General features: G+C 59.7%; 57 protein-coding genes, 1 tRNA gene and 1 other RNA gene (2 of these 59 running past the window's edge). 33 read left to right on the top strand and 26 right to left on the bottom strand.

Going from position 1 to position 55,483, the window contains the following annotated elements; genetic code table 11:
• Positions 1-689, bottom strand: partial view of a pyridoxal phosphate-dependent aminotransferase gene (locus BMY44_RS09305; protein ID WP_089993132.1) — the 5' portion only. 406 nt of this gene lie to the left of the window's left edge; 689 of the gene's 1,095 nt are visible here — the first part of the coding sequence; its start codon is at positions 687-689; its stop codon lies off the left edge, out of view.
• A gap of 85 nt (positions 690-774) precedes the next feature.
• Here BMY44_RS09305 and BMY44_RS09300 point away from each other — a divergent pair, with 85 nt between their 5' ends.
• Positions 775-906: a Tat pathway signal protein gene (locus BMY44_RS09300; protein WP_242650511.1), complete on the top strand. Its 132-nt coding sequence runs from the start codon at positions 775-777 to the stop codon at positions 904-906.
• Positions 907-998: 92 nt separating this feature from the next.
• Here the strand turns inward: BMY44_RS09300 and BMY44_RS09295 are convergent, their stop codons facing one another.
• Positions 999-4,133: a valine--tRNA ligase gene (locus tag BMY44_RS09295; RefSeq protein WP_089993125.1), complete on the bottom strand. Its 3,135-nt coding sequence runs from the start codon at positions 4,131-4,133 to the stop codon at positions 999-1,001.
• A 254-nt stretch (positions 4,134-4,387) separates the two neighbouring features.
• Between BMY44_RS09295 and BMY44_RS09290 the strand changes: the two genes are divergently transcribed.
• Positions 4,388-6,688: a xanthine dehydrogenase family protein molybdopterin-binding subunit gene (locus BMY44_RS09290; protein WP_089993122.1), complete on the top strand. Its 2,301-nt coding sequence runs from the start codon at positions 4,388-4,390 to the stop codon at positions 6,686-6,688.
• Entirely contained in the window at positions 6,675-7,730 is a 1,056-nt protein-coding gene (locus tag BMY44_RS09285) for a DUF2235 domain-containing protein (protein WP_207510503.1), read from the top strand. The genes BMY44_RS09290 and BMY44_RS09285 overlap by 14 nt, the downstream gene beginning before the upstream one ends.
• Positions 7,731-7,738: 8 nt before the next feature.
• Here the strand turns inward: BMY44_RS09285 and metF are convergent, their stop codons facing one another.
• The gene (gene metF, locus BMY44_RS09280) at positions 7,739-8,599 is read right to left on the bottom strand and encodes a methylenetetrahydrofolate reductase [NAD(P)H] (RefSeq protein WP_089993116.1); all 861 of its coding nucleotides are present in this window, start codon (positions 8,597-8,599) and stop codon (positions 7,739-7,741) included.
• A gap of 91 nt (positions 8,600-8,690) precedes the next feature.
• Here metF and BMY44_RS09275 point away from each other — a divergent pair, with 91 nt between their 5' ends.
• Positions 8,691-9,596 carry a LysR family transcriptional regulator gene (locus BMY44_RS09275; protein WP_089993114.1) on the top strand — a complete coding sequence of 302 codons (906 nt, stop codon included), beginning with the start codon at positions 8,691-8,693 and terminating at the stop codon, positions 9,594-9,596.
• 65 nt (positions 9,597-9,661) lie between these two features.
• Positions 9,662-10,453, top strand: coding sequence for an inositol monophosphatase family protein (locus BMY44_RS09270; RefSeq protein WP_089993111.1), 792 nt, complete (start codon positions 9,662-9,664; stop codon positions 10,451-10,453).
• A 15-nt stretch (positions 10,454-10,468) separates the two neighbouring features.
• Here the strand turns inward: BMY44_RS09270 and BMY44_RS09265 are convergent, their stop codons facing one another.
• Together BMY44_RS09265 and putA are read right to left on the bottom strand one after the other, a co-directional pair.
• The gene (locus BMY44_RS09265) at positions 10,469-11,206 is read right to left on the bottom strand and encodes a rhomboid family intramembrane serine protease (RefSeq protein ID WP_089993109.1); all 738 of its coding nucleotides are present in this window, start codon (positions 11,204-11,206) and stop codon (positions 10,469-10,471) included.
• Between the two features lie 31 nt (positions 11,207-11,237).
• Positions 11,238-14,591: a bifunctional proline dehydrogenase/L-glutamate gamma-semialdehyde dehydrogenase PutA gene (gene putA / locus BMY44_RS09260; RefSeq protein ID WP_089994747.1), complete on the bottom strand. Its 3,354-nt coding sequence runs from the start codon at positions 14,589-14,591 to the stop codon at positions 11,238-11,240.
• A gap of 106 nt (positions 14,592-14,697) precedes the next feature.
• On the opposite strand from putA, the gene BMY44_RS09255 reads away from it, so the two are divergent.
• The 3 genes from BMY44_RS09255 (at position 14,698) to BMY44_RS09245 (ending at position 15,891) form a co-directional block, all read left to right on the top strand.
• Positions 14,698-15,186, top strand: coding sequence for an Lrp/AsnC family transcriptional regulator (locus BMY44_RS09255; protein WP_089993106.1), 489 nt, complete (start codon positions 14,698-14,700; stop codon positions 15,184-15,186).
• Between the two features lie 15 nt (positions 15,187-15,201).
• Positions 15,202-15,765: a tetratricopeptide repeat protein gene (locus BMY44_RS09250; RefSeq protein WP_242650510.1), complete on the top strand. Its 564-nt coding sequence runs from the start codon at positions 15,202-15,204 to the stop codon at positions 15,763-15,765.
• Positions 15,766-15,805: 40 nt separating this feature from the next.
• Positions 15,806-15,891, top strand: a tRNA-Leu gene (locus BMY44_RS09245).
• Positions 15,892-15,904: 13 nt separating this feature from the next.
• Here the strand turns inward: BMY44_RS09245 and BMY44_RS09240 are convergent.
• The 3 genes from BMY44_RS09240 to BMY44_RS09230 all read right to left on the bottom strand — a co-directional run bounded on the left by BMY44_RS09240 (position 15,905) and on the right by BMY44_RS09230 (position 20,099).
• Positions 15,905-16,705 (bottom strand): lytic murein transglycosylase, encoded by an 801-nt coding sequence (locus tag BMY44_RS09240; protein ID WP_089993101.1) that lies wholly within the window; start codon positions 16,703-16,705, stop codon positions 15,905-15,907.
• 207 nt (positions 16,706-16,912) lie between these two features.
• Positions 16,913-18,622: a methionine--tRNA ligase gene (metG, locus tag BMY44_RS09235; protein WP_089993098.1), complete on the bottom strand. Its 1,710-nt coding sequence runs from the start codon at positions 18,620-18,622 to the stop codon at positions 16,913-16,915.
• Between the two features lie 247 nt (positions 18,623-18,869).
• Positions 18,870-20,099: an MFS transporter gene (locus BMY44_RS09230; protein ID WP_089993095.1), complete on the bottom strand. Its 1,230-nt coding sequence runs from the start codon at positions 20,097-20,099 to the stop codon at positions 18,870-18,872.
• Positions 20,100-20,202: 103 nt separating this feature from the next.
• On the opposite strand from BMY44_RS09230, the gene BMY44_RS09225 reads away from it, so the two are divergent.
• The 6 genes from BMY44_RS09225 (at position 20,203) to BMY44_RS09200 (ending at position 25,932) form a co-directional block, all read left to right on the top strand.
• On the top strand, positions 20,203-21,246 hold the full coding sequence (locus BMY44_RS09225) for an aldo/keto reductase (protein ID WP_089993092.1): 1,044 nt from the start codon (positions 20,203-20,205) through the stop codon (positions 21,244-21,246).
• 124 nt (positions 21,247-21,370) lie between these two features.
• Complete coding sequence (gene bcoG / locus BMY44_RS09220; protein WP_089993090.1) at positions 21,371-22,282, top strand: 3-dehydrocarnitine:acetyl-CoA trimethylamine transferase BcoG; 912 nt, start codon at positions 21,371-21,373, stop codon at positions 22,280-22,282.
• A complete protein-coding gene (locus BMY44_RS09215; RefSeq protein WP_089993087.1) occupies positions 22,279-22,824 on the top strand; it encodes a lipocalin/fatty acid-binding family protein in 546 nt (181 codons plus the stop codon). The genes bcoG and BMY44_RS09215 overlap by 4 nt, the downstream gene beginning before the upstream one ends.
• Positions 22,824-24,287 carry a carnitine 3-dehydrogenase gene (locus tag BMY44_RS09210; RefSeq protein WP_089993085.1) on the top strand — a complete coding sequence of 488 codons (1,464 nt, stop codon included), beginning with the start codon at positions 22,824-22,826 and terminating at the stop codon, positions 24,285-24,287. Before BMY44_RS09215 ends, BMY44_RS09210 begins: the two co-directional genes overlap by 1 nt.
• Positions 24,284-25,030, top strand: a complete 747-nt coding sequence (locus tag BMY44_RS09205; protein ID WP_089993082.1) for an SDR family oxidoreductase — start codon at positions 24,284-24,286, stop codon at positions 25,028-25,030. The genes BMY44_RS09210 and BMY44_RS09205 overlap by 4 nt, the downstream gene beginning before the upstream one ends.
• A complete protein-coding gene (locus BMY44_RS09200) occupies positions 25,030-25,932 on the top strand; it encodes a DMT family transporter (RefSeq protein WP_089993080.1) in 903 nt (300 codons plus the stop codon). Before BMY44_RS09205 ends, BMY44_RS09200 begins: the two co-directional genes overlap by 1 nt.
• Here the strand turns inward: BMY44_RS09200 and BMY44_RS09195 are convergent.
• A complete protein-coding gene (locus BMY44_RS09195) occupies positions 25,929-26,606 on the bottom strand; it encodes an NUDIX hydrolase (RefSeq protein ID WP_089993077.1) in 678 nt (225 codons plus the stop codon). The two genes, BMY44_RS09200 and BMY44_RS09195, sit on opposite strands and share 4 nt — an antisense overlap.
• 3 nt (positions 26,607-26,609) lie before the next feature.
• Positions 26,610-27,008, bottom strand: a complete 399-nt coding sequence (locus BMY44_RS09190; protein WP_089993076.1) for a DUF983 domain-containing protein — start codon at positions 27,006-27,008, stop codon at positions 26,610-26,612.
• 193 nt (positions 27,009-27,201) lie between these two features.
• Here BMY44_RS09190 and BMY44_RS09185 point away from each other — a divergent pair, with 193 nt between their 5' ends.
• The 4 genes from BMY44_RS09185 (at position 27,202) to BMY44_RS09170 (ending at position 29,142) form a co-directional block, all read left to right on the top strand.
• A complete protein-coding gene (locus BMY44_RS09185) occupies positions 27,202-27,687 on the top strand; it encodes a calcium-binding protein (RefSeq protein ID WP_165611809.1) in 486 nt (161 codons plus the stop codon).
• Positions 27,688-27,760: 73 nt separating this feature from the next.
• Positions 27,761-28,339 carry an RNA polymerase sigma factor gene (locus BMY44_RS09180; RefSeq protein WP_089994744.1) on the top strand — a complete coding sequence of 193 codons (579 nt, stop codon included), beginning with the start codon at positions 27,761-27,763 and terminating at the stop codon, positions 28,337-28,339.
• The gene (locus BMY44_RS09175) at positions 28,329-28,676 is read left to right on the top strand and encodes a hypothetical protein (RefSeq protein ID WP_089993071.1); all 348 of its coding nucleotides are present in this window, start codon (positions 28,329-28,331) and stop codon (positions 28,674-28,676) included. The genes BMY44_RS09180 and BMY44_RS09175 overlap by 11 nt, the downstream gene beginning before the upstream one ends.
• Entirely contained in the window at positions 28,669-29,142 is a 474-nt protein-coding gene (locus tag BMY44_RS09170) for a periplasmic heavy metal sensor (RefSeq protein ID WP_089993068.1), read from the top strand. Before BMY44_RS09175 ends, BMY44_RS09170 begins: the two co-directional genes overlap by 8 nt.
• On the opposite strand, the gene BMY44_RS09165 is transcribed toward BMY44_RS09170, so the two are convergent.
• Complete coding sequence (locus tag BMY44_RS09165) at positions 29,143-30,534, bottom strand: diguanylate cyclase (RefSeq protein ID WP_089994742.1); 1,392 nt, start codon at positions 30,532-30,534, stop codon at positions 29,143-29,145. It abuts the gene before it with no gap.
• A 92-nt stretch (positions 30,535-30,626) separates the two neighbouring features.
• Here BMY44_RS09165 and BMY44_RS09160 point away from each other — a divergent pair, with 92 nt between their 5' ends.
• A complete protein-coding gene (locus BMY44_RS09160) occupies positions 30,627-30,905 on the top strand; it encodes a DUF3572 domain-containing protein (RefSeq protein ID WP_089993066.1) in 279 nt (92 codons plus the stop codon).
• On the opposite strand, the gene BMY44_RS09155 is transcribed toward BMY44_RS09160, so the two are convergent.
• The gene (locus tag BMY44_RS09155) at positions 30,902-31,444 is read right to left on the bottom strand and encodes a hypothetical protein (RefSeq protein ID WP_089993063.1); all 543 of its coding nucleotides are present in this window, start codon (positions 31,442-31,444) and stop codon (positions 30,902-30,904) included. The two genes, BMY44_RS09160 and BMY44_RS09155, sit on opposite strands and share 4 nt — an antisense overlap.
• Positions 31,434-34,622 (bottom strand): 2Fe-2S iron-sulfur cluster-binding protein, encoded by a 3,189-nt coding sequence (locus BMY44_RS09150; protein ID WP_089993061.1) that lies wholly within the window; start codon positions 34,620-34,622, stop codon positions 31,434-31,436. Before BMY44_RS09150 ends, BMY44_RS09155 begins: the two co-directional genes overlap by 11 nt.
• Before the next feature lie 58 nt (positions 34,623-34,680).
• Here BMY44_RS09150 and BMY44_RS09145 point away from each other — a divergent pair, with 58 nt between their 5' ends.
• Both BMY44_RS09145 and BMY44_RS09140 read left to right on the top strand, forming a co-directional pair.
• A complete protein-coding gene (locus BMY44_RS09145) occupies positions 34,681-35,367 on the top strand; it encodes an HAD family hydrolase (RefSeq protein WP_089993058.1) in 687 nt (228 codons plus the stop codon).
• 81 nt (positions 35,368-35,448) lie between these two features.
• Positions 35,449-36,993 carry a trimethylamine methyltransferase family protein gene (locus BMY44_RS09140; RefSeq protein WP_089994739.1) on the top strand — a complete coding sequence of 515 codons (1,545 nt, stop codon included), beginning with the start codon at positions 35,449-35,451 and terminating at the stop codon, positions 36,991-36,993.
• On the opposite strand, the gene BMY44_RS09135 is transcribed toward BMY44_RS09140, so the two are convergent.
• Positions 36,990-37,934 carry a zinc ABC transporter substrate-binding protein gene (locus BMY44_RS09135; RefSeq protein ID WP_089993056.1) on the bottom strand — a complete coding sequence of 315 codons (945 nt, stop codon included), beginning with the start codon at positions 37,932-37,934 and terminating at the stop codon, positions 36,990-36,992. The genes BMY44_RS09140 and BMY44_RS09135 overlap by 4 nt on opposite strands.
• Positions 37,935-38,004: 70 nt before the next feature.
• Here BMY44_RS09135 and BMY44_RS09130 point away from each other — a divergent pair, with 70 nt between their 5' ends.
• From BMY44_RS09130 to BMY44_RS09115, 4 genes are all read left to right on the top strand, one after another.
• Positions 38,005-38,481 (top strand): Fur family transcriptional regulator, encoded by a 477-nt coding sequence (locus tag BMY44_RS09130; protein WP_089994737.1) that lies wholly within the window; start codon positions 38,005-38,007, stop codon positions 38,479-38,481.
• Positions 38,478-39,212 carry an ATP-binding cassette domain-containing protein gene (locus tag BMY44_RS09125; protein ID WP_089993053.1) on the top strand — a complete coding sequence of 245 codons (735 nt, stop codon included), beginning with the start codon at positions 38,478-38,480 and terminating at the stop codon, positions 39,210-39,212. Before BMY44_RS09130 ends, BMY44_RS09125 begins: the two co-directional genes overlap by 4 nt.
• A complete protein-coding gene (locus BMY44_RS09120; protein ID WP_089993050.1) occupies positions 39,205-40,002 on the top strand; it encodes a metal ABC transporter permease in 798 nt (265 codons plus the stop codon). Before BMY44_RS09125 ends, BMY44_RS09120 begins: the two co-directional genes overlap by 8 nt.
• A gap of 90 nt (positions 40,003-40,092) precedes the next feature.
• Entirely contained in the window at positions 40,093-40,572 is a 480-nt protein-coding gene (locus BMY44_RS09115) for a CAP domain-containing protein (protein ID WP_089993048.1), read from the top strand.
• Here the strand turns inward: BMY44_RS09115 and dtd are convergent.
• The 11 genes from dtd to BMY44_RS09060 form a co-directional block, all read right to left on the bottom strand.
• Positions 40,569-41,006 (bottom strand): D-aminoacyl-tRNA deacylase, encoded by a 438-nt coding sequence (gene dtd / locus BMY44_RS09110; protein WP_089993045.1) that lies wholly within the window; start codon positions 41,004-41,006, stop codon positions 40,569-40,571. The two genes, BMY44_RS09115 and dtd, sit on opposite strands and share 4 nt — an antisense overlap.
• The gene (locus tag BMY44_RS09105) at positions 41,003-41,908 is read right to left on the bottom strand and encodes a carbohydrate kinase family protein (protein WP_089993043.1); all 906 of its coding nucleotides are present in this window, start codon (positions 41,906-41,908) and stop codon (positions 41,003-41,005) included. The genes dtd and BMY44_RS09105 overlap by 4 nt, the downstream gene beginning before the upstream one ends.
• Before the next feature lie 14 nt (positions 41,909-41,922).
• The gene (locus BMY44_RS09100) at positions 41,923-43,026 is read right to left on the bottom strand and encodes a TFIIB-type zinc finger domain-containing protein (protein WP_089993040.1); all 1,104 of its coding nucleotides are present in this window, start codon (positions 43,024-43,026) and stop codon (positions 41,923-41,925) included.
• 2 nt (positions 43,027-43,028) lie between these two features.
• On the bottom strand, positions 43,029-43,451 hold the full coding sequence (locus BMY44_RS09095) for a hypothetical protein (protein WP_089993038.1): 423 nt from the start codon (positions 43,449-43,451) through the stop codon (positions 43,029-43,031).
• Positions 43,452-43,454: 3 nt separating this feature from the next.
• Entirely contained in the window at positions 43,455-44,567 is a 1,113-nt protein-coding gene (locus BMY44_RS09090) for an SPFH domain-containing protein (RefSeq protein WP_089993035.1), read from the bottom strand.
• Between the two features lie 84 nt (positions 44,568-44,651).
• Complete coding sequence (locus tag BMY44_RS09085; protein ID WP_089993032.1) at positions 44,652-45,614, bottom strand: DUF2927 domain-containing protein; 963 nt, start codon at positions 45,612-45,614, stop codon at positions 44,652-44,654.
• A gap of 4 nt (positions 45,615-45,618) precedes the next feature.
• Entirely contained in the window at positions 45,619-46,809 is a 1,191-nt protein-coding gene (locus BMY44_RS09080; RefSeq protein ID WP_089993030.1) for a toxic anion resistance protein, read from the bottom strand.
• A 12-nt stretch (positions 46,810-46,821) separates the two neighbouring features.
• Complete coding sequence (locus BMY44_RS09075) at positions 46,822-47,706, bottom strand: 5-bromo-4-chloroindolyl phosphate hydrolysis family protein (protein ID WP_089993027.1); 885 nt, start codon at positions 47,704-47,706, stop codon at positions 46,822-46,824.
• Entirely contained in the window at positions 47,706-47,909 is a 204-nt protein-coding gene (locus BMY44_RS09070) for a hypothetical protein (RefSeq protein WP_089993025.1), read from the bottom strand. The genes BMY44_RS09075 and BMY44_RS09070 overlap by 1 nt, the downstream gene beginning before the upstream one ends.
• A gap of 55 nt (positions 47,910-47,964) precedes the next feature.
• Positions 47,965-48,810 (bottom strand): TerC family protein, encoded by an 846-nt coding sequence (locus BMY44_RS09065; protein ID WP_089993022.1) that lies wholly within the window; start codon positions 48,808-48,810, stop codon positions 47,965-47,967.
• A 57-nt stretch (positions 48,811-48,867) separates the two neighbouring features.
• On the bottom strand, positions 48,868-49,644 hold the full coding sequence (locus tag BMY44_RS09060) for a pseudouridine synthase (protein ID WP_089993019.1): 777 nt from the start codon (positions 49,642-49,644) through the stop codon (positions 48,868-48,870).
• Positions 49,645-49,759: 115 nt separating this feature from the next.
• On the opposite strand from BMY44_RS09060, the gene BMY44_RS09055 reads away from it, so the two are divergent.
• Positions 49,760-50,206 carry a nucleoside deaminase gene (locus BMY44_RS09055; RefSeq protein ID WP_089994734.1) on the top strand — a complete coding sequence of 149 codons (447 nt, stop codon included), beginning with the start codon at positions 49,760-49,762 and terminating at the stop codon, positions 50,204-50,206.
• Here BMY44_RS09055 and BMY44_RS09050 read toward each other — a convergent pair.
• Complete coding sequence (locus tag BMY44_RS09050; protein ID WP_089993016.1) at positions 50,203-50,898, bottom strand: metal-dependent hydrolase; 696 nt, start codon at positions 50,896-50,898, stop codon at positions 50,203-50,205. The genes BMY44_RS09055 and BMY44_RS09050 overlap by 4 nt on opposite strands.
• Positions 50,899-50,950: 52 nt before the next feature.
• On the opposite strand from BMY44_RS09050, the gene BMY44_RS09045 reads away from it, so the two are divergent.
• The 7 genes from BMY44_RS09045 to BMY44_RS18090 all read left to right on the top strand — a co-directional run.
• Positions 50,951-51,607, top strand: a complete 657-nt coding sequence (locus tag BMY44_RS09045; RefSeq protein ID WP_089993013.1) for a ceramidase domain-containing protein — start codon at positions 50,951-50,953, stop codon at positions 51,605-51,607.
• 32 nt (positions 51,608-51,639) lie between these two features.
• Complete coding sequence (gene gatC, locus BMY44_RS09040) at positions 51,640-51,927, top strand: Asp-tRNA(Asn)/Glu-tRNA(Gln) amidotransferase subunit GatC (RefSeq protein ID WP_089993011.1); 288 nt, start codon at positions 51,640-51,642, stop codon at positions 51,925-51,927.
• Positions 51,927-53,402: an Asp-tRNA(Asn)/Glu-tRNA(Gln) amidotransferase subunit GatA gene (gene gatA / locus BMY44_RS09035; protein ID WP_089993008.1), complete on the top strand. Its 1,476-nt coding sequence runs from the start codon at positions 51,927-51,929 to the stop codon at positions 53,400-53,402. Before gatC ends, gatA begins: the two co-directional genes overlap by 1 nt.
• A 36-nt stretch (positions 53,403-53,438) precedes the next feature.
• Complete coding sequence (locus tag BMY44_RS09030; RefSeq protein WP_089994731.1) at positions 53,439-54,140, top strand: hypothetical protein; 702 nt, start codon at positions 53,439-53,441, stop codon at positions 54,138-54,140.
• Positions 54,101-54,817, top strand: a complete 717-nt coding sequence (locus tag BMY44_RS09025) for an N-acetylmuramoyl-L-alanine amidase (RefSeq protein WP_479723317.1) — start codon at positions 54,101-54,103, stop codon at positions 54,815-54,817. Before BMY44_RS09030 ends, BMY44_RS09025 begins: the two co-directional genes overlap by 40 nt.
• A gap of 12 nt (positions 54,818-54,829) precedes the next feature.
• An RNA gene (gene rnpB, locus BMY44_RS09020) (RNase P RNA component class A) lies at positions 54,830-55,202 on the top strand.
• Positions 55,203-55,255: 53 nt separating this feature from the next.
• On the top strand, positions 55,256-55,483 hold the 5' portion of the coding sequence (locus BMY44_RS18090; protein ID WP_131801590.1) for a hypothetical protein. Its footprint extends 267 nt past the window's final position; 228 of the gene's 495 nt are visible here — the first part of the coding sequence; the start codon lies at positions 55,256-55,258; the stop codon falls past the right edge of the window.

Raw genomic sequence — 55,483 nt, 5'->3', positions numbered from 1 at the left:
CCGGCAAGCCCGTAGCCTTTCGAGAAGGTGCGCATGCGGATCACATTCGGATTTTCAGGATCAAGGGGCGGGATGGCCGTGTCGGGTGCGAGGTCGCTATAAGCTTCGTCCAGCACCAGCAGGCTGCCTTCTGGCACATGGGTGATCATATCCGCGACGGTCACGGCCCCATGCCAAGAGCCCATCGGATTATCCGGATTGGAAAAATAAATCAGCTTTGCCCCGGTTTCCTTTGCCTTGGCAATCAAGCGATCCGGATCTTCGAAGTCCCCGGCATAGGGCACGGTGTGGATGTGCGCCCCGAACCCGGCGGCGTGATAGTTGAACGTGGGATAGGCACCTGCCGATGTAACAACGCTGTCGCCTGCTGTCAGCGTGAGCCGGGCCAATAGCCCGAGCAAGCCGTCGATCCCTTCACCGACCATGATATGCGCCGCATCGATGCCGTGATGGGCGGCAAGTGCATGGCGCAGGTCATGGCATTCCGGATCGCCATATTTCCATGCATCTGTTGCTGCCGCCTGCATTGCTGCGACTGCCTGCGGCGATGGGCCAAAGCCGGATTCATTCGCGCCAAGACGTGCGATGAACGGGGCGTTACGCGCGCGTTCCTGGGCCTCTGGCCCCACAAAGGGAACGGAGGCGGGAAGGCTGGCGGCAAGGCTGGTCAAGCGGCTGTCTTCTGTCATGGCGTTGATCTAACCTGCCGTCCGACGAAGTTGCAATGGAGTGTGGTGTGCATATCTTTACTGGATGAACAGACGTGGATTCCTGATGACCAGTGGCGCGGTCGTGGTGGCCCGCAGCCTGCCGCTGGTCACCAAGCCGCCGGTGCGGCGCGTGCTGACACTGGTTTATGACAAGGCGCTTGGCGGGATGCGCGCGGTCGAGCGCATCGTGCGATGACAGCCGGCGCGCGCGTGCCGCGACGCCCCGCCCGCCATCCCGTAACGCCTTCGGCGAGAGTATTTTTGGCAAGATGATGGGGGCGAGGTCGTCTAGATTTCGTTGAGCCGGTCCATGGCGGCGTTCAATTGCGCTTCTTCGTTTTGGCGCAGCGCGAGGTTTTCGCGTGCTTCTGCCACGACTTCTGGCGGGGCGGAGGCGGCGAAGTTGGGGTTGTTTACGCGGCCTTCCAAGCCTTTGATTTCCTTTTGCAGTTTTGCAAGTGCCTTGCCCAGCCGGTCTTTTTCCGCGTCGACATCAATGATGTCAGCCAACGGCAGTGCGAAAGTCGCGCCGTTGGTTGGGACTGTCAGTGACCCTTTGGGTGCCGCGCCGATTGTGATCGTATCGACGCGGGCGAGTTTCTTGATCAGGGCTTCGTTCTTGTCCAAGGCGGCTTTGGCGTGATCGTCAGACTCTGTCTGGATCAGCGGCACCTTGAGCCCGGCGGGCACGTTCATTTGTGCCCGTGCCGAGCGGATGCCTTCGATCAGCGAGATCGTCCAGTTCATCTCGCGATCTGCGTTTTCGTCAACAAGATCAGCGGCTTGGTAAGCGGGCCAGTCGGTGTGCACCAGCATCTTTTCGCGGCTTCCCAGCGTCTGCCAAAGCTCTTCTGTGATGAATGGCATAATGGGATGCAGCAGGATCATGCATTGGTCCAGAACCCATTGCATCGTGGCTTGCGTTTCTTCTTTTGCGGCCTCGTCGCCGTCCATGAGGAGGGGTTTTGACAGCTCCACATACCAGTCGCAGACCTTGCCCCAGACAAAGGCGTAAAGTCCGTTGGCGGCGTCGTTGAAACGGTAGCTTTCCAAGGCTGCATTGACCGTTTCAAGGCACCGCGCTGTTTCCCCGATGATCCACTTGTTGACGCTGTGATTTGCGTGCACAGGGCGTGCACCGGGCGTGCACCGCATTTCTGCATAGACGTCGTTCATTTCCGCAAAGCGGCAGGCGTTCCAGAGCTTGGTCGAAAAGTTCCGGTAGCCCTTGATCCGGTCTTCGGAGATTTTCAGAACGCCCCCAAGTGCGGCCATCGCCGCGTTGGACATGCGCAGCGCGTCGGCCCCGTAGGCGTCGATCATGTCAAGCGGGTCGATCACGTTGCCCCGCGTCTTGGACATCTTTTCGCCCTTCGCGTCGCGCACCAATTGGTGGAGGTAGACGGTGTGGAACGGGTCTTCGTTCAGGACGGCTTGCGACATCATCATCATGCGCGCGACCCAGAAGAACAGGATGTCCTGCCCAGTGATGAGCACATCGCCGGGGAAGTATTTCATTGCCGGGTCGTCTTGGTCAGGCCAGCCGAGCGTGCCGAAAGGCCAGAGGCCGGAGGAGAACCATGTGTCGAGGACGTCGGGATCGCGGGCTAAGTCCACACTTCGAAGCGCTACCTTGCCACGTCCGCCAGCACCTTGCGCAACAGGGTTTGGAGCCTTCCTTTGTCCTGCTTTCGCCTGAAATTCGTCGAATGGAGAGAGATTAATTCGAACACTTTCACCATAGAATTCTTTCGCTTCCTTCGTTGCTTCTTCAAACGATGGTGCGCAGAAAGTTTTCATCGGATTGTAGGTCAAAGCGCGTGTTCCATGCTCTTGAATGGATTTACCAGCCTGTACATCTGGCCCATACCAAACCGGGATCTGATGCCCCCACCACAGCTGGCGCGAGATGCACCATGGTTCGATGTTTTCTAGCCAGTGGTAGTACACCTTTTCGCCGCTTTCGGGCATGATCTTGGTGCGCCCTTCGCGCACCGCATCTAGCGCGGGCTGCACGATTTGGGCGGTGTCGACGAACCATTGGTCAGTCAGCATCGGCTCAATCACCACTTTGGAGCGGTCGCCGAAGGGCTGCATGATCTTTTTGGCCTCGACCAGCGGGACGAGCTCGTCCGCCTCTGTGCGGGCCTCGCCACCTTCTTCGGGCGCAAAGGGGGCTTTGACTGCGGCTTTGCCAAGCCGTGGATCGGTCGCGACGGTCATGACCGCGAGCCCTTCGGCGGTGATGTCGGCGACTACGGCTTTGCGTGCTTCAAACCGGTCCATGCCGCGATAGGCGTCGGGCACGAGGTTCATGGCGGCGATCATTGCCTCGTCAAATTCCTGTTCACCGTTCGCGATGGCTTGGGCAGTGGCGGCTTCCTCTGCATAAGGTTTGCCATCGGCCCGCATCGCGCCGCGCGTGTCCATCAGGTTATACATCGGGATGTCGTTGCGTTTGGCGACTTCATAGTCGTTGAAGTCATGGGCACCCGTGATCTTCACCGCACCCGAACCGAAATTCATATCTGGGTAGGGGTCGGTGATGATCGGGATCAGGCGGCGCTGTTCCTTGGGGCCGACCGGAATTTCACAAAGTTTGCCGACGATGGGCGCATAACGTTCGTCGTCCTTGTGGACAGCGACCGCGCCGTCACCCAGCATGGTTTCGGGGCGGGTTGTGGCGATGGAGATGTAGTCGCGCGTTTCGGTGAAAAGGACATTCCCGTCCTCGTCCTTTTCGACGTAGTCGTAGGTTTCCCCACCCGCGAGCGGGTATTTGAAGTGCCACATGTGGCCATCGACTTCGATGTTTTCGACTTCGAGGTCGGAAATCGCGGTTTCGAAATGCGGGTCCCAGTTCACGAGGCGCTTGCCGCGATAGATCTTGCCCTGATTGTAGAGTTCGACAAAGACCTTGAGCACCGCGTCATGGAAGTTGCCGGGCTTTTCCGTGGCGGGCGCGGATTCAGCGCCGGACATGGTGAACGCCGAGCGGGACCAATCCATTGAATCGCCCAGACGGCGGGCCTGTTCTTCGATCATTCCGCCTTTGACGGCTTTCCATTCCCAGACCTTTTCAAGGAATTTTTCGCGCCCCAATTCGGTGCGCTTGGGCTGGCCTGTGTCGGCCAGTTCCTTTTCGACCATCAGCTGGGTGGCGATGCCTGCGTGATCCAGTCCCGGCTGCCAGAGCGTGTCATAGCCCTGCATCCGCTTCCAGCGCGTCAAAATGTCCATCAGCGTGTGGTTGAAGGCGTGCCCAACGTGCAGGTGGCCTGTGACATTGGGTGGCGGCAGCATGATGCAGAAGGTTTCGTCGCGCGACGCGTTGGCTCCGGCTTTGAACGCGCCTGCGTCTTCCCACATCTTGTAGATCGCGGCTTCGCGCATCTTTGCGTCGAATGTCTTTTCCATTGCCATATCTGTGCCGTCCTTTTGTGCTTGCCTGCGTCTTAAACAAACCAGTGAGAGGCGAAAAGGGCGGAATGCGCAAACCAGATGTTTGATCAGTTACACCTTGCCGGTTTCAGCAATGGCCTGCAGGCGGGCTGCATGCCTGCGCTGCGCGTTTTTTGCTTTCCCGTCGTTCCTTGTTGCGCAGGTGTCGGCGTTAGGGGTGGACCTTGCGCCTCTGGCGGTTAGGTTCTGCCTAACACCAGCCAAAGGATCACACGATGGACAAGTTCGGAAAAAGCCAGCCGGTCAAGCGGGTCGAGGATGTCCGTTTTCTGACAGGGGCGGGTCGCTATGTCGATGACATCGCACCCCATGATGCGCTGCATGCGTTTGTTATGCGCTCTCCCGTTGCCCATGGTGTGATCACCGCGCTGGACGTTGATGATGCGCGCGAGATGCCGGGTGTCGTCGCTGTCATCACCGGGCAGGATCTGCTGGATGCCGGCGTCAAGGTCGATATCAGCGGCGGTGCTGTCACGAACCGCGACGGGTCAAAGGGCGTCAAGCCGCTCCGCCCGGTTCTTGCCCTTGATCGCGTCCGCCACGTCGGTGAGGCTGTGGCCGTTGTCATCGCCGATACCTACGCAAATGCGAAGGATGCCGCCGAAGCAATCCTGTTGGACGTCGATGATTTGCCTGCGCATATCGATCTGTCCTTTTCCGGAGAGCCGCTTCACGATGCGGCCCCCGATAATCAGGTTTTTGATTGGGGTTTGGGTGATCTGGAGGCCGTCGATGCCGCTTTGGAAAGTGCCGCCCATGTGATCAAGGTCGATATCACCGACAACCGTGTGATCTGCAACGCCATGGAGCCACGCGGCTGTTTTGCCGAAATGGTCGATGGCCGCTTGCATGTGTCGTTCAACGGGCAGGGTGTCTGGGGACTGAAAGCGGACCTGGCCAAGATGTTTGGCATGGATGCCGAGGATATCCGCATCACCAACCCCGATGTGGGCGGCGGGTTTGGCATGAAGGCGTTCAACTATCCCGAATATCCCGTTGTTGCCTATGCTGCCAGGACGCTCGGCCGCCCTGTGCGCTGGATGTCGGAGCGCACCGAGGCGATGCTGACGGACAATGCCGGGCGCGATCTGGTGACGACGGCCACGATGGCCTTTGACGCCGATCATCGCATTGTCGCCTATCACCTTGATACGGTTGCGAATATGGGGGCCTATATCTCGGGCTTTGCACAGTTCATTCAGACTGATCTGTTTTCCAAGGTGCTGATGGGCACCTATGACGTGCAGGCGGCATACATGCGCACGCGCGGCGTTTTTACCAATACAACGCCTGTCGATGCCTATCGCGGCGCTGGCCGCCCAGAGGCGATTTTCGTGCTCGAACGCACCATGGACGAGGCCGCGCGCCAGCTGGGTGTCGATCCTTGGGAGTTGCGCAAGAAGAACTTTATCGCCCCCGACCAGTTTCCCTACACGACCGCGACAGGTGTCACCTATGACGTCGGTGAATTCGCGCGCGTCCTGACGCGGGTGGAGGGCGAGGCGGATGTCAGTGGCTTTGCCGCGCGCAAGGCCAAGAGCGCTGCCGCCGGAAAGCTGCGCGGGCAGGGGCTTTGCTATTACATCGAAAGCATTCTTGGAAATCCGTCCGAGACGACCAAGGTCGATTTCGTCGAAGACGGCGCGTTGATCTATGTTGGCACGCAATCGAACGGGCAAGGCCATGAAACCGTTTTCGCGCAATTCCTGTCAGACCAGACGGGTATCCCTGCGGACAAGATCAAGGTCATTCAGGGAGATAGCGATCTGATCGCGACGGGCGGCGGCACAGGTGGATCACGGTCCGTTACGGTGCAAAACACCGCGACGCTGGCGACGGTGGACAAGATGCTGATCGACTTCGGCGCGTTTCTTGCAGACACCGAAGGTGTCGATGCTGCTGCTGTGAGTTTCGATGACGAACGGTTCCGCATCGCCGGATCGAACCTGACCCCCACAATGCTGGAGGTCGCAGATATGGCCCGCGCCGCAGGGCGTGACGATCTGCTGACCCACACGGCGAAGATCACGCTGGAAAACCGGTCATTCCCCAACGGTGCGCATGTTGCCGAGATCGAGATCGACCCTGAAACCGGCGTTGTCAGTGTGGATCGCTACACTGTCGTTGACGATTTCGGAAACCTGATCAATCCGATGCTTGTGGCCGGTCAGGTGCACGGCGGCGTGGCCCAAGGTATCGGGCAGGCGCTGACCGAGCGGGTTGTCTTTGATGAGGACGGCCAACTGCTCACGGCGAGTTTTATGGACTATGGAATGCCGCGGGCGGACAATGTGCCTATGATCGATTTCTCGACCGAGGGGACACCCAGCACATATAACCCCATGGGCATGAAGGGTTGTGGCGAAGCGGGCACTGTCGGGGCGCTGGCCGCGGTTGCAAATGCTGTCCTTGATGCGATGTGGGACGAAGGTGTGCGCGCCATTGAAATGCCGTTCACGCCGCACCGTGTCTGGCAAACCCTGCAACAGGCGAAGGCAGACAGTGCCGCTGCGTGACTGGTTCCTTGGCCTTATTGGCCGCAAGCCCCTTCATGAAGAAGGGGCGCACCGTACACGCGGACCTGCCACCCATGTCATCATTCTGGACGGGACGGCGTCGAGTCTGGATCCGGGCAGCGAAACCAACGCCGGTCTGACCTTCAAGCTGCTGCGCGAAGCCGGACGGCGGGCCAATCTGACCGTCTATTACGAGGCGGGCATTCAATGGCGCGACTGGCGCAGCACATTGGATGTGATGGCCGGACATGGTACGAACCGATTGATCCGTAGGGCCTATGGCGTGATTGCCTCGCGGTATCGCGACGGCGACAAGATTATTCTGGTTGGTTATTCGCGCGGGGCGTTTGCTGCGCGATCGCTTGCGGGCGTCATCGACCTGATCGGGTTGCTCAAGGCCGATCATGCGACGGTCAGCAATATTCGCACCGCCTATCGCCACTACGAATCCGGCGCGGCCTCAGCGGCCGCTGTGGCCTTTCGCAAGAAATTCTGCCACCCCAAGGTCGAGATCGAAGCCGTCGCTGTCTGGGATACAGTCAAGGCACTGGGCTTGCGTCTGCCGCTGATCTGGCGCTGGACGACATCGCCACATGACTTTCATTCGCATGCGCTGGGCAACAGCATCCGCAACGGGTTTCATGCGCTGGCCATCGACGAACGCCGCGTCGCTTACGAACCGGTCATGTGGTCATGCCCAACCGAATGGAAGGGCCACATGGAACAGGTCTGGTTTCGTGGCACCCATGGCGACGTTGGCGGGCAGTTGAGCGGACATGAGGCCGCGCGCCCGCTGTCGAACATTCCGCTGGTCTGGATGCTGGAGCGGCTTGAAATGTGTGGTGTTCCCCTGCCTGAGGGTTGGCACAGCCGCTATCCGCAAGACGTGCGTGCGCCGTCGATTGGCGCATGGGCCGGTTGGTCCAAGATTTTCTGGTTGCGGCGCGCCCGCGTGGTTGGTGCCGACCCGTCTGAATCACTTCATTCAACGATTGCCGGAACCCAAGAGGCGGAACAGGCGATTGCGGCCGCCCATTCCTGAGGTTTGCGTCAGGCGACTTTTTGCAGCCGTGCCTTTGGCGTGATACCGAGCGCGTGGCACACATCGCGCGTCAGTTCGGGTTTGTTCAGCGTATAGAAATGCAGGTGTTCCACGCCGCCCCGGATCAGATCGTCGCAGAGTTCCGTTGCGAGCGCTGTGGACAGCAGATCCGTATTGCCGTCGCGCGTTGCATTGGCGAACCCGTCGCGGATCACCTGCGGGATGGCCGTGCCGCAGCTTTGTGCGAATTTCTGCACGCCGTTCCAGTTTTCGATCGGCAGGATGCCCGGAATGATCGGCGCGTCGATCCCCGCCTTGACGCAGGCATCGCGAAACCGAAAGAATGTGTCGGCCTCGAAGAAGAACTGCGTGATGGCGGACGTAGCACCGGCGTCGAACTTGCGCTTGAGATAGGCGATATCGGCGGCGTGGTCTGCGGCCTCTGGGTGCTTTTCGGGGTAGGCCCCCACAGTCAGGTTGAAATGGCCGGTGTCGGCAAGTGCGCTGATCAGGTCGACCGAGCTTTGAAAGCCCTCTGGATGCGGTGTGAACCGGTCCGTCGCCTGTGGCGCGTCACCGCGCAGGGCCACGATGTCGCGCACGCCTGATTTGGCGTAGGCATCCGCGATTTCCAGCGTTTCCGTGCGTGTTGCATCCACGCAGGTCAGGTGCGCCGCCACACGCAGGCCGGTTTCGGCGTGCAGCGTTTCCACCGCCTCGTGTGTCAGTTTGCGGGTGGTGCCACCGGCACCGTAGGTGACGGAAACAAAGGCCGGATCAAGCGGGGCAAGCGTGTTCACGCAGTCCCAGAGTTTGAAAGAGGCGGCGAGCGATTTCGGGGGGAAGAACTCGAAACTGATCTTGGGCATGATGTCGGCTCCAATAGGGACTTGTGTGTTATGCCCTGTTCCATGTTATGAGGCGAATTCATAACGCTCAGAAACATTATGAGGTTTGGTCATGCATATCGAGTTCCGCCATCTGCGCACGATCAAGGCGATCCATGATACTGGCGGGCTTGCCCGTGCGGCGGATTTGCTGCACATCACCCAGTCCGCCTTGTCCCACCAGATCAAGGGGATCGAGGATCAGGCCGGTGTCGAACTTTTTGTGCGCCGCACGAAGCCGTTGAAACTGTCTGCCGCGGGGATGAAGATGCTGGCCGCCGCAGAAGAAATCCTGCCGCGTGTCGCCGCCCTTGAGGCCGAGTTCGACGGGCTGATCGCAGGCAAAGCGGGCCGCTTGCACATCGCCATCGAATGTCACGCCTGTTTTGAGTGGCTGTTTCCCGTGCTGGAGAAATTCCGCAAGGCCTGGCCCGAGGTTGATGTCGATATCCGCCCCGGTCTGGCGTTTGATGCGATGCCGGCCTTGAAACGAGAAGAGGTTGATCTGGTGGTGTCATCCGATCCCGAAGACCTTGAGGATACGGATTTTACCCCGATTTTTGATTATGAGCCGGTTTTTCTGGCATCGTCCTTGCACCCCCTGGCGTCCAAGGATTACGTCGAAGCCCCTGATTTTCGGGGCGAAACACTGATCACCTATCCGGTGGACCGGTCGCGATTGGATGTCTTTTCCGAATTGCTGATCCCTGCCAAGGTCGAACCGGCAGCGGTGCGGCAGGTCGAACTGACATCCGTAATCCTGTTGCTGGTCGCGTCCAATCGCGGGGTGGCAGTGTTGCCGGACTGGGTTGTGCGCGAGGTGCGCTACAACGCAGATTACGTCACCAAGCCGCTGACCGCGAAGGGCGTCACAAAACGGCTTTATGCCGCGACCCGGTCGCAGGATACGAACCTGCCGTTCATGGCCCATCTGCTGCGGCTGGCACGACAGGAAGCGGTGAAACTGCAGCGGGTCTAATCCTCTCGACAGGGCTGGCTTGGCGGCCTATACGCCCCATCTGATCCAAGTAACGGAGTCGCCTGATGGCTGGCAGTGCAAATCTGAACGTGATGATGAAAGTGGCCCGCAAGGCTGGCCGCCAGCTGGTCAAGGACTTTGGCGAGGTCGAGAACCTGCAGGTGTCCAAAAAAGGCCCCGGTGATTTCGTCAGCCGCGCAGACCGCGAGGCCGAGGCGACCATCAAGGAAGAACTGATGGCCGCGCGCCCGTCGTATGGGTTTTGGGGCGAAGAAGGCGGCGAAATCGACGGCGAAGACCCGACACGCCGCTGGATCGTTGACCCGCTGGATGGCACCACGAATTTCCTGCACGGCCTGCCCCATTGGGCGGTGTCCATCGCGTTGGAGCATAAGGGAGCCGTTGTCGCGGGTGTGATCTATGATCCCGTCAAGGACGAGATGTTCTATGCCGAAAAGGGCTTTGGTGCTTTCGTGAACGAGGCCCGTTTGCGCGTCTCTGGCCGTCATCGCATGGCGGAGTGCCTGTTCGCGACGGGTCTGCCGTGGTCGGGCCGGGCCGATCTGCCCGAAACCCTGCAAGACCTTGCCCGCATCCTGCCTGCCTGTTCGGGCGTGCGCCGGTTCGGATCAGCTGCGCTTGATCTGGCTTATGTTGCCGCCGGTCGTTACGACGGGTTTTGGGAACGCCGCCTGAATGCATGGGACATCGCGGCCGGCATCATTATCGTGAAAGAGTCCGGCGGTCTGATCGAGCCGATGAATTCAGGTGATGATCTTTTGACAGGCGGCGCGCTTGTGTGTGCCAACGATTCGATATTCGACGCCTTCGCCAAAGTCGTGCGTAACAAAAGCTAGATTTCAAAGGCTGGCTTAGCGCCGTCTGACCACGGGAATACGGCTGCGCAACCTGCTGTAGTCTGCCGCCGGATGGTCGGGATGGTAGTCGGTATTGCGCCAGAACCTTTGCCCGCCCAAGCGCCGAAACGTCGGCAGGGTCAGCAGTGCCCCGATCACAAAGCCGGCCGCATGGGCCATATAGGCAATGCCTGCTTCTGTGCCGTTGATCGTGTTGAAAAGTTGCAGGCCGAACCAGACGCCAAGCATGATCCACGCGGGCAGAGGCAGGATGCGGAAGAACACGACGAAATAGATAAAGATATCCACTTTTGCCTTTGGAAACAGCAGGATGTAGCCGCCCATCACACCCGCAATCGCGCCCGATGCGCCCACGGTCGGCACGGGTGATCCGGGTTCCAGCGCAAATTGCGCGATGTTCGCCCCCACGCCGCAAACCATGTAGAACAAGGCAAAAACCACAGGGCCCATCTTGTCTTCGAGGTTGTCGCCGAAAATCCAGAGAAACAGCATGTTCCCGGCCAGATGCATGAATCCGCCATGCAAGAAGATTGCTGTCACAAGGCCGGAATAGCCTTCGCCCATGCTGATCCGCACAGGGATCATTCCGAAATGGTAATAGATGTAGCCAAGCGCCTGTTCCGAGGTGGCCAGCACGCTCATGAACAGGAAAATACCGACGTTCAGCGCAATCAGCACATAGGTGACGTAGGGCACCGTTTCAGACGGGTTGTGATCGCGGATCGGCAGCATGGCGCGACCGTCCGCGATCTATCCCGAAGCGTCAAGCGTCTTGCGAAACCGATGCAAGCAGTGCCGCGTTCCCGCCAGCAGCGGTGGTGTCGATGCAGATGTGGCGTTCATGCTGGACATGCGCAATATCGGGCTGCCCTGTGATCAGCGCCGTGATCGGCCCGTCACGTTGTGCCAGCGTTTGCGCGATGATCTGCCCTTGTTCACTGTCACCCCACCAGATCACGGCCGCCGCGTGCGGATGATCGTCAAGCGTGCCCGTCACAGGTGTGCCACCAAGTGCCTTGACTGCCTTGACCTGCGCATCGACATCCGGCCCGAGGCAGAGGATATCGCCGCGCGGGTGCACCGTCAGACGGTTGGATTCGCCTGTTGGCCCCGGCAGTTCCAGCGGTGTCAGTGTGGGGGTGACTGAAGATTTGCCAAAGCGGGGCAGGTAGTTCGGGCCACCTGCCTTTGGTCCGGTGCCGGACAGACCTTCGCCGCCGAACGGCTGGCTGCCCACGATCGCGCCGATCTGGTCGCGGTTCACGTAGATATTGCCAGCATTCACTGCGTTTACGATGTATTCGACCCGGTCGTCGATCCGTGTGTGCAAGCCGAAGGTCAGCCCGTAGCCGGTGCTGTTGATATCGGCGATGACCTGATTGAGCTTGCTGGATTTGAAGGTGGCCACATGGAGGACGGGGCCGAAGATTTCACGCTCCAGTTCCTTGATGCTGTTCACCTTGATAACGGTCGGGGCGATGTAGTGGCCTGTCGCGGGGGATTTCAGCGCGTGGATCACACGCCCGTCGGCTTGTGCCTTTGCGATGTGATCAGCGATGCCTTTGTGCGCAAGATCGTCGATGACGGGCCCCACATCGGTAGAGAGCGCCCAAGGGTCGCCCACGGTCAGCGCGTCCATCGCCCCGGTCAGCATGTCCATCAGCTTGTCAGCGACATCTTCTTGCACGTAGAGACAGCGCAGCGCAGAGCAACGTTGCCCCGCCGAGCGGAAAGCCCCGTTCACAATATCGCGCACGGCTGCTTCTGGCAGGGCAGTGCTGTCAACGATCATGGCGTTCAGCCCGCCGGTTTCAGCGATCAGCGGCGTGCCGGGTGCGCAGTGTTTGGCCATGCTGCTGTTGATCTTGCGTGCGGTCGCGGTCGAGCCGGTGAAGGCGACTCCGGTGACCTGTGCGTTGCCTGTGAGCGCCGCACCGACGGCACCGTCACCGGGCAAAAGCTGGATCGCCGCTTTGGGTACACCTGCCTTGTGCATCAGGCTGACGGCGAAATGCGCGATAATCGGCGTTTGCTCAGCCGGTTTGGCAAGCACGGCATTGCCCGCTGCAAGTGCCGCCGCGATTTGGCCGGAGAAGATTGCCAGCGGGAAGTTCCAGGGCGAAATGCAGACCCATGTTCCGCGCGGGCGTGGGTCGTTCTTTTTCGCCTGAGCTGCATAATAGCGCAGAAAATCTACGGCTTCGCGCAATTCGGCAACGGCGTCGGGCATGCATTTGCCAGCCTCGCGAGTCAGGATCGCAAAGATTTCGGCGGCGTTTTCCTCATAGAGATCGGCGACCGTGTTCAGGATCGCGGCGCGATCTGACACGGGTGCGTCCCACGTTTTGGCAGCGGCAAATGCAGTGGACACGTCCGTGTCGGTTGTCGCTTCGACCTGACCGACGATGTCGCCGGGGTTGGCCGGATTGAGGACAGGACGCGCATCGGATGATCCGCCCTTGCGCCCGACAACAAGCGGGGCGGCTTGCCAAGTCTTTGTCCGCAGTGGTTCGCGGTCATGGGCGATTTGCGCGAGGGTCGGGCGGTCTGTCAGATCGAAGCCTTTGGAATTCACGCGTTCCGGCATGAAAAGGGCTGGTCCTGTCGGCAGGTCAGGCATGTGGCCGATTTTTTCAAACGGGCAGGAGGCGACTTCTGCGGCGGGCACGTCTTCGTCGACGATCTGGTTCACGAAGGACGAGTTTGCCCCGTTTTCAAGCAGACGACGGACCAGATATGCCAAGAGATCTTCGTGCGCGCCGACGGGGGCGTAGATCCGGCAGTGTGTCCTGTTGGCCTTTAACACGATGGTGTGCAGCGCTTCGCCCATGCCGTGCAGCCGCTGGAATTCGTAGTCTTCGGGTGTTTTGCCGAGCGTCTTGGCCAGATCAAGGATCGCCGCGACGGTGTGGGCATTGTGCGTGGCGAACTGCGGATAAATCCGGTCCGTGCGGGACAGCAGTTTGCGCGCATTCGCGATATAGCTGACGTCGGTGTGTTCCTTGGCGGTGAAAACTGGAAAGCCGGGCAGGCCTTCGGTTTGGGCGCGTTTGATTTCCGTGTCCCAATACGCCCCTTTGACAAGGCGCACCATGATCTTGCGATCCAGCCGGTCGGCCATGTCGTAAAGCGTGTCGATCACATGACCGGCCCGCTGGCCATAGGCCTGCACGACGATCCCGAACCCATCCCAACCGGCGAGGGCAGGTTCGGCCAGCACCGCTTCGATCACGTCAAGTGACAGGGCAAGGCGATCGGCCTCTTCGGCGTCGATGTTAAAGCCCATCCCTGCCGATTTCGCCAGCATTGCAAGTGCGCGCACGCGGGGGACAAGTTCGGTCATCACGCGGTCTTCCTGCGCGATTTCATAGCGGGGGTGCAGCGCGGACAGTTTGACAGAAATACCGGGATTTTCGGCGACTGACTTGTGTGTGCAATGGGTCGCAATCGCGCTGATCGCGCGGGAATAGGCGAGGTGATAGGCCCGTGCGTCCGCGTCGTTGCAGGCCGCTTCGCCAAGCATGTCATAGCTGTAGGTAAAGCCTTTCTTCTGCATCCCTTCGGCGCGTTTCATCGCCTTTTCGATGGTTTCGCCAAGCACGAACTGACGGCCCATTTCGCGCATCGCACGCCCGACAGCTGTGCGGATGACAGGTTCGCCAAGCCGCTTGACCGCACCGCGCAAGGACCCGATGAGACCCGGCTTTTCGTCTTCGAGCACGCGACCGGTCAACATGAGCGCCCAGGTCGATGCGTTCACCAGCGAGGAGGTCGATTTGCCAAGGTGCGTGCCCCAGTCCGACGGGGCGATCTTGTCTTCGATCAGCTCGTCCATCGTATCTGCATCCGGCACCCGCAAAAGGGCCTCTGCCAGACACATCAGCGCGATGCCCTCATCAGTCGAAAGACCGTATTCGGCAAGGAAGACTTCCATCAGGCCCGGATCGGCACTGCCGCGAATCTCTTTCACCAGATCGGTGGCTGCCGCGTGGATGCGCTTGCGGTCGGCGTCCGATAGCGCCGCCTCTTTCACGAGGCGGTTGATGGTTGCCATTTCGTCGGCAAGGTAAGCGGAATCAATGGTGGCGCGAAGATCAGAGGCAGAATCACGTGGCATCATGGCACCTTTCAGCTGAGCACATAGATTACGTTAGCAAGAATTTGCCGGTCGATTTGACTGAGTTCTTTCGGCATGCCAGCATTCCGTCTTATCAACCTGCCAGATGATAGGATATTGTCCTGTGAGCATAGATCAATTTGACCGCAAGATCCTGGACATCCTCGCAACTGAAGGGCGGATCAGTGTCACGGCCCTTGCCGGGCGCATCGGCCTGTCAAAATCCCCGACGCAAGCGCGGCTGAAACGGCTGGAAGACAGCGGGATCATTCGCGGCTATCGCGCCCTGTTCGATTCGATTCAATTGGGTCGGGACCACATCACGTTTGTCGAAGTGAAATTGTCGGACACCCGGGAGACAGCACTGGCACAGTTCAATACGGGCGTTCTGAAAATTCCGGAGATCGAACAATGCCATATGATCGCCGGCACGTTTGATTATCTTTTGAAGGTCCGCACCAGTGGCATGACCGGTTATCGTGCGGTGCTGGCCGAAAAGATTTCGACCCTTCCACACGTCGCCAACACATCGACCTATGTTGCCATGCAGGCGGTCAAGGAAGAGGCGGTCGAACCCGTCGCTCCGGGCGGCTGAGTTGACGTTGCCCGCATGCGACCCATCATTTGGGGCATGAGGTATTTCATCGCCGTCGCCCTTTTGGCCGCGACACCCGCCATTGCAGATACGTGTCCACCTGCGCCCGACCACGCCGCCGCATTGGCGGAACGACTGGCATTGTTGAAGGACAGCGCTTCGCCTGCAGAGGCGCAGCAGATCAGCGACATGTTATGGCAGCTTTGGACCGACGCGCCTGACGCCAAGGCGCAGGCCTTGTTGGATGAAGGCATGCGTCAGCGGTCAGGGTTTGATTTGGCGGGTGCGCGGGAAACCCTAGACGAACTGGTCGCCTACTGTCCGGACTATGCCGAGGGCTATAACCAGCGCGCGTTCGCGCATTATCTGGCACAGGACTTTGCGGCCGCCCTTGTCGATCTGGATCGCGCCCTTGAGATCATGCCGGAGCACATCGGGGCGTTGTCGGGCAAGGGGCTGACCCTGATGGGGCTTGGACGCGACGAGGAGGCGCAAGATGCCCTGAAAGCTGCCGTTGCGCTGAACCCGTGGCTGAATGAGCGCGCACTTATCAAAGAGCCGGAAGGTACTGATATCTGACACTTGCGGGCCGCGGGCCTGCCGCTTAGGAATGCGGTGTGCCCCCGTGGTGGAATGGTAGACACTGGAGACTTAAAATCTCTTGGGCGTATGCCCGTGCCGGTTCGAGTCCGGCCGGGGGCACCACCGCCTATCCTGATTAGCCGTCGATGGCTGCTGCCGACAGGGCAATCGCCTGTTGATAGACGGTTGCCGCGTTCCATTCGTTCAAGACCCGGAAATTCGCCGTGCCTTCCTGATAGGGCTGACCCGGTTGCCAACCTTTCTGGCGCAGGAAGTTTGCAGTCGATGCGAGGCTGTCAGAGACCGTATAGAGATCAACGCGCCCGTTTCCGTCAGCATCCACACCGTAGCGCAATGCATTGCCGGGCAAGAACTGGGTGTGGCCCATTTCACCGTGTGCCGCACCGCGCTGGTTGCTGTCCAGACCGCCGCGATCCACAAGGATCAGGGCCGACAGGGCGTGCGGTTCAAAAAAGCTTGCCCGGCGGCAATCGTAGGCCACGGTGGTGATTGAATCGACCACTGGCGTATTGCCCATGTTGCGCCCGAACCCGGTTTCCATGCCGTGGATCGCAAGCAGGATACCGGCTGGCACGCCGTAAGAGGCTTCGAGAGAGGCGTAGAAATTCGCGTTCTGTGCTTTTACCCGCCGCGCCTGCGCCGCAAAGCTGTCGATGGAGCCAAGACGGATCCGGATGAAATCGTTCAGCGCGTATTTCACGCCGCGCTGGTTGCGGTCCGCGTTGATGGTTGATTGCGAGTATTGCGCGTTGGCAAGCGCCTGAAGGCCGCGCTGGCCGACACCGGCAGCCGCCGCTTCCTGTGCGAAAGCCTGTTTCCAGGCCGCAAAGCCAGAAGCGTCGTTGCCGCAAGTTGCGGCATTCGCGGAACCCGCGACGCAAATTGCCAAAGCGGCAGCAGTGAACGATTTATACATTTTGGCAGTCTCTTCGATTTGGAATTGGTCTGGGCTAGTTAACATGACTGGCCCCCCAACGTTCAAGGTGAGGTTTTCCGCCACTTGAAGGGGCGGCGGTTTGCCGCGCTGTCGGCAAACGATCGTCTTGATCTTGCTTTGCCGTGTTGCGGCCCGCTTTGCGCTGAGCAGGATTTCAAGCGTGCTTGGGTTGCGGTTGCCCTGCGATCAGTCGCGCTGGCCTGCGAACCGTTCCGCCCATTCCGCACGTTCGTCATCCGTGATCTTGCGGAACAGGTTTTCGGGTACGCTGAATGCGTGTCCTGCTGGCAGTGCCGCCAGTTCCGCGCCGATGTCGCTGGGCCAATCGCCGGATGTGTTCATCGCATCCAGCATGGTTTTGCTGGCCGTCGGGATGAACGGGGCGGACAGGATGCCATAAAGCCGGATGAGGTTCAGGCCGACGCGCACCTGCATCGCGGCCTGTGCCTCGTCCGTCTTGATCGTGCTCCAAGGTGCTGCGGCTTGCAGGTATTCGTTGCCGGCCACCCAGATTGCGCGCAGTTCGGCGGCGGCCTTGCGGATTTCGATGGCGTCCATGTGGCTTTCATAAGCCTTCAGCCGCATCGTCAGGTCGGCAATCAGTGCGTTTTCCTGTTCGCCGTATGTGCCACCGTCCGGCACGGTTTCCCCGAATTTGGAGCGGCAGAACTTTGTGATCCGGCTCACGAAATTCCCGAGCACGTCGGCGAGGTCCTTGTTCACATCGGTCTGGAAATTTTCCCATGTGAATTCCGCGTCGGAGCTTTCGGGAATATGCGACAGCAACCACCAGCGCCAGTAATCCGCCGGCAGGATTTCGAGTGCCTGATCCTGAAACACGCCGCGCCCGCGCGATGTGCTGAACTGCCCGCCATCATAATTGAGGTAGTTGAACGACTTGATGTAATCGACCAGTTTCCATGGTTCTTGTGTGCCTTTGATCGTGGCGGGGAAGGACAGCGTGTGGAAGGGGACGTTGTCCTTGCCCATGAACTGCGTATAGCGCACGTCATCGGCCCCCTTGTCGGTGCGCCACCAGCTTTCCCAGTCTGACCCTTTCCCGGCGTCCACCCATTCCTGCGCGCAGGCGATGTATTCGATGGGGGCGTCGAACCAGACGTAAAAGACCTTACCTTCCATGCCCGGCCAGTCTTTTTCGCCGTCTTTCACGGGGATTCCCCAGTCCAGATCACGGGTGATGCCGCGATCTTGCAGGCCGTCGCCATCCGTCAGCCATTTCTTGGCGATCGAGGTCGTCAGGATCGGCCAGTCTGTCTTGCTGTCGATCCATGCGGCGAGGTCGTCCTTCAGTTCGGACTGACGCAGGTAGAGGTGTTTGGTCGTGCGCACTTCCAGATCGGTTGCGCCAGAGATCGTTGAGTGCGGTTCGATGAGGTCGGTGGGGTCAAGCTGCTTGGTGCAGTTGTCGCATTGATCGCCGCGCGCGCTGTCGAACCCGCAATTCGGGCAGGTGCCTTCGATATAGCGGTCCGGCAGGAACCGTCCGTCGGTGATGGAATAGACTTGTTCTTCGGTGACTTCGCGGATCAGGCCGACTTCGTTCAGGCGCCCCGCGAAAGCCTGTGTCAGCTTGTGGTTTTGTGGGCTGGATGACCGTCCGAAGTGGTCAAACGACAGACCGAAACCCTTGGCGATATCCGCCTGAATCGCGTGCATTTCGGCACAATAGTCCGCGACAGGCTTTCCGGCCTTGGCGGCCGCCAGTTCGGCGGGTGTGCCGTGTTCGTCTGTGGCGCAAAGGAACAGGACGTCATGCCCACGTCCGCGCAGGTAACGTGCGTAAAGATCAGCCGGCAGCTGCGAGCCGACAAGATTGCCCAAGTGCTTGATCCCGTTGATGTAGGGGATGGCTGATGTGATCAGGTGGCGGGCCATGCGGTTCAGTCCTTTTGCTTGCCGCGCTGTTCTAGCGGGCAAGGGGCGGGGATGCCATACGCAACTGTGTTTCCAAACCTGCAACAATGATTTCGCACTGTTGCCATATTTGGAACAATGTCGCGTGGTTAATATTTCCCTATCAACGCCTCCTCAGGGTTCGCGGTGGGGCGAAACCTGGCAAGAAGCGCAGTACGTGTGAAAGGGCCTCTTCACACGACTGCGCTTTTTCTTTTCTGGATGACGCTCAGTCCTTGCGGTCGCGGCTGCGTCCCAGCAAACGCCCGATCATGAAGGTTGTGCGCGGTGCGTAGACATAGCGTGTCCGTCTGCCCGGCGAGTCGCGTACCCGCATCCGCGCGAGGCCGAAGATCACAAGGCCAATATGGCCGACCGCAATAAGCGTGAACATCGCGAATGGGCCGAACCATGCAATCAAGAGCGACGCGATATAGGGCGCAGCAATCGCCCCGATTGCGTAGTAGAACATCAAGGCTGCCGATAGCGGGACCCGCTGTTCCTGTGTTGCGAAATCATGCGCGTGCGCTGCTGCGACCGAGTAGATCGGAAATGTCGTGAAGCCGAAAATGAAGGCAAGCAGCATGATCGTTTCCGGGCTGGACCCATGCGCAAGATACTGTGACGCACAAGACAGGGTTGCCGCTACCGACAGCCAGATCAGCACGCGGCGGCGGTCGAACCTGTCCGCGATCCAGCCGGTCGGGATCTGTGACAGCGCCCCGCCAGCGACAAATGCGGCAAGGAAGATACCGATCTGGCCCGGAGCCAGCCCGAGTTCGATACCATAGATCGGGCCAACCATGCGGAATGACGCGCTTGACAGTGCTGCGACAACGACGCCTGCCACCGCAAGGGGCGATGCTTTCCATGCAAGGATCGGTTCGAGCCGTGTTGCGGCTGGTGTTTCGGGCTGTTCGTTCTTGGTCAGCGCCAACGGCAGCAAGGAGGCGCAGCAGATGATCGTCAGCAGGTTATAGGCAATATAGGTTTCCAGATTGGCCAGCGCGCCGATCATGAACTGCGCAATCAGCGAACTGACAATATCGACGAAACGATAGCTGCCCATTGCCCGCCCGCGCGTTTCATTGGTGACCTTGGCCTGCAACCATGCTTCGATCACCGTGTAACACCCGGCGATGCAGATGCCTGATCCCACACGGAACAGCGCCCACCAATTCGGGTCTGTTACCAGCACATGCGCCGCAAGCCCGATCGCCCCTGTGGCCGCGAAGATCGCGAAGGCCCGGCTGTGACCGACCCCGCCCATCAAGCGCGGTGCCCACCAGCAGCCGATGAAAAAGCCGAAGAAATGCGCCGATCCTAGAAAGCCGACCTGTTCGGGTGTCATACCGGTGGCCAGCCCCGTCAAAGCATCAAGAGGGCCGACACCGCCTGAAGACAACTGGAGAAGACCCGCCGAAAGAAACAAGGCCGCAAATGAAATCGCCATACGCATGAGCTGGAAATTGCGCCTGTTCGGCAAACTTGGCAATCGGTTTGTCGCTTGCACCCGGCACCGCGCCGATTAGGGTCGCACAAAACGAGAGAGGACGTATGCGATGAAGATGATCCCGCTTGGGCGCACCGAAATAGAGGTTTCCGATTGGTGCCTGGGGACGATGACCTATCCGACCCATACACCCGAAGCCGATGCCCACAGGCAGATCGACATAGCACTGGATGCCGGCATCAATTTTCTTGATACGGCAGAGGCCTATCCGGTCGCACCGATGAGCGCCGACACGGTCGGCGATTCTGAGCGCTGTATCGGCCGTTGGTTGGCTGCATCCGGGCGGCGTGATGAATGGGTTATCGCCACAAAGGTTGCAGGCGATAATCCCGGCTGGCTGAGAGACGGCAAGGGATATGACGGTGCAGTGATCCGCGAGGCTGTCGATCTGTCTTTGCAACGGTTGCAGACCGATTACATCGATCTTTACCAGATGCACTGGCCGATGCGCGGATCATATATGTTCCGCCAGAACTGGACCTTTGATCCTTCGGGCCAGAACCGGCAGGAGACCCTTGATCATATGCTGGACGTGCTGGGGGCGCTTGATGACTGCGTGAAGGCCGGCAAGATCCGCGCCATCGGAATGTCGAACGAAAGTGCCTGGGGCATGACGAAATGGTGCGATGTGGCTGAAGCTGAAGGGCTGCCACGCATGGCTTCTGTTCAGAACGAGTATTCGCTGATGTGCCGCCTTTATGACACCGACATGGCCGAGATGGCGGTGAACGAGGATGTCACGCTTCTGAGCTTTTCGCCCCTGGCGGCGGGCATCCTGACGGGCAAGTACAACGACGGGTCAGTCCCTGCGGGCAGCCGCATGTCGGTGATCCCCGAGATGGGAGGCCGCATGACACCGCGCACCTTGCCTATCGCCCAGGTCTATACCGATCTGGCCCAAAGCCACGGGCTTGACCCCGCGCATATGGCGCTGGCCTGGCAGCGGTCGCGTCCGTTCCCGATTTCCGCGATTTTCGGGGCCACGACATCTGACCAGCTTGCACATCTTCTTGAAGCCAAGGATCTGACGCTGGACGCCGATCTAATCGCCGAGATTGACGCCGCCCATCGCGCCAATCCGATGCCGTATTGAATTGTGCACCTGCGGTGCATTCCATTCTGGCCGCATCGGAGCAGACATTTGTCGCAGGTGGTTGGTTCGGATGCCTCCGGCGGGAGTATTTTGGGCAAGATGATGGACATAGGGGAGTAGGATCATGCCGTTGGAAATGAACCGGGAGGTGTTCATCACCTGTGCTGTCACCGGATCGGGTAGCACGCAGGATCGCAGCCCGCATGTGCCCCGTTCGCCGAAGGAGATTGCGCAAAGCGCGATTGACTCGGCCAAGGCCGGGGCTGCGGTCGTGCATTGCCATGTCCGCGATCCCGAAACGGGTGTGCCGTCCCGCCGGTTGGACCTTTATCGCGAAGTCACCGACCGCATTCGTGCGGCCGAGGTTGATGTCGTGTTGAACCTGACCGCCGGTATGGGCGGTGATATCGTGTTCGGCGGTGTCGAGACCCCGCTGCCGACCGTGGCTGGCACCGATATGGTCGGGGCCACCGAGCGTGTGGCCCATATTGCTGAATGCCTGCCCGAGATTTGCACGCTCGATTGCGGCACGATGAACTTTGCCGAGGCCGATTACGTCATGACCAACACGCCGGGCATGTTGGTGGCGATGGGGCGCATGATGACGGATCTTGGGGTGAAACCCGAGATCGAGGCCTTTGACACGGGCCATCTGTGGTACGCCAAGCAGTTGGTGAAGGATGGCGTCTTGGAGAGCCCGGCCTTGGTGCAGCTGTGTATGGGTGTGCCGTGGGGTGCGCCGGATGATCTAAACACATTCATGGCTATGGTGAATAATGTGCCGCATGACTGGACGTTCAGCGCCTTTGGGCTGGGGCGTCATCAAATGCCTTATGTCGCGGCGTCTGTCCTGGCTGGCGGCAATGTGCGCGTCGGATTGGAGGATAATCTGATGCTGGGGCGTGGCGAACTGGCCACAAATGCGCAGTTGGTTGAAAAGGCGGTTGGGATTATTGAGGGGCTTGGGGCCAAGGTTATGGGGCCGGATGCGGTGCGTCAAAAGCTGGGGCTGACCAAGATGGCACCGGCCGGATGAAACAGCTTTTGATCTGTCTGGCTTTGGCCGCCTGTGCGAAAGCGCCAGATGTTGCACAGCCTGGTGCGGTGCCGGGCCTTTTGCGCAATCCGACAGCGCCGCTTGCCAGCCAGACTGATGTCACCGCGGCCCGGCTGAAAGGTGACTGGTACGTGCGCGAGGAGCGCGGTCTGCGCAGTTTGTTGGGCGACGAGATCACCATTTCCGATGGCGGCGCTGACAGCCTTGTGTTGATGTCAGACACTGGTGCCTGTTCGGATCAGACGAACCTGTGCTCCACCTACACGCAGCGCATCGCCTTGATCCCGGTGGGGCCGGGGCGCTGGCAGGTCGTGCAGGCCAGCGATGGTTTTCCCCTTGATGAACTTTGGGTGCTTTGGATGGACTTTGACGACCGCACGGTTGCTGTGGGTGGGCCGACGGGCAAATACGTCTGGATCATGGATCGCGGTCGCAGTGGCGGCACGGACAGGATCACGGCGGCGCGCGATATTCTTGATTGGTATGGTTACGACGTAGATCGCCTTGAGGGGGCATTGTGATGGGGCAGGTGGCTGCAATCATTGGCGGTGGCGTTATCGGCGGCGGTTGGGCGGCGCGGTTCCTACTCATGGGCTGGGATGTGCGGGTGTTTGACCCTGATCCCGAAGCCGCCCGCAAGATCGGTGAAGTTCTGGACAATGCCCGCCGGTCTTTGCCGGGTTTGTCGGATGTGGCTTTGCCTGATGAAGGAACGCTGACGTTTCATGATGATTTGGCCGAAGCCGTTGCGGGTGCCGCTTGGATCCAGGAAAGCGTCCCTGAACGGCTTGATATCAAACACAAAGTCTATGCCAATATTCAGGCGGCTTGTGACGTGGATGCGGTGATCGGGTCTTCGACAAGCGGCTACAAGCCGTCGCAACTGCAAGAAGGGGCCAAGCGCGCTGGCCAGATTATCGTCACGCATCCATTTAATCCGGTGTACCTTTTACCCTTGATCGAAGTGGTCCCGAGTACCGCCAACGATGAGGTGATGATCGCGCGGGCCTCTGACATTCTGACCAGCATCGGCATGCATCCTTTGCGCGTGCGTGCCGAGATCGATGCCCATATCGCAGATCGCTTTCTGGAGGCGGTCTGGCGCGAGGCGCTTTGGCTGATCAAGGACGGCGTCGCAACTACGGAAGAAATCGACGATGCCATTCGTTACGGGTTCGGTCTGCGCTGGGCGCAGATGGGTTTGTTTGAAACCTATCGCATTGCCGGGGGCGAGGCGGGCATGCGCCATTTCATCGAGCAGTTCGGCCCGTGCCTGTCCTGGCCCTGGACCAAACTGATGGATGTGCCCGAGTTGACGGATGAACTGATTGACACTGTCGCCAGCCAGTCCGACGCGCAATCGGGGATGCACACGATCCGTGAATTGGAGCGCGCACGCGACAATAACCTTGTCACGATCCTGCGCGGCTTGAAGGCGCAGGATTGGGGGGCGGGGAAACTGCTGCGCGTGCAGGATGCACGTGTGGATCAACTGCCACGCACGCTGGACGATGTTGCGGATCTTGCCGTGCCGATCTGCACAGTGGACCGGGCGGTGCCGCTGGATTGGACCGATTACAACGGTCATATGAATGAGGCGCGCTATCTGCAGGCCTTTGGTGATGCGACCGACAAGTTCATGGCCCTTGTGGGATGTGATGCAGACTATATTGCCTCTGGCGGCAGCTATTTCACCGCCGAAACCCATATCCGCCACCTTGACGAGGTCCACGCTGGAACGCGGATCAGGGTCGAGACCCAATGTCTGATGGGGGCTGGCAAGAAGATGCATTTGTTCCATCGGATGCTTGCCGCTGACAGGCTATTGGCGACGGGAGAGCACATGTTGATCCATGTCAGCCTGCAAACGCGTAAGGCGGCAGAACCGGATGCGCGTGTTGCGCAGCCTTTGGCCCGTGTCGCGGCAGCGCATGCCGCGCTGTCCAGTCCTGATGGCGCTGGCGCTGCCGTGGGTCGACGGTGAGCCGTGTTCTGATCACGGCTGGCGGGTCGGGCATCGGACGCGCGATGGCGCAGGTCTTTCACGATGCAGGCCATGATGTCTGGGTCACGGATATCGTCCCTGTCACAGGCGTTCCTTGGCGGGCAAGCCTTGCGGATGCGGCAGACGAAGCGGGCATGGCGCAGCTTTTCGCCGATATCGCCGAAAGCTGGGGAACGCTTGATGTGCTGTGCGCGAATGCGGGCATCGCCGGACCGACGGCAACGGTCGAAGACGTGGAACTGGCCGATTGGCAGCGGTGCGTGTCGGTCAATCTTGAAGGAGCTTTTCTTGCCGCAAAATATGCCGCACCTCTGATGAAGGCCCAGCAATCGGGTGCGATGATCTTTACCTCATCCACTGCCGGAATCTTTGGCTATCCCAACCGGGCCCCCTATGCGGCGGCGAAGTGGGGGATCATCGGGCTGATGAAAACGCTTGCGATGGAATTGGGGCCGTTCGGAATCAGATCGAACGCGATCTGCCCCGGTGCGGTCGAAGGTGTGCGGATGGAAGGCGTGCTTGCGCGCGAAGCGGCGGCAAAAGGCATGACGCGCGATCAGGTGTATGCAGGCTATGCCGCCGGAACGTCGATGCGCAGCTTTGTGGCCGCCGAGGACATCGCCCAAATGGCGCTTTTTCTGGGGTCGGATGCAGCGGGTCGGGTATCGGGACAAGTGATTGCGGTTGACGGGCACACGGAAAATCCCGATCCGAAACCCTGATGGATCTCTGGATCATCATCACGCTGATTGCCGCATCGGCGCAGACCGTCCGGTTCATGCTTCAGAAGCATCTGAAATCCACGCGGCTGTCGACGGCAGGGGCGACTTTCGCGCGGTTCATCTATTCCGCGCCGCTGGTGGCGGTGATTGCGGTCAGCTATGTAGTAATCAGCGGGCAGGGTGCCCCCGGTATCCCGCCGGCTTTTTGGGCGTATGCCGTCACAGGGGGGATTGCGCAGATCGTGGCGACCATGTGCGTGGTCGCGATTTTCGCGCATCGCAACTTTGCGGTCGGCATCACCTTCAAGAAAACAGAAGTCATCCTTGCAGCGCTTGTCGGTCTGATTGTTCTGGGCGAAGGCGTCAGCCTTTTGGCGCTGGTCGCCATTGTCATCGGCCTTGTTGGCGTTCTTTTGCTGTCGGATCCGCCGAAGGCCGAAGGTCGGTGGGCACAGCGTATTTTCAACCGGGCGTCGGGGCTTGGGCTGTTGTCCGGTGTATTGTTCGCGGTATCCGGCGTTGGCTATCGCGGGGCATCGCTGAGCCTTGAAACAGGGGATGCGTTCTATCGCGCCATTGTCACGCTTGCCTTTGTGACGGCGTTTCAGACAGCGATCATGGCGGTCTGGCTTGTCTGGCGCGAGCGGGGCGAGATCATGCGCGTGTTGGCAAGCTGGCGGGTGGCCGGGCTTGTTGGCGTGACCAGCATGATCGGGTCGATCGGCTGGTTCACCGCGTTTACGCTGCAAACGGTGGCCTTGGTCAAGGCGGTGGGTCAGATCGAACTGGTCCTGTCGCTGATGGCGGCCACTCTGTTTTTCAAGGAAACAATCAGCGCGCGGGAATGGCAGGGGCTGGGGTTTCTTGCAATCAGTATCGTGATGCTGGTGCTGGTGACCTAAAGCACGGCCGCACCGCCAAGGCGGGTCACCAGCCGGTCTTCGTCATCGTTGCGAAAGAACGGCACACCCGCGTCGGTGCGGGTGCCGTTCACATGGGCTGTCAGTTCGGCCAGCACGACCTGCGTGATGAAAGGCAGATCGAAATCACGGGCCTTGGCCAGATGCACCCACTGGAGGTGCGAAAGCTCGTCCTCAGCGCGCGAAAAATCATCGGGATCGCTGGCAAGATGGTCAGCGGCGGCCAGAACAAACCGCGCATCGAAACGGCGCGGGCGGCCCGCAGGCGTGACGGCGCGAAAGAAGAAGGCGCAACCCTGCGCGCTGGGCAGATGGCCCGTTCCAGCAAACCCGCGCCAGCCTTGATGCGCGTCGTGCCATGTGCCGGGGGTGCCAAGGATCAGGCCGGTTTCTTCCCAGAGTTCGCGAATGGCTGCGGCCAGAATTGCAGTCGGCGTGTGCTTGCTGTCTTGCGTCAGTGAGACCTGCACATCGGGCGCGATCGCCTGGACGGGCACCTGCGCGTCATTGGGATCGATCGCACCGCCGGGAAAGACGAACTTGCCGGGCATGAACGCGGCCGACTTGCCACGCTGGCCCATCAGCACCGCTGGCCCGTCGGGCAGATCGCGCAACAGGATCAGCGTCGCCGCGTCACGGATGGCGGTTTTGTCCATGGCCTAGGCCGATTTGCCAAAGCCATGCATGCGCTTGGCCCATTGGATGGCAACGACAAGCCCCTTCATCCGTGGCAGCAGGTAGAGGGCAAGCAGTACACAGCCGGTGGTAAAGCCGAGTGCCATGACCCATGCTTCTGGCCGGAACTGGGTAAAGACGATGTGGATCAGCGGTGCCATCAGGTGACCAACGACGAGGATCGTCAGATAGGCCGGGCCGTCATCGGCGCGATGATGATGCAAGTCCTGTCCGCAGTTGTCACAGGTGTCCACAACCTTCAGATAGCCGGTAAACAGGCTGCCCTTTGCGCAATTGGGGCACTTGCGCCGCAACCCGGCCCAGATCGCAGGCTTCATCGGGCGGTCCGCATCTTGGGTGGTCTGGGTGTCGGCATGGGACATGGCGGACTCCTTTATTTCTGGCGCTCACATGACGCGTCTTGGCCATAAATGGAAGGGGAAACCCGACTTTGCGACCCTGTGACGCCAAATGCGTTTTCAAAAAAATATGCCGATGTGCGACGGAATCCAGCCCCCGCACCGTTTGATGATCAGAGCCGAAACAAGACGGCCCATGAAAAACAAAGGAAAACCGATGAGAGAACTAATTTTGAGCGCATGTATCGTCACAGGCTTCGTCCTTGTTGCAGCCGACGCCTCGGCACAGGGGCGGCCCGATTTTGCGGCGCTGGATGCGAACAATGACGGCGCGCTGTCCCAAGAAGAACTGGCCGCTGCCCCGGACGTGCAATTCGCATCCGTGGATACCAATGGCGACGGTGTCCTGTCAGTTGAAGAGCTGAGCGCGCAGGCCGAGGGCCAGGTCGCTGATCGCGTCGAACGCATGATTGCACGCCTTGATGCGAACGAGGACGGTGTGTTGTCGCAGGATGAAATCCAGAACCGCCGGTCTGATCGCGCCGCAAGAATGTTCGAGCGTGTAGATGCCGATGACGATGGCCAGATCAGCGCCGAAGAATTCGAAAGCGCGAAGGAAAACCGGCAAGGTCGCGGCCACGGGCGCCGGGGACATGATGGTGGCAAAGGTCACGGCGGCGGACATGGTCGTGATCGCGGCTAAGGCGCCTTTCTGGCAGGGGTTTGTAACCCCTGCCGATTGCCACGCTGTCCAGAGTTGGATACGTCCCGCCCCCATGACAGACCTGTCCAGCCTTTCGGAAAGTGCGCTGCTGGTCGCCTTTGCAAATGGCGATGGCGATGCGGCGCGACTGTTGACGGACAGGTTGTTGCCGCGCGTACTGGGGCAGGCAACACGGATGCTTGCGGATCGCGCAGAGGCCGAAGACGTCGCGCAAGAAGCGATGTTGCGGCTTTGGCGCGTGGCCCCCGACTGGCGGCAAGGAGAGGCGCAGGTTTCAACGTGGCTTTATCGTGTGACGGCAAACCTTTGCACTGACCGGTTGCGTCGGCGGCGCGGGAACGTTGCGCTGGACCAGATTGCCGAACCCGAAGATCCGTCACCCAGTGCGACGGCGCGGATGCAGACACTGTCGCGGCAACGCGCGTTGTCGGATGCGCTGGCCACCTTGCCGGACCGGCAGGCGCAGGCCGTGGCACTGCGCCACCTCGAAGGTCTGAGCAATCCTGAAATTGCCGAGGTCATGGACATCACCGTGACTTCGGTCGAAAGTCTGACGGCTCGTGGCAAACGTGCATTGGCAGAAGTGCTTGCAGCACAGAAAGATGCGTTAGGATATCAAGATGACACATAAAAAAGACGATTTTCTTGAAGATATCTTTGCGACCGCACGGATTGATGATCCGGTGCCATCGGCTGATTTGCGCGCCCGTGTGTTGGCGAATGCTGTCGTGGCGCGCACACCGGAACGCCGCAGCACGGGGCAGTTGTGGCCCGGTTTTCTTGCCCTGCTTGGCGGCTGGCCCGCCCTTGGGGGTGTGGCTGCCGCAGGTGTGGCAGGTTTGTGGGTCGGACTGGCCCCCCCCGCAGCAGTCGAGTCGCTGGCCGCGGATGTTTTCGGAACGACCACATCCGTTTCCTTCTTGTCAGGATTTGATGCGTTCGAGACGGGAGATCTGATTGATGGCTGATCCGCAAACTGCAAAGCCCCGCCGTTTGTGGCGTGTACTTTTCGCCCTGTCGCTGGCGCTGAACCTTGCCGTGGTCGGCGTGGTTATTGGTGTCGGTATGCGGGACCGCGTTGGTGGGCAGCCGCCGCGCGGCTTTGATGTTGCGCTGGGACCGATCGGTCAGGCGTTGCGCCCCGAGGACCGGCGCGCGATCGGGCAGGCGCTGCGACGTGATCCGGCCTTGGGTGAAGTGAGCCGCCGGGAAGCACGCGCGCAAATCCATGCGGTTGCCGTAGCGCTGACAGCCAGCCCGTTTTCGCCAGAAGCGTTGGACGCTGTGCTGGCATCGGCAGCGGAACGGATGTCAGTTGTGCAGCAGGTTGCGCGGCGCGAACTGGTTGCCCGGGTGGCAGAGATGTCTGACGCGGAACGCGCCGCCCTTGCGGATCGCATCAAGGAGCGGCGCAGATCAGGCGCATCGCGCTGATCAGGCCGCGCTCATGTGTATGGACACCATGTTGCGCCCGGCGGATTTCGCCCGGTACAGCGCGGCGTCCGCGAGCGCGAAAAGATGCTGCGGCGCGTCAGAGCCGGTGTCTTCGTGTTCATCAACCGCAATTCCGACCGACACGGAAATTTGCAGCGGTGTGGCCAGCCCCGCGACGTGAATCGGGGTTTCGTTGACCAGTCGCCGCATCCGTTCGGCCGCGATATGCGCATGTTCCCGGCTGGTATTTGGCATGGCAACAAGGAATTCCTCTCCGCCGACGCGGGCGATCAGATCAATGCCCCGGAAGTTGCTGCGCAGACGGCTTGCAAGCGTGCGCAAGACGGCATCACCAGCCGCGTGTCCGTAAGTGTCGTTCACCGATTTGAAATGATCGATGTCCAGAACCATGATCGCGTATTGCCGGCCCGTTGCCTGTGCCTGTTCGGCGATCCGGTCCAGATGGGTTTCTGCATAGCGGCGATTGAAAAGGCCTGTCAGCGGGTCGATTACCGCCGCACGCAGGCCTGATCGCACGCGTTCGCGCAGGCAATCCTGATCCAGCTTGTGTGCGACCAGCGCTTTCGTCCGCAGGATCAATTCATCATCACCCACGGGTGCGAATGCGACGTCGTCTGCACCAAGGTCCAGCAGCATCGCAGCTGTGCGCTGTTCACCCTTTGGCAGGATCACAAGCTTGGCGGCATGTTGGGTGTCGCCACGTGCGTGGATATCGGCAATCATCTGGAAAAGGGTCTTTTTGCGTTGTTCGCTAAAGGTGGCATCGATGACAAACAGGTCGGCATTGCGACACGGGCCATCCTGCGGCAGTCCCGTCTGCAGATCGCTGAGTTGCACGCGGTGATCCAGCCCGCGCTGCAGCGTTTGCACCAGCAGGGCACCTGCGCCGCCATTTGCGGCAAGAACCGTGATCTGGCCCGGCATCGCGAATCCGCTGCGGTCTTCGTCAAAGCCAAGTGCACGGCTTGTGCCATCGCGTATCTGCCATTCCACACCGACATTGCGCCGCCGCAAAAGACTACGGATGCGTGCCAGCAGCAGTGAATCGCTCACATGGGGGACTAGAACATCATCTGCACCCGCATCCAGTGCCGCAAAACGCGCGCGGCTGCTGTCATCCACGCCTGTGCCGATAATGACAAGCGTGTCACCACCCGGACCGTTGCGCAGGTTGCGACAGAAGGCATGCGGCGAATCCGAAACATCGGACAGGTTCACAAGCACAAGATCAGGGGCACGCTGCTGAATGATCTTCGCGGCATCCGCGCAGTTGTCGCAGGTGTCCACATCGTATTGAGCAGCGTTCAACTTGACCTTCATAACGATCCGGCTTGTCGCAGCCCGGTCGATGATGAGTATTTTCCCTGACATCGGGGTCATCCTTATCTGGCATGCCACTCTTCCCGGCTGACAGTCTGATGGGGATTGGTTAAGAATGTGTTGCTTGGCACGAGGAGTGAGCGATGAACCCTGAAAATGCGCAAACAATTGCCCTGCAAGCCCTTGCGTGGATCGTGGCGAGCGACGAGCACTGCCCCTTGTTCCTTGGCTCGACCGGTGGATCGGTGGCCGACTTGCGAGACAGGGTCGGCGATCCCGACTTTCTTGCATCCGTTCTGGAATTCATCACCATGGATGATGGCTGGGTCATGGCCTTTTGTGACAGCAAGGGCCTTGCCTATGATCAACCCTTGCGTGCGCGCTATGCATTGCCGGGCGCTGAACAGGTTCACTGGACCTAAGCGACAGCCTGCGTGATTCTGGCCTTGATGCGCGCCACTTCTTTCCTGATCGCCTTGCGCCAAAACCGGCGTTGCAGCCAGCCCGCTTTTGCGACGCCGGGAACGTCGATTGTGATCGTGACTTCGGTTCCGCTGTCCACCGTTGCCAGATCATAAATCAGGTCGGTATGGGCGGGCGGATCGCCGAATTTGCGTGTGAATTCTACGTCTAGATCATCGACAAGCGTGCCAAGAAAGGGAGCATCGCGTTCGCCCGGATCATGGCGCACCAGCGCGTCGGGCAACTGTCTGACCTGAAGGTGCCTTGGTGGTTCAATCGCGATAATCGTCTCGAGCAGGATCAGGTCGAGCGCACCGTCATTGACGCGGGCTTGCTGAACGAAACCTGCAGTACCCGGCGTGCCGGAAACATCACGCACATCAAGCAGAAGTGGGTCGCCGCCCGGTTGCGCGCGGGACTGCGCGAACAGTGCTGCATAGACATCTTCGATCGCTGCCGCGAAGACAGCCTTTTCCTGATACCAAAGGCTAGAGGTCAAGGTGCAACATGCCCTTGGGTTCAGCCGCGCGGCTTTGGCACAGGATCATCGCGGTTTCGCGCTGCGCCTTTGACAGGACGAAATCGCGGTGGTCCACATCCCCTTCAAGCACGCCGCATTTACACACACCGCAAAGCCCGTCCGAGCATTTCAAATCAACCGGAACGCCTGCTGCAATCAACGCATCAGCGGCGGATTGCGTGTCGCTAACGTCAATGACCCGGCCATCGTTCAGGCTGATCCGGAAAGCGTGGTTTTCATAGTCGGGCTGGTCCGGGACGGCGAAATACTCAAGATGTAGCGTATCGTCGGCAAATCCGTTCTGCCGCGCCGTTTGCATCACAGCGTCCATGTAAGAATCCGGTCCGCAGGTGTAGACATGCGTCTTTGGGCGATAGGCCAAAATCTGTGCCAGTGCGGCCCGTGTTCCATCCGCGCTACAGTGCAAATGCACCCGATCTGCCCACGGCACCTGTTCCAGAACTTGCAAGAAACCGGCCATATCGCGGGACTTTATGCTGTAATGCAGCGCAAAACTTGCATTTGTCCGATGAAGGCGATGTGCCATCGCGATCATTGGTGTGACACCGATCCCGCCGCCCATCAGGATCGTATGCGCCGCCGTTTCATCCAGCGGGAAATGATTGGCGGGCGGGGAAATGAACAGCTTGCGTCCTTTGGTAAAGATGCGATGCAGCAAGGCAGACCCGCCCCGCCCATGCGGTTCGCGCAGCACGGCGATTTCATAGCTGCCGTGTTCCGCAGGATCACCGCACAGCGAATATTGCCGGAAGAATTCAGGTGCGACGACGACATCGATATGGGCACCGGCTGTGAAGGCGGGCAGGGACTGGCCGTTTTGTGCCGCAAAGACATAGCGAGTGACGTCAGGTGACATCGCCTCGACCTTGGTGATGTCGACGGGGATGACTGGCGATGCGCCCGTGTCGGCGGTGTAGGTGTGTTCTGGCGGCAGTCCTTTGGCGCGGCGTGCCTTGTGTTCGTCTGCTGTGATCATGTTTTCATAGGCGGCAATGCCAGCTTCGCGGTCCATCGGGAACGGCCAAGGGTAGGGGGGTGGTGCAAGCGGGGCGGGATAAACGGCGAGCGTCTGATCAGCGAACCGCAAATCCAGCCCTTTTTGCAGCGTGCGCGCATTCACGGGATGGGCGGACGGGCGATAGGCACCATCGTCTTCCATCTCCAGATCCCACCACCATTTCTTGACCGGATTGATGCTGCCTTTGTTCGCAAGATCGTCCAGCGCTGCCAATGCCTTGGCCGCTTGCGGTGCAGCCATGGCCAGTTTGCGGAACGGTTCTTCGGCAAACAGGCCTTCGAGGTTCCACGGACAGGTTTTCATGCAGCGCCCGCACATCGCGCCGTTCTTCTGGCTGACCCGGTAGGTCGTGCATTTCTGGCTGTCCGATTTCCAGATTTCATAGCCGTTGAACATCAGTTTCGGACCAGCCGTGATCGCGCCGGAAGGGCATTCGCGGGCACATTTGTTGCAGGCTTCGCAAAAGCGCTGGAGTCCGAAGTCGATGGGCTGGTCGTGCGTCATGGGCATGTTGGTTGTCACGACGCCGGATTTGAGACGGGGTCCAAGAAATGGGTTAAGGATGACCTCGCCGATGCGCGACACTTCTCCGAGGCCCGAAAGCAGCAGAAGTGGTGGATGCAGCACCTCGTCATCCATCACGGAATGCACACGTGCTGTGTAGCCAAGGTTGCGCAGGTGCTGTGCCAGCACGCCGCCAAGCAGCGAGAACCGCAGGTACGCCCGCATGGATTGTGCGCAGGCGATCCAGTCGTCGCCGGATGCGCCTTCCATCGTTTCATGACCCTGGTCGATAATCATCGAGATGGCGTTTTTGTGATAGGGCACAATCGGTTGCCCGCTGGCGTCATGGCTGTAATAGGTGAAATCCGGGCAGTCGGATAGGCCAACAGCATCCACCCCGAGAAAGTAAAGCGCGGCCTTGATGTTGGCTGCATTCGTGGCGGGATCTGCCGTCGTGGCGTGGATGTTCGCCGCCTCACCATCCTGCAACAGAACGAAGGCGCCGAGCGAGGGGCGGAACGCGAATGCGGCTGCGGATTTGCGGACATAGTTGCCGTTTTTCGTGGCGTCCTGCACGTGTTTGCCAAGATCGCCGAATAGTCCACGCGCGAACATATTTGCGCGTTTGGGGACACGGGCAACGTTCGGTGTGTCGATATAGGTGGTCGGTTCGGCCACACGTTTCAGCGTTTCGAACGGGTGGGGGCCGTCCTTGAAATCGCGCTTGCGATAGGGGTCTTGCGTGCGGGCTGTCTTTGCGTGCGCCCCAATCCCCGTGCGAAAGCTGGCAGGCACAGGCTGGTCTGCGCGCAAGGGTTGATCGATCTCTAACGCCAGCGTGGTCGTGATGACTGACAGGCCAAAGCGTTCACCGGTAAAGGGATTGGTCAGCTTGCCGTCCGTGCAGGCCAGCAATCCGGCAGCGACGCCGGCCCTGCCCAAATGCACATCCCGCGCCGCCATGCTGTGCGCACGGGCGTCATGGCCAAGCGTGCGGATGTAGCTTGCCAGCGTCACGGCCGTTTCGGCGGCGCGCAGACAGGCCCGTTGCGCCTGCGCATCCTTGATCCAGTCGCTGCCGGCTTCATCCGGGCGCGGATCGCGCGGCATGTCATAAAGAAAGACGAGCGCGTGGGTGTGGTGCCTGCAACTTTCCGGCGGGGCCGCAAGGCTTTCGCGCAGGCCCGCCATGATGACGTCGATACCGGCGGCCAGCGATTTGGGCTGCATGCTGCGCAGTTTGTCGGCCAGCCGGTCCACATCGGGGTTCACCAGCGGATGGTCCAGCCACATGTCCGGGCCGATCTGGCAGATGCCGACCATACTGGCATCGCAGTAATACCCGAATGATTTCAGGTGCGCGGCCCGTTCGGTCAGGCTGTCGGGAATATCGGCCTGTTCCTTTTTGATCATGCCATCGCGGGTCGCATCCAGCATCGCCTGATAGTCCTGCATCGCGTTGACGATGCTTGTGATGTCATCGGGTCGGCGGAAAGAGACCGGGTCAAGATCAGGCACCGCAGACAGATCGACCCCGCTCTGCCGCTGGAGTTTTTCAAGCGGGTAGGGCCCCAGATGGAATGGACGATTGCGGTATGAGCGGAGCTTTGGCATTGCTGGGATACCGTCGGGTGGTCCGCGGGGTGAGTCAACGGGTGCGGCGGAGAATACAATGCGAATTCAGGGAATTGTGTTCGACAAGGACGGTACGCTGTTTGATTTCAACGCGACCTGGGGCGCTTGGGCAAAAACCATGTTGCAGGCGGAAACCGTCGATCCTGCCACCTTTGACAGATTGGCCACAGCCCTTGGGTTTGACGCCGATGCTGCGCGGTTTCTGCCCGGTAGCATTGTGATTGCCGAAACGACGGATGTTGTCGCGGATCGTATCCTGACGGTGCTGCCTGATCTGAATAAGGGCGATCTGATTGATCGCATGCGCCGTCGCGCGGCCGAGGTTGCGCAGGTGACTGTCGGTGATCTTCCCCGCATCTTCGCCGATTTAGATGCCTTCAGCCTTGGGATCGCGACCAACGACAACGAAGCCACCGCGCGCGCGCATGTCGCGCAGGCCGGGATCGCTGACGCCTTTGATCTTGTGCTTGGTTATGACAGCGGTTTCGGCGGCAAACCCGCACCGGGGCAGCTTTTGCGGTTTTGTGAAGTGACCGGCCACAATCCGGGAAAATGCGTTATGGTGGGCGACAGCCTGCATGACCTGCACGCTGGGCAAGCTGCGGGAATGATCCCGATTGGTGTGCTGACGGGGCCAGCCCCGCGCGAGACCCTTGCGCCCTATGCTGCCGATGTCCTGACATCGATCGCCGACCTTCCGTCATGGATCGCTGCGAACGCCTGATACCGACAAAACATGTCGTGCACGGGCAATCTTGCGTCAACACACCCGCCAATCTGGGCGCAGTCAAATCGGGAGCAAGACATGTCACGCAAACGTGGTGGTGGACGCGCAGGGAATGCTGCGCGACGGGGCACGGCCAGCATCGAGCAGATGCCGTGGCGTATTCCAGTCAACACGGACCGCCCAACAGAACCACTGGATGAAGATGGTGTGCAGGCCATTCACGACGGGGCCATGACCATCCTTGAAGACATCGGTATCGAGTTTCTGAACGAAGAGGCCATCGCCCTGTTCAAGAAAGCAGGTTGCCGCGTGGATGGCACGAACGTCCGTATGGATCGCGCGTGGGTGATGGAGATGCTGGGCCATGCGCCAGCGCAATTCACGATTACCCCGCGCAATCCAGACAAGCAGATCACTATTGGTGGCAAGCATATCATCTTTGGCAATGTGTCCTCGCCCCCGAATTATTTCGACATGGAGATCGGCAAGAAAGTATCGGGCACCCGCAAGCAATGTGCGGATCTGCTGAAGCTGACCCAGTATTTCAACTGCATCCATTTTGCGGGCGGCTATCCGGTCGAACCTGTCGATATCCATGCCTCGGTGCGCCACCTTGACGTTGTCTTTGACAAGATGACCCTCACGGACAAGGTCGCCCACGCCTATTCCCTTGGCAAAGAGCGGGTCGAGGACGTGATGGAGATGGTCAAGATCGCAGGTGGTCTGACCGAGGAGGCGTTTCAGGCCACCCCGCACATGTATACGAACATCAACTCGACCTCGCCGCTCAAGCACGACATTCCGATGATTGACGGTTGTTTGCGGTGTGCGCGGCGTGGGCAGGCGGTGATCGTCACGCCCTTTACGCTGGCCGGAGCGATGGCCCCTGTCACGATGGCCGGTGCAGTGACCCTGTCAATCGCCGAAGCGGTCAGCGCGATTGCCCTGTTCCAATACGTCCGCCCCGGCACGCCGTGTGTCATCGGCACATTTACCAGCAACGTGGACATGAAATCAGGCGCACCCGCTTTCGGCACGCCCGAATACATGCGCGCCACGCAGATGACCGGACAGATGGCGCGCTTCTATGGTCTGCCGATGCGCGCGAGCGGGGTCTGTGCGGCAAACGTGCCTGACGGTCAGGCGATGTGGGAGACATCCAATTCACTTTGGTCCGCTGTGCAATCGGGCACGAATATCGTCTATCACGCTGCTGGCTGGCTTGAAGGCGGGCTGATTGCGTCGCCCGAAAAATTCATCATGGACTGCGAAGTGCTGCAAATGATCCAGCGCTATATGGAGCCCGAGATCACCGCCACCTCACCCGCAGAGATAGCCCTGGATGCGATCCGCGACGTGGGGCCGAACGGCCATTATTTTGGGATCGAACACACGCAGAAGCGTTACGAAACGGCATTCTACCAACCCTTTGCATCCGATTGGCGCAATTTCGAGGCTTGGGAGGTCGCCGGTGGTGTCTGGACGGCAGAACGGGCGCATCGGATTTTCAAGGATATCATGGCAAGCTTCGAAGCGCCCGAAATGGACGAGGGTATCCGCGAGGAGCTTGAAGCCTTTGTGGCACGCCGCAAGGAAGAAGGCGGCGCACCGACGGATTTCTAGCACTCTGCGATGGCTGTCACGAGGTTCATCATCATCGTTTCATAAAGGTCAGGGCCGGGTTCCAGGCCACCACCGACGCCATCGATGAAGGCTGTCGGTACGTCGCTGTTTGCCTGCATCAGTGCAATCCAGTCACCGTTGACGTCGCGGTCCGTCAGGATGCAACCGATGTTCTGGTCAGCGACCATATCAAGCAGGGCCTGAATTCGTCCGGGTCCGGGCGTGTTTGCATGAAGGTCTGCAATTGATCCTTTGGAATCCAGACCATAGCGCACTTCGAGATATTGATAGCCGTCATGCGGCCAAAGCAGTGAACCTGCAGCTGTCAGGGTCGCCTTCGCTTTGGCGTCCAGTTCAGCGAGACGGTCGCGCGTTGTGGCAAGGTTTGCAGCATAGGTTGCTGCATTTTCCGGATCGATTGCAGTCAGCTGTTCCGCGATGGCCTCTGCCCAGATTGCGGCGATTGTCGGATCCTGCCAAGCGTGTGGGTCCATTGCGCTGCTGTGCGTATCGTGTTCGTCGGGGTCGTGATCATCATGCTCTTCGTGTGCATGATTACTGTGATCTTCATGGTCCTCGTGATCACCATGGTCGCCGTGGTCGTGCTCTGAGCGTATCGCAAGCGGCTCCCATCCTTCGGTTTCCATCAGCGTCAGCACCTGCGCACCAGCCGCGAGCGTTATTACGGGGTCTACCAGCCAAGGTGTCAGGTCCGGGCCGACCATGATGACGATATCCGCATCCTGCAACGTCCGCGCATCTGACGGGCGGAACGCAAAGTCGTGGGCGTCCGCATCCGTCGGTAGGATCAGTGCTGGTGTGCCCGTGTCCCCCATGATCTGCGCAGTCAGACTGTGGATCGGCGCAATATCTGCGACGACGTTCAGGTCGGCCTGCGCCAGCGTCGGAACACAAAGCAATGCTGCGGAAAGTCGAATCATGAAGGCACCCCTTGTGGATCAAAAGCGCTGTGCCTATACAGCGTATGTTATAACATAACAAGAGATGCAGATGACCCCCGATCCGCTTGGCTTTCGCAAGCATAATCACGCCCGCTGCGTGTCTTCGGCGATGACCGCCGTTGAAGACGCCTGTGCTGCGCGTGGGTTGCAACTGACGCCTGTGCGTCGTCGGACGCTGGAAATCCTACTTGAAGCGCACGCGGCCCTTGGGGCCTATGACGTGTTGGCGCGTCTGGATGCCGAGGGTCTTGGCTCCAAGCCGCCGGTTGCTTATCGCGCGCTGTCATTTCTTGTGGAGAATGGGTTCGTTCACCGCATCGAACGGCTGAATGCCTTTGTCGCCTGCGCCCATCCCGGTGCGGCCCATGACCCCGCTTTCATGATCTGCCGGAACTGCAAGAAGGTGGCCGAAGCTGCCCTTGATGATTGTGCCTTCTTGACGCCTGCCGCCCAAAGCGGGTTTCAGGTCGAACAGACCGTCTTTGAGGCCGAAGGACTTTGCCCGGCCTGTCAGGGGGCATCATGAGTATTCTGTCAGCCGAGAATGTCAGCGTGGGCTATGGCGGCCCGATGGTGCTTGAAAATGTCAGCCTTTCGATTGCGCCGGGCGAGATCGTCACCATTGTTGGCCCCAATGGATCGGGCAAATCGACGCTGCTGCGTGTTCTGATCGGTGCCATCAAACCGCAGACGGGAAAGGTGCACCGCAAGCGCGGGCTCAAGATCGGCTATGTGCCACAGACCCTGCATATCGACCCGACCCTGCCATTGACCGTGCGCCGCTTTCTGGATTTGCCAAAGCGGGTCGCTGACACCGACGCTGCCGCCGCGCTGGAAACCGCAGGTGCTGCGGGGCTGGCAGGCAAACAGATGTCGGAACTTTCTGGCGGGCAGTTCCAGCGGGTGCTGCTTGCGCGCGCCATTCTCAGCAAGCCTGATGTGCTTTTGCTGGACGAGGCGACGCAAGGGCTGGATCAACCGGGTTCGGCCAGTTTTTATCGCCAGATCGAGACCGTGCGTTCTGAATTGGGCTGTGCTGTCCTGATGGTCAGTCATGAGCTGCATGTTGTGATGAGCGCGTCGGATCGTGTGATTTGCCTGAATGGCCATGTCTGCTGCGAGGGTACACCGGACGTTGTTTCAGCCGCGCCAGCCTATCGCGAATTGTTTGGCACGGGGACGGGTGGTGCGCTCGCGCTTTACCGACACGAACACGATCATCACCACCATCACGGACACGATCACGACCATGCTTGACGATTTTCTGGTGCGGGCCGCCCTTGCCGCCCTCGGCACGGCGCTGGCCGCTGGTTTGCTTGGGTGTTTCGTCGTCTGGCGGCGGCTGGCATATTTCGGGGATGCCACCGCGCATGCGGCGATCCTTGGTGTGGCAGTCTCGCTTGCATTTGCCACGTCGATCTATGTTGGTGTCGGAGTGATCGCGCTTGGCATGGCGCTGCTGTTCCACGTTCTGCAGGGGCGCGGGCAAGGGCCGGATGCAATCCTTGGCGTCCTGTCGCATGGCGCATTGGGCCTTGGCCTGATGGCCGTGTCACTGGTGCCCGGCACGCAGGTTGATCTGGACAGCTATCTGTTTGGTGACATCATCACCGTGTCACGTACCGATGTGGCCGTGATCTGGGGCGGGGCATTGATCGTGCTGGGGCTGCTTTGGGCGAATTGGTCATCGCTTCTGACCGCGACGCTGAACCCTGATCTGGCGCAGGCGGCGGGCATCAATCCAAGGCGGCAGGAACTGCTGCTGACGCTTCTGCTGGCCGCAATCGTGGCGGTATCGATCAAGATTGTCGGCGCGCTGCTGATTACCGCTTTGCTGATCATTCCCGCAGCAGCGGCGCGTGGCATCATGCGCACGCCCGAAGGGATGGCATTCTGCGCCATGGGCTTTGCCGCCATCGCGGCACTTGGTGGCCTTCGGCTGGCCGTGGTGCTGAATACGCAAGTCGGCCCGTCCATCGTGTGCGTCGCGCTTGCGCTTTTCGCACTGGCCAGCATCGGTGGAAAACTGCGCACATCCGGCAGCTAATTGCCGCATCCCGGCCCATTGGTGGCCACAGGCTTGCCCCGTTTGTGCGCTATCCCATAGGCCTGCACGCACCCGGGGAAAGGTTTTGGGATGAACCGTCTGAAAAGTATCTGCATCGCGATTGGCCTGAGCGTTCTGGCTGGACAAGCCACTGCTGCCAGAAACTGCGCGACGCCAGCGAACGTGAACGTTATGGCGCAAGAAATCGCCAATGGCATCAATGCCAACCGCCGTGCCAACGGGCAACCGGCGATCCGCTATAACCAGCGCCTGAGCCAAGCCGCGATGACCCATGCCTGCGATATGGCAGCGAACGGGTTTTTCGGACACAATGGCAGCAACGGATCGGACGTGAACCGCCGGGTGCGCAACGCCGGCTATCAAGGCTGCCTGGTGGCTGAAAACCTCGCCTGGGGTTATCCGAGCTCGCAGCAGATTATTTCAGGCTGGATGCAGTCGCCGGGCCATCGCAGCAACATGTTGCACCCGCGCGTTGCCGAATTCGGTGTTGGGATCACCCAAGGGCCACGTGGCCCGAACTGGGTTCTTGTGCTTGCCAAGGGCTGCTAGACGTCGATCCAGATTGTGACGGGGCCATCATTCGTCAGGCTGACTTTCATGTCGGCCCCGAATTGCCCCTGCGCCGTCGGAATGCCCAACGCGTCCATGTCAGAAATAAAGCATTCGTAAAGTGCCTTGCCATCGGCAGGGGCCGCCGCGCCGGAAAAGCCCGGCCGGTTACCGCGCGACGTATCGGCGGCTAACGTGAACTGGCTGACAATCAACGCCGCCCCGCCAATATCGGTCAATGACAGGTTCATCTTGCCTGCATCATCCGCAAAAATGCGCAGCTTGCTGATCTTGGCCGCAAGCTGGGCGGATTTCTCTGGCGTATCGCCTTGCATCGCGCAAACGAGGATGAGCAGACCTTGCGCGATCTCGCCGATCATAGCGCCATCGACACGCACGGATGCATCGCTGACCCGCTGGATCAGTGCTCTCACAGTTCGGTGTTCCAGGGCGGGTTCGCACCTGCGCGGCTGACCGTGATCGCGGCGGCCTTGGCCCCAAGGGCAGCCGCATCGCCGAGTGCGTCCAGCGACACGTCAGCGAATGCGGATTTATTCAGATGACCGGATTGCGCAAGACCTGCGAGAAATCCGGCATTGAACGTGTCACCGGCCCCGACTGTATCGACGACAGCGACTTTATTTGCCGGAACGTCGCGTGTGCCGTCGCGGGTGACGATGGTCACACCGTCTGCCCCGCGTGTCAGCAGGACGCAGCGTGTCGCCGTGCCGTCCAGAAGGGCCGCAGCGTCTGTGTTGCCGGTTAGCCAATCAAGGTCCTCGTCCGATGTTTTGATGATGTCCGCCACGCCCATCATCCTGGTCAGGCGCGCGCGATAGCGGGGTTCGTCCGTGATAAAGCTGGGCCGGATATTGGGGTCGATCATTGTCAGGCGTTGTGCTGCCTCGCGCAGCATCAGCGCCTCGTAGGCCGCCCCGCAGGGTTCTACGACAAGGCTGATGCCGCCGAAAAACATCGCATCGGCTGTTACTGTCGGCAAATGCGACTCGTCCAGCATGCGACCGGCGGTGTTTTCGTCATAAAAGGCATATGACGCATGGCCGTCCGTCAGCTTGACGAAAGCCAGCGTTGTCGGGCGCGATGATGTATGGACGGGGGATGTATCGACGTTGGACGCGGCGAGATGGTCGCGCAGCACATCGCCGAACAGATCGTCGGACAGACCCGAGAAAAACTGGACCTTCGCCCCCAAGCGCCCCAACGCCACTGCAGTGTTCATCACCGCACCACCTGCGTGCGGCGCGAATGCGTCTTCGCCAGCCGCAGTTTGACGCGGCAACATATCAATCAGGGCTTCACCGCAGCAAAGTATCATCTTGGACCTCCAGCCTATTGGCTGTTAGCGATAACATATCCTGCAATTCCCGCAAGGATCAGACCGACAATTACCGCAAATGCGATCTTGATCGCAGAATAGGGCCGTTCGCCCTGTACCCGCCCTGTGCGGCCATTGACGACAAAGCGGAAAGTACGGCCCCGATATTTGTAGGCGGCAAGCCATACGGGCAGAAGGACGTGTTTGAAAGTGACATCGCTGATCTGCGTCTTCACGTCGTGCACCCGTTGCCTGTCGCCGCCGATATCGTATTTCACATCCCGCAGGATCATGCGGTCCATATAGGCGCGGGCCTCGGTAAAGCCTTCCGTCAGTTCGACCTGATACCCTTCGGCCCGGAAACCGGCGAGGAATTCAGGCTGATAGGGTTCGAGCGCTGACAAATCCCAAGGTTCCAGCGCATCTGTATACTTCTTGGGCAGACTCTTGGAGGCGAGCACCAGCACATCATCGAAAAAGCGGGCGACCCGTCCGGACCGGTGGCTCCAGCGAGTTTTGCGCACGCGCACCTGCTGACGCTTTCCGTCGCGCACGACAGTGCGGGTTTCGTAATAATCATCGCCGCGCTGACCGGTGTAGCTGCTTTTGGTATCGGCATCGAAGGTCCAATAGGGGACATAGATCCCGTTCATGGCGCGCCCCTTGCGCGCGTATTCCTGCAACCCGTTGGGTGCAAACCAGAGCGATCCCAGCCATTTGTTCATCGCGCCACGGGCCGTTTTTTCATCCAGTGCAAAGGGCAGCAGACCGCGCGGTTTGATATGGCGGTGCGTGCCCGTGTCGGTGACGACAGGTGTCGCACAGAACGGGCATTCGGCTGCATGGGTGTCGGCGTCGTATTCGGTCTGGGCCGCACAGTTGGGGCAGGTAATGACGCGGGTCTCTTCGATCTCGGCGTCGGCCAGATCGTTATCGAGCGCCTTGCGAAAATCGAGTTCGCGGATGCCGCCATTTGCGGTCCGGTCGGTTTCCATGGGTTGCGTATTGCCGCAGTGGTCACAGATCAGGCGATCTTCGCCCGGATCGAACCGCAGGTCTGAGCCGCAGGCATCACAGGGAAAACGGTGTTCGACGACAGGGGCGGATGCAGTTTCCATGATTACAAATACTTATGCCAGATTTTCGGGGTCATCATTCGCAATGCCCCGTCGTTCAATGTCGTGTGCCGCCACAGATGAAAGATGCTGTGGAATATGCTGGCGACAAAGAGAACCAGCAAACTGTTCCATGCAGCATCCGCGCTGCCAAGACCTATCAGGTCTGCCGCATTTGCCAGCACAGCAAGGACCAAGAGCGCGTACATTCCGTAATGCATCCATGGGTAGGCTGCCCGGAACAGACCGGAAAGCTTTGGTCCGGGCCGGCCCAGCAGACCACCTGTCAACAGGACACCAATCCACCCAAGACCGGCGATGACGAAGGCCCATCGCAATCCTTCTGCCGCCGTGCCGCCTTTTATCATGGCAAGCACCATGAAAAGTACGGACCAGTGCAGCGCGATCACGACAGTGCGCCGCGACATGCCCTAGCCTGCGGGTGGCGGTGGTGGTGGTGGCATGACGGTGAAAAGCTGTGCCAGCTCTTGTACGTCGTCCGCCTTCATCCAGCCGTCCTGTCCGGGGGTCCAGACCATCGTGTCGCGGGTCACCGATTTTTCGCTTACCATACGGCCCAGATCGGCCTTGGAAAACGGCCCCTTTGTCTGGCCATTCTCAGCGATGTGCCAGACGTGTTCGACGGGTGGCGGTGGCGGGGCAGGCGGTGCGGCCTGTGGCTGCCGCTGCGTCCAAGGGTTGTTCATCTGGTTGGCCATCGCCATGCCCATGCCCATGCCCAGACCTTCGGCCATGCCGCCACCTGACGGGTTGTTCGCGGCGGCTGTCATGGCTTCAGCGGCGGAGTACTGCGAGAATTTGTTCAAATCACCTGCAAGCCCCATCGATGTGCGCTTGTCGAGCGCCTGTTCGACGGCCGGCGGCAGGCTGATGTTTTCGATATAGAGTTCGGGGATCGACAGGCCGTAGCTTTTGATTGTCGCGTCGATCGCCTTGGTCACAAGCTTGGAAAAATCTGCTGTATTGGCGGCCATGTCCAGAACAGGGATGCCAGAACCCGCGATGACGCGGCTGAATTCCTGCACGATGATGTTGCGGATCTGGAAGCTGATTTCGTCCATGGTGAATTCGCCGTCAGTGCCGACGATTTCGCGCATGAACAGTGCGGCGTCAGACACTTTCACGGAATAGGTGCCGAAAGCGCGGATGCGGGTTGGCCCAAATTCGGGATCGCGCAACATGATCGGGTTCTTCGTGCCCCATTTCAGGTCTGAAAAGCGGGTCGTGTTGACGAAATAGATTTCCGATTTGAACGGCGACTGGAACCCGTGGTCCCAGCTTTGAAGCGTCGTCATGATCGGCATATTATTGGTTTCAAGCATGTAAAGGCCGGGCGTGAAGACGTCTGCCAGCTGGCCTTCATGAACGAATACGGCCGTTTGACCTTCGCGCACCGTCAGCTTGGCCCCGTACTTGATTTCATGCCCTTCACGTTCGAAGCGCCAGACCATGGTGTCACGGGAGTCGTCCGTCCAGTGAATGACGTCGATAAACTGACCGGAAAGAAAATCGAGAATACCCATGACAATTCCTTTGTAACTTGTGCTGATGGAAAGGTAGGGATCAGGCCCGCGCGGTGCAAGGTAAAGAAACGCGCAGCTTTCCCACTAGCTGGCCCCGCGATCGAGCAATTCACGCGCGATCTGGCGTGCGACGGGGGCGGCTTCGGCAGGTTGCATGCCGGTGCGAAGACGCGGATCATACAGCATCTTGAGCAGCAATTCGTCATGCGTTGTCAGCAGGCCGAATTCCTCGTCATCGTTGAAAATCGACGGACGTGCCTGCGGGCTGTCGTTGGCAAGGCCAAGCCCTTGGGCCAGTTCTTCGTGGATGCAGGATGTGCGCAGCAAATCGGGGTGTTCGGAACGGATCACGGCAATCGCCTTGGAATAACTGGATGATCCGCCTTCGGAAAAGGCAACGACGATGCACAACTGGTCGCGCGGCAGGTTGATGATTGCATTCAGAGAGCTGGTCGCGATGCCCGGCACGATTTCGCGTATGCGGTCGCGATAAGCAAGCCGATCATCCTCGTTCAGGATCAGTACATGAAAATTCGGATTCTCATCGACCTTGCGGATCGACAGGCCCGTCACGCGAGACAGTCGCGCGATATAGGCCGAAATGCCCGACGCGTCGCGGGCGCGCTGCATTTCAGGAACAGATGCGCCGAATTCGACGGACATGCGCACTGGCTGGTCCCAGCGACGCAGGCGAGACAGCGTGGCTTGCGGGCGCAGCGCATCGCCATCTGTCACATATTCATCAAAAAGCGCGATCCGCACGAAATTACGCGCCAGAATCGTATCCGTGAATGGCGTATCGGGCCCACCACCGTCGCCGCGCAACAGACCCTGAGCCAGCAGATCGTTCTGCAAGCGTCGATAATAGATCGCAAGTGCCTTGCTGGCCTCGCTTGGCTCGACGATTTCGGGAACTTCTGGCGGGACGACTTGGGGGATTTCGGGCGGTGTTTCGGGTGGTTGTTCAACCAGCGGTGTTTCGCAGGCCGCAAGCGCTATCAAACCCAGCATGCTGAGCGTGAAAAGCGATTTGCGGCCTGATATCATGTGCTTAGGCTCCGGTCGACGTCCCGACGTTGTCGCCTACACCATCCTTGCGCGACTTTGCAGCAGCAAGCGTATTCTTCAGTTCCTGCTCCATGTTCTGCAATTCCTTTTCCGCTTCGGCGCGCTTGCGTTTGCCCTCGTCGGCGATTTCAAGGCTTTCGTTGATTGTTGCGATCAGATCGGCATTGGCCTGCTTCACAGCTTCGATGTCAAACACACCGCGTTCCATTTCGGTGCGGATGACCTTGTTGGCATCCCGCAGGTTCGACGCATTGGCTGTCAGCAGTTCGTTGGTCAGATCATTGGCGTCCCGTACGGCTTCGGCAGCTTCGGCACTGCGCTGGATCGTGACGGCCTGCGCCAGTTGGGTTTCCCAAAGCGGCACCGTGTTTACCAGCGTCGAGTTGATCTTGGTGACCAGAGACTTGTCATTTTCCTGGACCAGACGGATCGACGGCAGGGATTGCATCGTCACCTGTCGGGTCAGTTTCAGATCATGCACCCGGCGTTCCAGGTCGTCACGCGCCGCGCGGATATCGCGCAATTCCTGCGCTTTCATCACACCCTGTTCTTCGGGGGCGGCCTGCACCTCTGCCTCTTTGGCGGGGATCACCGTGCTGTCGAGTTCGGCGATCTTCGCCTCGCCTGCCGCGATATAAAGCGCCAGTTCGTCGTAGAAGGCGAGCGTCTTGTCATAAAGGACGTCAAGGCTTTCGATGTCCTTCAGCAGCACATGTTCATGCCGGAGCAGATCATCGGTGATGTTGTCGATCTGGCCCTGAACATCTTCGAATTTCGCGACAAACTTGGCCATTGGTGCGGCGCGGCCAAGCAGTTTTTCCCACCAGCTTTGCTTGCGGCGCACATCAAGTTCGCTGACCGAAAAGCCGCGAATGGTGCTGACGATATTGCGCAGGCTGTCACCGGCGGGGCCGACGTCCTTGTTGCGCACACCGGCCAGCATGGATTGCGAAATCGTCTGCAATTCCTGCTGTGCACCCGACCCGAAGGACACGATAGAGTTCGTGTCGGTGATATCGATTTCCGCCATGCGCGTCGTAATCTCGGCGCTTGTCGGGGCGTCCGCTGTTTCGAGCGTCACAAGCTCTCCCTTCGGTTCAGGCAGCACGACGGCTGTCACTTTTTCAACATCGGCGAGCGTCGCCTCGGCCTTTTTGCGGATATCGTCAGACATGATTGTCCCCCTTTATGACTTCAGGCTCACGCCTTCACGCTGCAACCGATCACGCAGCACTTTAATTTCAATGTCCATGTCGCTGCGGTCGTCCAGCAACATCTTTTCGGTACGGGCAGCGAAGTTCTGCTCAAGATCGGTCAAGAGCGCTTCGTAGTCGGCGCGGGCCTGCGCGTCCTTGTTGCGCTTGTACAAATCCACGAACTTGACCGTCGCATCGCGGGCACCCATCAGATAGACGCCCAAGAACTTGCGCACGCCCGTCAGATCGCGCGGGTCTTCCTCGACCGTGCGGATCATTTTGTTGGCTGCGGTAATGAAGCCGGTCACGCGCCCCGTAAGGCCACGATCGCGCAGTGTTTCGATCTGGCCGCGCATCACGCCAAGGTGGTCTTCGGCCTCTTCCACAACCTTGGCCACACGATCCTGCTGGAAAGTGTCGACGCCTTCCATGCGCTTGTCTGTTAACGGATCGATGCCAAAAGCGGCGACATGCAGACCTGCCGCAGCCAGACCGTAAAGGCTCGCGCCGACATACCCGGAATCGCCGGTATAGGCAGCCAGCGCCACACCGGTGCCGGTCAGCAAGGTTGCTGCCATCTTGCGTGGAAAGGCTGGCTTGCGCGCGACCTTGCGCGCGTCATACGCCGCTTGCGCGCGCAAGCCCTCGCGCAACAGCCACGCGGCAAGGGTCAGCAAACCGGCCGCAACAAGGGCGATCACAAGATTGACCGGTCCTTCATTGATGGACAGCAGTGCCAACAGCGCACCGGGAATGAACAGGACATTCGCCCGCCCACCTGCCGCATCAACGCGGCGCTGGTCGACAGGGGCTTCGGCGATCGGCGATTTCGCATTGCCGTCAGGACTGAACTGGCCGCCAAACTTCTTTGCCATCAGACGCCGCCCAGCCAGCCGGTGACCACACCAAACATCAACAAGATCAGCACCACATAAGCGACGCGCTGGAAGGTCTTAGGCATATTATCCCCCAAAGCAGACTGAGCCGACGCCGTCACGGATTTGGCGGTGCCCGCAACCGCACCGATGACAATCACCAGCATGATCAATAGCAGCAATACCAAGACAAGCCGAAACATGTCGCCCCACGTCGTTTTTCTTCATCGCAAGTAATCTAAGCACTCTGTCGCGACTTTACGAATGTTTTTGCAGCGCTTTGCGTTCCGCGTTCAGTTTGCGGCTATAGCCCGACTGGATGATTTCAACGGCCACAAGGACGATAACCGAGAAGTAGAAGGTCGATTTCGACATCGGGACGATCTCTTTGCCGAACACCTTCAGTGCAAGGTCCTTGGCTTCCTCGTGGGGCACGCCCATGTTTTCAACACCATGCACAGCCGCTTGGCCGGCTTCGCCCAACAGGACGACACCGACGATCAGCAGGATGAACAGGCCAAGTACCTCGTACATCCGGTTTGCTTCCAGAAACGCCGCGACGCTGTCGGCCAGCAGCAGCATCGCAAGGCCCGACAAGATGATGGCGATCGCCAGAACCGGGAACACATCGGTGATCGCCAGTGCGGACAGGACAGAGTCAAACGAGAAGATCAGGTTCATCATGACAATCAGGATCACGACCTGTGTGGCGGATTTGGCGGATTTCCCGCTGACATCGTGATCGAGTTTGTCAATCGAAAGCATGTGCCCGATTTCCTTGACGGCCGTATACATGATGAACACACCGCCGACGATAAAGACACAGGTGGCAAAGTTGATCGCCCCTTCAAGAACGCCGGTCCACTGGAACGTGTAGAACGGCTCTGACAGGGCCCCGATCAGTTGGATCATCGTAAACAAAAGCACGACGCGCAAGACGACGGCGATGATGATCCCCCACATGCGGACGGACTTCTGCTGCGCGACGGGCGCGCGTTTGCTTTCAATCGAAATGTAAAGAAGATTGTCGAAACCCAGCACCGCTTGCAGGAAGCAAAGCATCAGCAGGTTGGTCGCATTTTCCAGCGTGAACAGTTCGGCCATCGGGTCCCTCGTGTCGGTTTGCCTTTAACAAGCACAACCAGCGGGGGGCGACAAGGTTCAACTGTTGCGCTTTTTTCCCCGTGTGCGGGTCATCTGCGGCTTGTCACCCAAGCCCAATTGATCGCGCACGACACGCCGCTTAACCTCTTCCACGGCACCGGCAGGCAAGTCGCCCAGCTGGAACGGACCATAGCTGACGCGGATCAGACGGTTGACGGTTGCCCCGATCGCCTCCATCGCGCGGCGGATCTCGCGGTTCTTGCCTTCGCGCAATGACACGGTCAGCCAGGCGTTCGCGCCCTGCTGGCGATCGAATGTCACCTGCATCGGCTGGTAGGACAGACCTTCGACCGTGATGCCTGCGCGCAATTGGTCCAGCTTGGCTTCTGACGCTGTGCCCTTGATGCGCACACGGTAACGGCGCAGCCAGCCTGTCGCAGGCAATTCCAGACGACGCTTCACACCGCCGTCGTTCGTCAACAAAAGCAATCCTTCGGAATTGAGATCAAGGCGTCCGACTGACATCACCCGTGGCATGTCCGCAGGTAAGGCCGCAAAAACAGTCGGGCGGTCCTTCTCGTCTCGCTCTGTTGTCACCAGCCCCGCCGGCTTGTGATAAAGCCAGATCCGGGGCGGTTCGGGTTCGCCGACAGGCTTGCCGTCAACGCTGATGCGGTCGCGTTCGGTGACATTCAGCGCCGGACTTTCGATCACCTTGCCATTCACCGCAACGCGGCCATCCGTGATCATGCGTTCGGCTTCGCGACGGCTGGCGATACCGGCACGGGACAGGACTTTGGCGATACGATCGCCTTCTGGGCTCTTCTCGGTCATGCAAATGGCTCTACGCAGCCCCAAAGCACAACACAATCCCTTTCATCTGGCCCGATAAACTCCCGCCGGAGGCTCCGGCCCTTGCATGCCCGCCCCATTCATCGGATCAAAAGGCATGACGTTTCGCAGCCATATGGATACCGCTCTCGCAGAGGCACGCGCCGCCGCCGCGCGGGGCGAAGTGCCGGTCGGGGCTGTTCTGGCGGGACCGGACGGCATCATCGCGCAGGCGGGGAACCGCACGCGGGAACGCAACGATCCGACGGCGCACGCAGAAATGCTTGTGATCCGTTCGGGCTGCGCTCTGCTGGGGCAGGAACGTCTGATGGGTCTTGACCTCTATGTCACGCTTGAACCCTGTCCGATGTGCGCGGCGGCGATCAGCAATGCGCGGATCGCCCGGCTTTATTACGGTGCAGCCGACCCGAAATCAGGCGGCATCGCACAGGGGCCGCGGATTTTCAGCCATCCCCAATGCCACCATGTGCCCGAAATTTATGACGGGATCGGCGCAGATGAATCGGAAACGCTGCTGAAGTCCTTCTTCGCAGCACGCCGCTAGAAACTGATCGGGTCCATTACGTTCGCTTCGATCACGTTGACGTCCGGCAAGGCGTCGATCAGCGGTTGTGCGGATTGGGCAAGCAGCGGGAACGTCTTGTAATGGCAGGGAATAATCGTCTTGAAGTTAAAGTAACGTTTGGCGGCATAGGCGGCGCGTTCCATATCCATTGTATAATGGCCACCAGCACAAAGCAGGCCGATATCCGGTTTGTGGTAATCACCCATCCAGTCCATGTCCGCCATGATGTCGGTGTCGCCACTGGCATAGATCACGTGACCGTCCCCCGCGATCATGAAGCCCGCCTCTGACCCTGCATAGGCGGGGCGTGTGCCGTCGAAATCCATGCTTGAAGAATGCACCGCATTCACCATCGTGACTTTCGCGCCGCCCGCATCAACGGTGCCACCCTTGCCGAACCCGACCATGTCGACGCCGGCGTTGCCCCCCCACCATTCCGCGATCTCGTGAATGGCCAGGATTGGGATCGACATTTCCTTGGCAATTTCCAGCGCGTTGCTGGCATGATCACCATGCCCGTGCGTCAAAAGGATATGGGTCGCCCCGGCAATCGCATCTGCGCGCCGGTCTTCGGGAAAGGACGGGTTGCCGGTCAGCCACGGGTCCAGCAGCAGAACGGCATCCTCGATTTCGATGCGAAAGCTCGCGTGACCCAGCCATGTGATTTTCATCTCGAATCCTTTCGCTTTCCGATTAGATTAGCCGCGAAAGAGAAAGGCGCAAATGGACTGGTTGCAACAAATCGACGGCTACTGCGAGCGCACCGATTTTGCCTATTGGTCCGAACCGCTGAACGCGGTGACGAATCTGGCCTTCATTCTGGCGGCGCTTTTCATGTGGCGGCGCACAGAAGGGGTGACGGGCGGGCGTGTCCTTTGCGTGATCCTGTTTGCCATCGGCATCGGCAGCTTCCTGTTCCACACAGAGGCGACGGTCTGGGCCGCGCTGGCTGATACTGCGCCTATTGGGCTCTATATCCTGACCTACCTCTTTCTTGTGAACCGTGACGTTATGGGATGGCCTGCTTGGGCCGCGGCGTTTGGTACATTGGCTTTCTTGCCCTATGCGGCTGTTGTTGTACCGGCGCTCAACCAGATTCCCTTTGTGCGGATCAGTAATTTCTACTGGACCGTGCCGATCCTGCTGTTCCTTTACGCCTATGTGCTGCGCAACCGCCGCCCGCAGGTGTCGCGCGGATTCGTGACAGGTGGCGTGGTGTTGTGTGTTTCGATCACCGCCCGATCGCTTGATGAAATCCTGTGCGATACACTGCCGTTGGGCACACATTTCATCTGGCATTGTCTTAACGGTCTGATGCTGGGCTATATGATCCACGTTTACACGCGTCACGTGCTTGCAGGCCGCACCCAGCAAGGCTAAACGCAACCCCGACAAAGTATCCGGAGACATGCATGTCCATCGACACCGAAACCGCCCGCCGCGTGGCCAAGCTGGCCCGCATCAAGGTTGAAGACGACGCGCTGCCAGCACTTGCGCAGGAATTCAGCGCGATTCTCGGTTTTATCGAGCAGTTGAACGAAGTCGACGTGGACGGGGTAGAGCCGATGACTTCCGTCACCCCGCAGCGGCTCAAACGCCGCGTGGACGAAGTGACCGACGGCAATCAGCAGGACAAGGTTCTTGCCAATGCGCCAGATGCTCGCGAGGGGTTTTTCGCCGTGCCCAAGGTGGTTGAATAATGTCTGATCTGACCAAATTGACAATTGCCGGTGCCCGCGATGCGATGCGCAAGGGCGACACAAATAGCCTTGAATTGACCGAGGCTTATCTGTCCGAAATCGAAGGGGCAGGGGCGCTGAACGCCTTTGTTCACCATACGCCGGATCAGGCGCGCGACCAAGCCCGCGCCGCAGACGCGCGGATTGCCAAAGGCGATGCCCCCGACATGTGTGGCATCCCACTTGGGATCAAGGACTTGTTCTGCACCAAGGGTGTCGCGTCCCAAGCCGCATCCGGCATCCTCAACGGGTTCAAGCCTGAATACGAATCCACCGTGACGACACAGCTGTTCGATGCCGGTGCGGTCATGCTGGGCAAGCTGAACATGGACGAATTCGCAATGGGTTCGTCTAACGAAACTTCCGTCTATGGCAACGTCGTAAACCCCTGGAAAAACGATGACCGTGACCTGACTCCCGGGGGGTCGTCCGGCGGGTCTGCCGCTGCTGTCGCCGCAGATCTTTGCGCGGCCGCCACCGGCACAGACACAGGCGGATCAATCCGCCAGCCTGCCGCGTTCACCGGCATCACCGGGATCAAGCCAACCTATGGCAGGGTCAGCCGCTGGGGCATTGTGGCCTTCGCCTCATCCCTTGATCAGGCCGGACCGATGACCAAAGACGTACGCGACGCGGCAATCATGCTGGAAACCATGTGCGGGCATGATCCCAAGGATTCGACGTCCGCCGATCTGCCTGTCCCGAATTTCGAGGCAATGTTGACGGGTGATATCAAGGGCAAGGTCATCGGAATTCCCAAAGAATACCGCATGGACGGGATGCCTGCCGAGATTGAAAAGCTGTGGTCCGAAGGCACGGCAATGTTAAAGGCAGCAGGTGCCGAAATCCGCGACATCAGCCTGCCGCACACGAAATACGCGCTGCCCGCCTATTACGTCATTGCGCCTGCCGAAGCGTCCTCCAACCTTGCCCGCTATGACGGCGTACGCTTTGGCCATCGCGCGAAACTGGCCCAAGGTGACGGCATCACCGAAATGTACGAAAAGACCCGCGCCGAAGGGTTCGGGGCCGAAGTTCAGCGCCGTGTCATGGTTGGCACCTATGTCCTGTCTGCGGGTTTCTATGACGCCTATTATAACCGCGCCCGCAAGGTGCGGACATTGATCAAGCGTGACTTTGAAACTGTCTTTAACGACGGGATCGACGCGATTCTGACGCCAGCCACACCATCGGCAGCGTTCGGTCTGGGTGAGAACATGGACCCGATCCAGATGTATCTGAACGATGTATTCACGGTCACCGTGAACCTTGCCGGTCTGCCGGGCATCGCAATCCCTGCCGGGTTGGATGACAAGGGGCTGCCGCTGGGGCTTCAGCTGATCGGGCGTCCCTGGGAAGAAGGTGACCTGCTGAACGTCGCCTACACGCTGGAACGTGATGCAGGTTTTGTAGCAAAACCGCAAAAGTGGTGGTAAACGCCACCGAAATTGGGTGAATTCGCAGGTATTGCCGTGAAGAACTGTCTAGCCATTGCCGGGTTGATCGCAACCCTTGCCGCGTGTGCGCCACCAACTGTCCCCGACAGCGGGGAAGGGATCGGTTTCGGCGCGCCAGAGGACTTTGCCTTGCAGCAGGCCCGCCGTGAAGCCGCCTTGAACGGCACACCGCTGCCGCAACCGCCAAGTGTGCAGACACAGGCGATCCCAAGCTCTGACCTGCGTGCGGCCGGCATTGGCCAGAACGGTGGTGGTGATGTCGGCGCTCCCTTGTCGGTGACAAACCTTGCCGGTGCCGCCCCCGCACCCGCAGATGTAAACAACCCCGGTATTTCGGACGAAAACGACTTTTCCGCCGTTGCATCACGCGAAACGATTGAATCTGACGCGCAGCGCCGCCAGGAACAGGCCGCTGTCCGCCAGGTTGTCGAACCGACCGCTATTCCGGCACGTCCAACCACGACAGGACCAAACATCGTGGCCTACGCGCTGAACGCGCCGAATGCCAAAGGGCAGGAATGGTACTCCCGTTCGCTTTTGTCCGGTCAGGCCCGGTTCCAGCGCAACTGTGCCTCCTACAATAACCCGGATGCCGCACAGCGTGATTTCCTGGCACGTGGTGGCCCCGAACGCGATCCGCGCGGGATCGATCCTGACGGGGACGGATTCGCTTGCGGTTGGGATCCGGCACCCTTTCTTCTGGCGGCTGGCCGCTGAGGCTGACCACCCACACTTCGCCCAATTGCGGACCGCGCCGGAATGGCGCGCGTCCTGATATAGTCGTTATTCATTACACGGCGATGCAATCGGCCAAAGCTGCACTGAAAACCTTGTGTGATCCGCAAACAGAGGTTTCGGCCCATTATCTGATCGCCGAAGACGGTGAGGTTCTTTCCCTCGTGCCCGAAGATTTGCGAGCCTGGCATGCCGGTGCGGGGCAATGGGGGAGTGTGACGGATGTGAACAGCCGTTCGATCGGGATCGAACTTGCGAACCCCGGAAATTGTCCCTTTTCCGCGCCGCAGATGGATGCGTTGCAAGAACTCCTCAAAGGCATCAAGGCGCGCTGGGACATGCGCCCCGAACGCGTGATCGGCCATTCCGACATGGCACCGGGGCGCAAGATCGACCCCGGTCCGCGCTTTGACTGGAACCGCTTGGCACGTGAGGGTCACGCGGTCTGGCCCGAGAAAGCAGACGGCGACACTGCGCAATTTACCGCGAACATGCACGCTTTTGGCTATCGCGCGACGGATGATCCCGATCTTCTGTTGCAGACCTTTCGTCTGCGATTTCGCCCGCATGCCGACGGACCGCTGGATGAAACAGACGCGGGCATGATCGCTGACCTTGCCGCGCGCTTCCCCGTTGACGCAAATGCCACTTGGGTCTAAGCGGGCAATCGCGCGGATGGCTGGATGATCGCGGGCCGGTAACGGGTCGAGGAAAGTCCGGACTCCAGTAAAGCACGGTGCCGGGTAACGCCCGGCGGGGGCAACCCCAGGGAAAGCGCCACAGAAAACAGACGGCCTTGCATGCAGGGTCAAGGTGAAACGGTGGGGTAAGAGCCCACCGCGCGACGGGCAACCGAAGCGGCACGGCAAGCCCCACCGGGAGCAATGCCAAATAGGGATCGCGTGCCTTCGGGCGGGGTGGCTTGCACCCCAGCAGATCCGGGTTGGCAGCTAGAGGCACGTTGGCAACAGCGCGTCCAGATGAATGATCATCCATCCGTGGCAACACGGGGGACAGAATCCGGCTTACAGGCCATCCGCGCACTTTTGCCAACCGCCAAACTGTGCTTCACATGCACAAACGCCAGCGGAGCCGTCATGCCAGACCTGACCTTCACGTATTCGAACCGGCCCTTTTCGGCGATCATCACCATCGTGATCGGTTTGGCGTTGGCCGCTGTGTTCGCATGGTTCGCGATTGCAGAAGATAACCCGGAATTCGACCTTTTTGGCGGCACGCTGACCGGCTGGCAGGCCACCACCCTGATTTGGCTGATTGTGGCGCTTATGCTTGTCATCGCGGGCCTTGGGCTGCGTATCCTGATC

Source organism: Cognatiyoonia koreensis (genome assembly GCF_900109295.1).
GTDB lineage: Bacteria > Pseudomonadota > Alphaproteobacteria > Rhodobacterales > Rhodobacteraceae > Cognatiyoonia > Cognatiyoonia koreensis.
The sequence above is the reverse complement of the archived record's forward strand: the minus strand, read 5'-3'. Positions and strand labels throughout refer to the sequence as shown.

Coding starts and splice junctions, on each gene's coding strand:
- BMY44_RS09210 (WP_089993085.1), top strand. CDS start 22,824: ATGGGGCAGGTGGCTGCAATCATTGGCGGTGGCGTTATCGGCGGCGGT.
- BMY44_RS09240 (WP_089993101.1), bottom strand. CDS start 16,705: ATGTATAAATCGTTCACTGCTGCCGCTTTGGCAATTTGCGTCGCGGGT.
- BMY44_RS09295 (WP_089993125.1), bottom strand. CDS start 4,133: ATGGCAATGGAAAAGACATTCGACGCAAAGATGCGCGAAGCCGCGATC.
- BMY44_RS09060 (WP_089993019.1), bottom strand. CDS start 49,644: ATGACCGAGAAGAGCCCAGAAGGCGATCGTATCGCCAAAGTCCTGTCC.
- BMY44_RS09250 (WP_242650510.1), top strand. CDS start 15,202: ATGCGACCCATCATTTGGGGCATGAGGTATTTCATCGCCGTCGCCCTT.
- gatC (WP_089993011.1), top strand. CDS start 51,640: ATGTCCATCGACACCGAAACCGCCCGCCGCGTGGCCAAGCTGGCCCGC.
- BMY44_RS09200 (WP_089993080.1), top strand. CDS start 25,030: ATGGATCTCTGGATCATCATCACGCTGATTGCCGCATCGGCGCAGACC.
- BMY44_RS09130 (WP_089994737.1), top strand. CDS start 38,005: ATGACCCCCGATCCGCTTGGCTTTCGCAAGCATAATCACGCCCGCTGC.
- BMY44_RS09125 (WP_089993053.1), top strand. CDS start 38,478: ATGAGTATTCTGTCAGCCGAGAATGTCAGCGTGGGCTATGGCGGCCCG.
- metF (WP_089993116.1), bottom strand. CDS start 8,599: ATGCCCAAGATCAGTTTCGAGTTCTTCCCCCCGAAATCGCTCGCCGCC.
- BMY44_RS09145 (WP_089993058.1), top strand. CDS start 34,681: ATGCGAATTCAGGGAATTGTGTTCGACAAGGACGGTACGCTGTTTGAT.
- BMY44_RS09150 (WP_089993061.1), bottom strand. CDS start 34,622: ATGCCAAAGCTCCGCTCATACCGCAATCGTCCATTCCATCTGGGGCCC.
- BMY44_RS09105 (WP_089993043.1), bottom strand. CDS start 41,908: ATGATACTTTGCTGCGGTGAAGCCCTGATTGATATGTTGCCGCGTCAA.
- BMY44_RS09265 (WP_089993109.1), bottom strand. CDS start 11,206: ATGCTGCCGATCCGCGATCACAACCCGTCTGAAACGGTGCCCTACGTC.
- BMY44_RS09230 (WP_089993095.1), bottom strand. CDS start 20,099: ATGCGTATGGCGATTTCATTTGCGGCCTTGTTTCTTTCGGCGGGTCTT.
- BMY44_RS09045 (WP_089993013.1), top strand. CDS start 50,951: ATGGACTGGTTGCAACAAATCGACGGCTACTGCGAGCGCACCGATTTT.
- BMY44_RS09065 (WP_089993022.1), bottom strand. CDS start 48,810: ATGGCCGAACTGTTCACGCTGGAAAATGCGACCAACCTGCTGATGCTT.
- BMY44_RS09300 (WP_242650511.1), top strand. CDS start 775: ATGACCAGTGGCGCGGTCGTGGTGGCCCGCAGCCTGCCGCTGGTCACC.
- BMY44_RS09195 (WP_089993077.1), bottom strand. CDS start 26,606: ATGGACAAAACCGCCATCCGTGACGCGGCGACGCTGATCCTGTTGCGC.
- BMY44_RS09185 (WP_165611809.1), top strand. CDS start 27,202: ATGAGAGAACTAATTTTGAGCGCATGTATCGTCACAGGCTTCGTCCTT.
- BMY44_RS09290 (WP_089993122.1), top strand. CDS start 4,388: ATGGACAAGTTCGGAAAAAGCCAGCCGGTCAAGCGGGTCGAGGATGTC.
- BMY44_RS09120 (WP_089993050.1), top strand. CDS start 39,205: ATGCTTGACGATTTTCTGGTGCGGGCCGCCCTTGCCGCCCTCGGCACG.
- BMY44_RS09255 (WP_089993106.1), top strand. CDS start 14,698: ATGATAGGATATTGTCCTGTGAGCATAGATCAATTTGACCGCAAGATC.
- BMY44_RS09070 (WP_089993025.1), bottom strand. CDS start 47,909: ATGTTTCGGCTTGTCTTGGTATTGCTGCTATTGATCATGCTGGTGATT.
- BMY44_RS09055 (WP_089994734.1), top strand. CDS start 49,760: ATGACGTTTCGCAGCCATATGGATACCGCTCTCGCAGAGGCACGCGCC.
- BMY44_RS09100 (WP_089993040.1), bottom strand. CDS start 43,026: ATGGAAACTGCATCCGCCCCTGTCGTCGAACACCGTTTTCCCTGTGAT.
- metG (WP_089993098.1), bottom strand. CDS start 18,622: ATGGCCCGCCACCTGATCACATCAGCCATCCCCTACATCAACGGGATC.
- BMY44_RS09270 (WP_089993111.1), top strand. CDS start 9,662: ATGGCTGGCAGTGCAAATCTGAACGTGATGATGAAAGTGGCCCGCAAG.
- BMY44_RS09275 (WP_089993114.1), top strand. CDS start 8,691: ATGCATATCGAGTTCCGCCATCTGCGCACGATCAAGGCGATCCATGAT.
- BMY44_RS09180 (WP_089994744.1), top strand. CDS start 27,761: ATGACAGACCTGTCCAGCCTTTCGGAAAGTGCGCTGCTGGTCGCCTTT.
- BMY44_RS09050 (WP_089993016.1), bottom strand. CDS start 50,898: ATGAAAATCACATGGCTGGGTCACGCGAGCTTTCGCATCGAAATCGAG.
- BMY44_RS09090 (WP_089993035.1), bottom strand. CDS start 44,567: ATGGGTATTCTCGATTTTCTTTCCGGTCAGTTTATCGACGTCATTCAC.
- BMY44_RS09140 (WP_089994739.1), top strand. CDS start 35,449: ATGTCACGCAAACGTGGTGGTGGACGCGCAGGGAATGCTGCGCGACGG.
- bcoG (WP_089993090.1), top strand. CDS start 21,371: ATGCCGTTGGAAATGAACCGGGAGGTGTTCATCACCTGTGCTGTCACC.
- BMY44_RS09085 (WP_089993032.1), bottom strand. CDS start 45,614: ATGATATCAGGCCGCAAATCGCTTTTCACGCTCAGCATGCTGGGTTTG.
- BMY44_RS09190 (WP_089993076.1), bottom strand. CDS start 27,008: ATGTCCCATGCCGACACCCAGACCACCCAAGATGCGGACCGCCCGATG.
- putA (WP_089994747.1), bottom strand. CDS start 14,591: ATGCCACGTGATTCTGCCTCTGATCTTCGCGCCACCATTGATTCCGCT.
- BMY44_RS09080 (WP_089993030.1), bottom strand. CDS start 46,809: ATGTCTGACGATATCCGCAAAAAGGCCGAGGCGACGCTCGCCGATGTT.
- BMY44_RS09095 (WP_089993038.1), bottom strand. CDS start 43,451: ATGTCGCGGCGCACTGTCGTGATCGCGCTGCACTGGTCCGTACTTTTC.
- BMY44_RS09225 (WP_089993092.1), top strand. CDS start 20,203: ATGAAGATGATCCCGCTTGGGCGCACCGAAATAGAGGTTTCCGATTGG.
- BMY44_RS09170 (WP_089993068.1), top strand. CDS start 28,669: ATGGCTGATCCGCAAACTGCAAAGCCCCGCCGTTTGTGGCGTGTACTT.
- BMY44_RS09075 (WP_089993027.1), bottom strand. CDS start 47,706: ATGGCAAAGAAGTTTGGCGGCCAGTTCAGTCCTGACGGCAATGCGAAA.
- BMY44_RS09165 (WP_089994742.1), bottom strand. CDS start 30,534: ATGTCAGGGAAAATACTCATCATCGACCGGGCTGCGACAAGCCGGATC.
- BMY44_RS09160 (WP_089993066.1), top strand. CDS start 30,627: ATGAACCCTGAAAATGCGCAAACAATTGCCCTGCAAGCCCTTGCGTGG.
- BMY44_RS09215 (WP_089993087.1), top strand. CDS start 22,279: ATGAAACAGCTTTTGATCTGTCTGGCTTTGGCCGCCTGTGCGAAAGCG.
- BMY44_RS09175 (WP_089993071.1), top strand. CDS start 28,329: ATGACACATAAAAAAGACGATTTTCTTGAAGATATCTTTGCGACCGCA.
- BMY44_RS09115 (WP_089993048.1), top strand. CDS start 40,093: ATGAACCGTCTGAAAAGTATCTGCATCGCGATTGGCCTGAGCGTTCTG.
- gatA (WP_089993008.1), top strand. CDS start 51,927: ATGTCTGATCTGACCAAATTGACAATTGCCGGTGCCCGCGATGCGATG.
- BMY44_RS09135 (WP_089993056.1), bottom strand. CDS start 37,934: ATGATTCGACTTTCCGCAGCATTGCTTTGTGTTCCGACGCTGGCGCAG.